Source organism: Aeromonas bivalvium (assembly GCF_000819765.1).
Lineage (GTDB): Bacteria > Pseudomonadota > Gammaproteobacteria > Enterobacterales > Aeromonadaceae > Aeromonas > Aeromonas bivalvium.
On the sequence record NZ_CDBT01000020.1, the window covers coordinates 57,228 to 113,107 of the forward strand.

General features: G+C 63.6%; 55 protein-coding genes and 2 riboswitches (1 of these 57 only partly in view). Of the genes, 42 read left to right on the plus strand and 13 right to left on the minus strand.

The features are described 5' to 3' along the window. Positions 1-35 precede the first annotated feature (35 nt). Positions 36-938 carry a DMT family transporter gene (locus BN1119_RS07815; RefSeq protein WP_041996173.1) on the minus strand — a complete coding sequence of 301 codons (903 nt, stop codon included), beginning with the start codon at positions 936-938 and terminating at the stop codon, positions 36-38. 165 nt (positions 939-1,103) lie between these two features. Between BN1119_RS07815 and BN1119_RS07820 the strand changes: the two genes are divergently transcribed. Together BN1119_RS07820 and yfcE are read left to right on the plus strand one after the other, a co-directional pair. Beyond that, on the plus strand, positions 1,104-2,762 hold the full coding sequence (locus BN1119_RS07820; protein ID WP_041996176.1) for a peptide ABC transporter substrate-binding protein: 1,659 nt from the start codon (positions 1,104-1,106) through the stop codon (positions 2,760-2,762). Beyond that, the gene (gene yfcE / locus BN1119_RS07825; protein WP_041996179.1) at positions 2,759-3,322 is read left to right on the plus strand and encodes a phosphodiesterase; all 564 of its coding nucleotides are present in this window, start codon (positions 2,759-2,761) and stop codon (positions 3,320-3,322) included. Before BN1119_RS07820 ends, yfcE begins: the two co-directional genes overlap by 4 nt. Before the next feature lie 90 nt (positions 3,323-3,412). On the opposite strand, the gene BN1119_RS07830 is transcribed toward yfcE, so the two are convergent. The 3 genes from BN1119_RS07830 to flgA all read right to left on the minus strand — a co-directional run bounded on the left by BN1119_RS07830 (position 3,413) and on the right by flgA (position 4,841). After that, positions 3,413-3,829, minus strand: a complete 417-nt coding sequence (locus BN1119_RS07830) for a flagella synthesis protein FlgN (RefSeq protein ID WP_041996181.1) — start codon at positions 3,827-3,829, stop codon at positions 3,413-3,415. After that, positions 3,826-4,146, minus strand: coding sequence for a flagellar biosynthesis anti-sigma factor FlgM (gene flgM / locus BN1119_RS07835; RefSeq protein WP_041996183.1), 321 nt, complete (start codon positions 4,144-4,146; stop codon positions 3,826-3,828). Before flgM ends, BN1119_RS07830 begins: the two co-directional genes overlap by 4 nt. Before the next feature lie 89 nt (positions 4,147-4,235). Continuing rightward, a complete protein-coding gene (gene flgA, locus BN1119_RS07840) occupies positions 4,236-4,841 on the minus strand; it encodes a flagellar basal body P-ring formation chaperone FlgA (protein ID WP_041996590.1) in 606 nt (201 codons plus the stop codon). 234 nt (positions 4,842-5,075) lie between these two features. Here flgA and BN1119_RS07845 point away from each other — a divergent pair, with 234 nt between their 5' ends. The 14 genes from BN1119_RS07845 to mgtE all read left to right on the plus strand — a co-directional run bounded on the left by BN1119_RS07845 (position 5,076) and on the right by mgtE (position 19,646). Continuing rightward, positions 5,076-5,987 (plus strand): chemotaxis protein CheV, encoded by a 912-nt coding sequence (locus BN1119_RS07845; RefSeq protein WP_041996185.1) that lies wholly within the window; start codon positions 5,076-5,078, stop codon positions 5,985-5,987. Between the two features lie 18 nt (positions 5,988-6,005). After that, positions 6,006-6,830 carry a CheR family methyltransferase gene (locus tag BN1119_RS07850; protein ID WP_041996187.1) on the plus strand — a complete coding sequence of 275 codons (825 nt, stop codon included), beginning with the start codon at positions 6,006-6,008 and terminating at the stop codon, positions 6,828-6,830. 62 nt (positions 6,831-6,892) lie between these two features. Then, on the plus strand, positions 6,893-7,294 hold the full coding sequence (gene flgB / locus BN1119_RS07855) for a flagellar basal body rod protein FlgB (protein ID WP_041996190.1): 402 nt from the start codon (positions 6,893-6,895) through the stop codon (positions 7,292-7,294). A gap of 67 nt (positions 7,295-7,361) precedes the next feature. After that, complete coding sequence (gene flgC, locus BN1119_RS07860; protein WP_041996194.1) at positions 7,362-7,781, plus strand: flagellar basal body rod protein FlgC; 420 nt, start codon at positions 7,362-7,364, stop codon at positions 7,779-7,781. A gap of 17 nt (positions 7,782-7,798) precedes the next feature. Beyond that, complete coding sequence (locus BN1119_RS07865) at positions 7,799-8,542, plus strand: flagellar hook assembly protein FlgD (protein WP_041996197.1); 744 nt, start codon at positions 7,799-7,801, stop codon at positions 8,540-8,542. A gap of 10 nt (positions 8,543-8,552) precedes the next feature. Continuing rightward, positions 8,553-9,893: a flagellar hook protein FlgE gene (flgE, locus tag BN1119_RS07870; protein ID WP_041996199.1), complete on the plus strand. Its 1,341-nt coding sequence runs from the start codon at positions 8,553-8,555 to the stop codon at positions 9,891-9,893. Between the two features lie 136 nt (positions 9,894-10,029). Then, the gene (locus BN1119_RS07875; RefSeq protein WP_041996202.1) at positions 10,030-10,776 is read left to right on the plus strand and encodes a flagellar basal body rod protein FlgF; all 747 of its coding nucleotides are present in this window, start codon (positions 10,030-10,032) and stop codon (positions 10,774-10,776) included. Positions 10,777-10,789: 13 nt separating this feature from the next. Next, positions 10,790-11,578, plus strand: a complete 789-nt coding sequence (gene flgG, locus BN1119_RS07880) for a flagellar basal-body rod protein FlgG (RefSeq protein WP_041996206.1) — start codon at positions 10,790-10,792, stop codon at positions 11,576-11,578. Positions 11,579-11,591: 13 nt separating this feature from the next. After that, positions 11,592-12,263 (plus strand): flagellar basal body L-ring protein FlgH, encoded by a 672-nt coding sequence (flgH, locus tag BN1119_RS07885; RefSeq protein WP_041996208.1) that lies wholly within the window; start codon positions 11,592-11,594, stop codon positions 12,261-12,263. A 14-nt stretch (positions 12,264-12,277) separates the two neighbouring features. After that, the gene (locus BN1119_RS07890; protein WP_041996211.1) at positions 12,278-13,378 is read left to right on the plus strand and encodes a flagellar basal body P-ring protein FlgI; all 1,101 of its coding nucleotides are present in this window, start codon (positions 12,278-12,280) and stop codon (positions 13,376-13,378) included. A gap of 248 nt (positions 13,379-13,626) precedes the next feature. Beyond that, complete coding sequence (flgJ, locus tag BN1119_RS07895) at positions 13,627-14,685, plus strand: flagellar assembly peptidoglycan hydrolase FlgJ (protein WP_041996214.1); 1,059 nt, start codon at positions 13,627-13,629, stop codon at positions 14,683-14,685. Between the two features lie 3 nt (positions 14,686-14,688). Then, a complete protein-coding gene (gene flgK, locus BN1119_RS07900) occupies positions 14,689-16,692 on the plus strand; it encodes a flagellar hook-associated protein FlgK (RefSeq protein ID WP_041996216.1) in 2,004 nt (667 codons plus the stop codon). A gap of 3 nt (positions 16,693-16,695) precedes the next feature. Next, complete coding sequence (gene flgL, locus BN1119_RS07905) at positions 16,696-17,901, plus strand: flagellar hook-associated protein FlgL (protein WP_041996218.1); 1,206 nt, start codon at positions 16,696-16,698, stop codon at positions 17,899-17,901. Positions 17,902-18,020: 119 nt separating this feature from the next. Further along, a riboswitch (M-box (ykoK) riboswitch) is annotated at positions 18,021-18,190 on the plus strand. 115 nt (positions 18,191-18,305) lie between these two features. After that, the gene (gene mgtE, locus BN1119_RS07910) at positions 18,306-19,646 is read left to right on the plus strand and encodes a magnesium transporter (protein ID WP_041996220.1); all 1,341 of its coding nucleotides are present in this window, start codon (positions 18,306-18,308) and stop codon (positions 19,644-19,646) included. A 61-nt stretch (positions 19,647-19,707) separates the two neighbouring features. Here the strand turns inward: mgtE and ppx are convergent, their stop codons facing one another. The 3 genes from ppx to BN1119_RS07925 form a co-directional block, all read right to left on the minus strand. Next, complete coding sequence (gene ppx / locus BN1119_RS07915; protein WP_041996222.1) at positions 19,708-21,198, minus strand: exopolyphosphatase; 1,491 nt, start codon at positions 21,196-21,198, stop codon at positions 19,708-19,710. Beyond that, on the minus strand, positions 21,188-23,260 hold the full coding sequence (gene ppk1, locus BN1119_RS07920; RefSeq protein WP_041996224.1) for a polyphosphate kinase 1: 2,073 nt from the start codon (positions 23,258-23,260) through the stop codon (positions 21,188-21,190). The genes ppx and ppk1 overlap by 11 nt, the downstream gene beginning before the upstream one ends. 80 nt (positions 23,261-23,340) lie before the next feature. Then, positions 23,341-23,853, minus strand: a complete 513-nt coding sequence (locus tag BN1119_RS07925; RefSeq protein WP_041996227.1) for a glycine cleavage system transcriptional repressor — start codon at positions 23,851-23,853, stop codon at positions 23,341-23,343. Between the two features lie 193 nt (positions 23,854-24,046). Between BN1119_RS07925 and BN1119_RS07930 the strand changes: the two genes are divergently transcribed. The 6 genes from BN1119_RS07930 (at position 24,047) to BN1119_RS07955 (ending at position 30,611) form a co-directional block, all read left to right on the plus strand. Then, positions 24,047-24,976, plus strand: coding sequence for a DUF2726 domain-containing protein (locus BN1119_RS07930; RefSeq protein ID WP_052448037.1), 930 nt, complete (start codon positions 24,047-24,049; stop codon positions 24,974-24,976). Between the two features lie 185 nt (positions 24,977-25,161). Continuing rightward, the gene (locus BN1119_RS07935; RefSeq protein ID WP_041996230.1) at positions 25,162-26,583 is read left to right on the plus strand and encodes a sigma-54 dependent transcriptional regulator; all 1,422 of its coding nucleotides are present in this window, start codon (positions 25,162-25,164) and stop codon (positions 26,581-26,583) included. A 107-nt stretch (positions 26,584-26,690) separates the two neighbouring features. Then, entirely contained in the window at positions 26,691-27,725 is a 1,035-nt protein-coding gene (locus BN1119_RS07940; protein ID WP_041996233.1) for a sensor histidine kinase, read from the plus strand. Further along, entirely contained in the window at positions 27,722-29,104 is a 1,383-nt protein-coding gene (locus tag BN1119_RS07945; protein WP_041996236.1) for a sigma-54-dependent transcriptional regulator, read from the plus strand. Before BN1119_RS07940 ends, BN1119_RS07945 begins: the two co-directional genes overlap by 4 nt. A 100-nt stretch (positions 29,105-29,204) precedes the next feature. Beyond that, positions 29,205-29,966 carry a Nif3-like dinuclear metal center hexameric protein gene (locus tag BN1119_RS07950; protein ID WP_041996239.1) on the plus strand — a complete coding sequence of 254 codons (762 nt, stop codon included), beginning with the start codon at positions 29,205-29,207 and terminating at the stop codon, positions 29,964-29,966. A gap of 297 nt (positions 29,967-30,263) precedes the next feature. Continuing rightward, a complete protein-coding gene (locus BN1119_RS07955) occupies positions 30,264-30,611 on the plus strand; it encodes an Hpt domain-containing protein (RefSeq protein ID WP_041996242.1) in 348 nt (115 codons plus the stop codon). Positions 30,612-30,729: 118 nt separating this feature from the next. Here BN1119_RS07955 and BN1119_RS07960 read toward each other — a convergent pair whose 3' ends face one another. After that, positions 30,730-31,638: a gluconeogenesis factor YvcK family protein gene (locus BN1119_RS07960; protein ID WP_041996245.1), complete on the minus strand. Its 909-nt coding sequence runs from the start codon at positions 31,636-31,638 to the stop codon at positions 30,730-30,732. Positions 31,639-31,854: 216 nt separating this feature from the next. Between BN1119_RS07960 and BN1119_RS07965 the strand changes: the two genes are divergently transcribed. Together BN1119_RS07965 and BN1119_RS07970 are read left to right on the plus strand one after the other, a co-directional pair. Next, the gene (locus BN1119_RS07965) at positions 31,855-33,048 is read left to right on the plus strand and encodes an FIST signal transduction protein (protein WP_041996596.1); all 1,194 of its coding nucleotides are present in this window, start codon (positions 31,855-31,857) and stop codon (positions 33,046-33,048) included. After that, positions 33,038-35,125, plus strand: coding sequence for a PAS domain-containing hybrid sensor histidine kinase/response regulator (locus BN1119_RS07970; protein WP_041996248.1), 2,088 nt, complete (start codon positions 33,038-33,040; stop codon positions 35,123-35,125). Before BN1119_RS07965 ends, BN1119_RS07970 begins: the two co-directional genes overlap by 11 nt. A gap of 429 nt (positions 35,126-35,554) precedes the next feature. Here BN1119_RS07970 and BN1119_RS07975 read toward each other — a convergent pair whose 3' ends face one another. From BN1119_RS07975 to narQ, 3 genes are all read right to left on the minus strand, one after another. Beyond that, positions 35,555-36,130 (minus strand): LON peptidase substrate-binding domain-containing protein, encoded by a 576-nt coding sequence (locus tag BN1119_RS07975; protein ID WP_041996251.1) that lies wholly within the window; start codon positions 36,128-36,130, stop codon positions 35,555-35,557. A 104-nt stretch (positions 36,131-36,234) separates the two neighbouring features. Then, positions 36,235-36,873, minus strand: coding sequence for a two-component system response regulator NarL (narL, locus tag BN1119_RS07980; RefSeq protein ID WP_041996255.1), 639 nt, complete (start codon positions 36,871-36,873; stop codon positions 36,235-36,237). Next, the gene (narQ, locus tag BN1119_RS07985) at positions 36,873-38,585 is read right to left on the minus strand and encodes a nitrate/nitrite two-component system sensor histidine kinase NarQ (protein ID WP_041996258.1); all 1,713 of its coding nucleotides are present in this window, start codon (positions 38,583-38,585) and stop codon (positions 36,873-36,875) included. Before narQ ends, narL begins: the two co-directional genes overlap by 1 nt. A gap of 70 nt (positions 38,586-38,655) precedes the next feature. After that, positions 38,656-38,796, plus strand: a riboswitch (molybdenum cofactor riboswitch). Here narQ and moaA point away from each other — a divergent pair. From moaA to BN1119_RS08065, 16 genes are all read left to right on the plus strand, one after another. After that, positions 38,784-39,767: a GTP 3',8-cyclase MoaA gene (moaA, locus tag BN1119_RS07990; protein WP_041996261.1), complete on the plus strand. Its 984-nt coding sequence runs from the start codon at positions 38,784-38,786 to the stop codon at positions 39,765-39,767. Its footprint overlaps the riboswitch before it by 13 nt. A gap of 242 nt (positions 39,768-40,009) precedes the next feature. Further along, positions 40,010-40,519, plus strand: coding sequence for a ferredoxin-type protein NapF (gene napF, locus BN1119_RS07995; protein ID WP_041996264.1), 510 nt, complete (start codon positions 40,010-40,012; stop codon positions 40,517-40,519). Beyond that, on the plus strand, positions 40,516-40,812 hold the full coding sequence (locus BN1119_RS08000; protein WP_041996266.1) for a chaperone NapD: 297 nt from the start codon (positions 40,516-40,518) through the stop codon (positions 40,810-40,812). The genes napF and BN1119_RS08000 overlap by 4 nt, the downstream gene beginning before the upstream one ends. Then, the gene (gene napA, locus BN1119_RS08005; RefSeq protein ID WP_041996268.1) at positions 40,809-43,298 is read left to right on the plus strand and encodes a nitrate reductase catalytic subunit NapA; all 2,490 of its coding nucleotides are present in this window, start codon (positions 40,809-40,811) and stop codon (positions 43,296-43,298) included. The genes BN1119_RS08000 and napA overlap by 4 nt, the downstream gene beginning before the upstream one ends. A gap of 104 nt (positions 43,299-43,402) precedes the next feature. Beyond that, a complete protein-coding gene (locus BN1119_RS08010; protein ID WP_041996271.1) occupies positions 43,403-43,858 on the plus strand; it encodes a nitrate reductase cytochrome c-type subunit in 456 nt (151 codons plus the stop codon). Between the two features lie 94 nt (positions 43,859-43,952). Further along, on the plus strand, positions 43,953-44,543 hold the full coding sequence (locus tag BN1119_RS08015; RefSeq protein WP_041996274.1) for a cytochrome c3 family protein: 591 nt from the start codon (positions 43,953-43,955) through the stop codon (positions 44,541-44,543). A gap of 178 nt (positions 44,544-44,721) precedes the next feature. After that, complete coding sequence (moaB, locus tag BN1119_RS08020; RefSeq protein ID WP_041996276.1) at positions 44,722-45,228, plus strand: molybdenum cofactor biosynthesis protein B; 507 nt, start codon at positions 44,722-44,724, stop codon at positions 45,226-45,228. 22 nt (positions 45,229-45,250) lie between these two features. After that, positions 45,251-45,745: a cyclic pyranopterin monophosphate synthase MoaC gene (moaC, locus tag BN1119_RS08025; protein WP_041996279.1), complete on the plus strand. Its 495-nt coding sequence runs from the start codon at positions 45,251-45,253 to the stop codon at positions 45,743-45,745. Next, entirely contained in the window at positions 45,742-45,987 is a 246-nt protein-coding gene (gene moaD, locus BN1119_RS08030) for a molybdopterin synthase sulfur carrier subunit (RefSeq protein WP_041996282.1), read from the plus strand. The genes moaC and moaD overlap by 4 nt, the downstream gene beginning before the upstream one ends. 2 nt (positions 45,988-45,989) lie before the next feature. Continuing rightward, the gene (moaE, locus tag BN1119_RS08035) at positions 45,990-46,469 is read left to right on the plus strand and encodes a molybdopterin synthase catalytic subunit MoaE (protein ID WP_041996285.1); all 480 of its coding nucleotides are present in this window, start codon (positions 45,990-45,992) and stop codon (positions 46,467-46,469) included. Positions 46,470-46,530: 61 nt separating this feature from the next. Next, positions 46,531-47,244, plus strand: a complete 714-nt coding sequence (gene modA, locus BN1119_RS08040; RefSeq protein ID WP_041996288.1) for a molybdate ABC transporter substrate-binding protein — start codon at positions 46,531-46,533, stop codon at positions 47,242-47,244. A 207-nt stretch (positions 47,245-47,451) separates the two neighbouring features. After that, entirely contained in the window at positions 47,452-48,132 is a 681-nt protein-coding gene (gene modB, locus BN1119_RS08045; protein WP_041996291.1) for a molybdate ABC transporter permease subunit, read from the plus strand. After that, positions 48,129-49,184, plus strand: coding sequence for a molybdenum ABC transporter ATP-binding protein (gene modC / locus BN1119_RS08050; RefSeq protein ID WP_041996294.1), 1,056 nt, complete (start codon positions 48,129-48,131; stop codon positions 49,182-49,184). The genes modB and modC overlap by 4 nt, the downstream gene beginning before the upstream one ends. Before the next feature lie 67 nt (positions 49,185-49,251). Continuing rightward, the gene (locus BN1119_RS08055; RefSeq protein WP_041996297.1) at positions 49,252-50,031 is read left to right on the plus strand and encodes an alpha/beta fold hydrolase; all 780 of its coding nucleotides are present in this window, start codon (positions 49,252-49,254) and stop codon (positions 50,029-50,031) included. Between the two features lie 107 nt (positions 50,032-50,138). Beyond that, the gene (parM, locus tag BN1119_RS08060) at positions 50,139-51,182 is read left to right on the plus strand and encodes a plasmid segregation protein ParM domain-containing protein (RefSeq protein ID WP_111872934.1); all 1,044 of its coding nucleotides are present in this window, start codon (positions 50,139-50,141) and stop codon (positions 51,180-51,182) included. Beyond that, positions 51,175-51,981: a hypothetical protein gene (locus BN1119_RS08065; RefSeq protein ID WP_244463700.1), complete on the plus strand. Its 807-nt coding sequence runs from the start codon at positions 51,175-51,177 to the stop codon at positions 51,979-51,981. The genes parM and BN1119_RS08065 overlap by 8 nt, the downstream gene beginning before the upstream one ends. A 71-nt stretch (positions 51,982-52,052) precedes the next feature. Here BN1119_RS08065 and BN1119_RS08070 read toward each other — a convergent pair whose 3' ends face one another. Continuing rightward, positions 52,053-52,808 (minus strand): molybdopterin-synthase adenylyltransferase MoeB, encoded by a 756-nt coding sequence (locus BN1119_RS08070; protein ID WP_041996303.1) that lies wholly within the window; start codon positions 52,806-52,808, stop codon positions 52,053-52,055. Beyond that, positions 52,805-54,031, minus strand: coding sequence for a molybdopterin molybdotransferase MoeA (gene moeA, locus BN1119_RS08075; protein WP_041996305.1), 1,227 nt, complete (start codon positions 54,029-54,031; stop codon positions 52,805-52,807). The genes BN1119_RS08070 and moeA overlap by 4 nt, the downstream gene beginning before the upstream one ends. Positions 54,032-54,248: 217 nt before the next feature. Here moeA and folE point away from each other — a divergent pair, with 217 nt between their 5' ends. Together folE and BN1119_RS08085 are read left to right on the plus strand one after the other, a co-directional pair. Further along, complete coding sequence (folE, locus tag BN1119_RS08080) at positions 54,249-54,905, plus strand: GTP cyclohydrolase I FolE (RefSeq protein ID WP_041996308.1); 657 nt, start codon at positions 54,249-54,251, stop codon at positions 54,903-54,905. A gap of 404 nt (positions 54,906-55,309) precedes the next feature. Next, a protein-coding gene (locus BN1119_RS08085) for a methyl-accepting chemotaxis protein (protein ID WP_041996311.1) crosses the window boundary here: on the plus strand, positions 55,310-55,880 show its start. The gene runs 1,085 nt beyond the window's last position; 571 of the gene's 1,656 nt are visible here — the first part of the coding sequence; the start codon lies at positions 55,310-55,312; the stop codon falls past the right edge of the window.

The window sequence follows — 55,880 nt, forward strand, 5'->3', positions numbered from 1 at the left end:
CCCCCGCCGTTTTTGCTGGTACTTGGGGCAAAGGCCTAATGGTTACCACTCATGCCCAGCACCAGTATGGTGCCCAGGGTGGCGAGCAGGGCACCGGCCCAGGCGGGCAGGCTGGGGCGTTGGCCCGAATGCCACCACAGCAGTGGCAGCAGAACCACAGGGGTGGTGGAGGAGAGGATGGCCACCATGCCCACATCCCCCTGACGCAGGGCGACCAGGATGAGGGTCATGCCCAGGGCCATGGCCAGGAAACCGTTGACCCCAATCATGGCGAGGATGGGGCGATTGATGGGGTTGAGTGGCATGGCGAGGGGCAGGCGCAGCAGGCGCAGCACGCAGTGGGCCAGCAGGGCGCTGGCCATGCGCACCCCGGAGGCGCTGACGGGATCCACGTCGCCGCCCGTCATCACCGGCTTGGCGATGATGGCTCCCAGGCTCTGGCACAGGGCCGCGGTCAGGCCGAGCCCGATGCCGATGGCGATGGGGCCGCGCACCTGCTCCCAGTCGTGGGACTGGCCGCGGCGGCCAAACAGGATGGCCAGCATGACGCCGCCAAATACCAGCAGGGCGCCGACCAGGCGCCAGCCGGTCAGGGTTTCGTCAAACAACCAGAGTCCGAGCAGGGCGGAAAAAAGCGCATGACAGGAGAAGAGCAGGCCGCTGCGCCTGGGTCCCATCCGGTTCATGCAGGCGAACAGGGCGGTATCGCCGATGAAGATGCCGATGAGGCCCGAGAGGATGAGCAGCGGCACGGCGCCGGCGTCAAGACTCTGCCAGCCGCCGCTCGCCAGGCTGGCCCCTCCCAGCATCAGGCTGACCAGGAACATGCGCCAGCGGCTATAGGCAAAGGCGCCCAGGTGGCGGGCCGGTTTGACCGAAATCAGGGCCGCAATCGCCCACAAACTGGCGGCGGCCAGTGCCAGCCATTCGTAACCCATAAAAACTCCCAAAAAAACAGCCCGCAGGACTCCCTCCGCGGGGCAAGCCCGATACAATACGGGGCGTTTTCGGGGATAACAAGGACGGCATCATGCATTCATCATCAGGCGCGCCGTCGGCCTTCCCCTTCTGTTGGTCGTGCATTGTGAAAAGAGGTCAGTCGTATGTGTCACCCCCTTGCCCGCCCGGCGTCATGGCGCCGGGTTTCCTCCCTGTTGTGCGGCCTGCTGCTGGGCTCCTGCTTCGGTCACGGCGCCCTTGCCGAACCGCTGTCGCCCGGCCAGGCGCCGAGCGAGCCCCAGACTCTCACCAGGGGCAACGGGGCCGAGCCTGAGTCCCTGGATCCGGCCCTGATCCGCAGCGGCTTTCCCGGGGAAGTGATCCTGACCGACCTGTTCGAGGGGCTGGTGAGCGAAGACGGGGAGGGCAAGATAGTGCCCGCCCAGGCGCTGAGGTGGGAGCAGAGCCAGGATGGTCTGGAGTGGCGCTTCTTCCTGCGTCCCGATCTGCGCTGGTCCAACGGGGCGCCCCTCAAGGCCGAGGACTTCGTCTACGCCTGGCGTCGCCTGCTCGATCCCGCCCTGGCGTCCCCCTCGGCGGGCCTGCTGCTGGCCGCCGGGATCAACAACGCCGGCGCCATCTATGCCGGGGCCCTGGAGATGGAAAGCCTGGGGGTGATGGCTGAGGGGGATCAGATCCTCAAGGTGACCCTGGAGCGGCCCGTGCCCTATTTCTTGCGGCTCATCAGCCAGCGCCCCTTCGTGCCCGTGCCGCGGCAAGCGATTGCCGAATATGGCAAGGGCTGGACCCAGCCCGGCCATCTGGTCAGCAACGGCCCCTACCGGCTCGTGGCGTGGCGACCCCAGGAGCGGCTGGAGGTCGAGCGCAATCCCGCCTACTGGAACGACGCCCACAGCCGGATAGACAGGGTCAGCTACCTGCCCCTCGCCTCCCAGCAGGCGGAGCGTCAGCGCTACGAGGCGGGGACGCTCCAGCTCAGCAACCGGGTCTCCCAGGAGTACTATGACAAGGTCAGGATCAGCCATCCCGAACGGCTCTGGGGTCAGCCCTTGCTGGGCACTTACCTCTACAGTTTCAACCTGGGCAAACCCGAGCTGCGGGACGTAAGGGTGCGTCAGGCCCTGAGCCTGGCTGTCGATCGCCAACGGCTGACCGACGCGGTTAGCGGCCAGGGGGAGCGGCCTGCCTGGGGTCTGTTGCCGGACATGCCTGGCTATGTCGCCTTGCCTGATCCACACGCCAGTGCCGCCAGCCGTGCGGCCATGGCGGCCAGCTTGCTCAAGGAGGCGGGCATAGATGCGGCCCATCCCCTGCGCCTGACCCTCACCTATAACGACGCCGAGCACCACAGACGCATGGCGCAGGCGGTGGCCGACATGTGGCGACCCCTGGGGGTCGAGGTGGAGTTGCAACCTCTGGGGTGGGATGCCTATCAGGTGGCCAAGGACAGCGGCGACTTCACGGTGGCGCGCACCTTCCTGTTTGGAGATTATGTGGATCCTTCCGCCATGCTCAATGCCCTGCGCTGCCAGGATCCGCAGAACGAAAGCGGCTACTGCAACCCCCGCTATGATCAGCTGCTGGGGCGGGCTGCCGCCACCCTGGACGAACAGCGCAGAGTCCGGCTCTATCGGCAGGCGGAGGCGCTGCTGGCCCTGGATGTCCCCGTCATCCCCCTCTACCACTACCACCAGACGCGGCTGGTGGATCCCCGGCTGCGGGGTCTGCCCACCGCCAACCTCAAGGGGGCGATCGCCAGCAAGGACCTCTACTTCGCCACCTCCCAGGGAGCCGACCAATGAGACTCGCCATCCTCTCCGATCTCCATGGCAGCCTGACGGCCTTCGACCAGGTCATGGACTGGCTCGCCCCCTGGCAGCCGGACCATCTGCTGTTGCTGGGGGATCTGCTCAACCATGGCCCGCGCAACCCGGTGCCGGAAGGCTATCAGCCGGCGGCCCTGGCCGAGCGCCTCAATGCCATGGCCAGCCGGATCCTGGCGGTGCGGGGCAACTGCGACTCGGAAGTGGATCAGATGCTGCTGGCGTTTCCCATGCTGGCCCCCTACAACCAGCTGCTGGTGGACGGACGGCGCTGGTTCATGAGCCACGGCCATCTCTATCGGCCGGACGAGGTGCCCCTGCCTGGCGGCAGCCTCTATCTGAGCGGCCACACCCATCTGCCCGAGCTGACCCGCACCGGCCTGGGGGAAGCGGTGCGGATCCGGGTCAACCCGGGTTCAATCTGCTTCCCCAGGGGCGATCTGCCCGCCAGCCTGGTCTGTTATGAAGGGGGCGAGCTGAGCCTGCGGGCGGCGCAGGACGGGCGGCTGTTGCAGCGGCTGTCACTGGCCGGGGGCTGACACAGAGAGGGTGTCTGGCAAGAGGGCTTGTCGGCAAACGGTACGAGGAGACGGGGATCGGGGCAGGGGGCTGGCGCGCCGCCCCGGCGATCAGGCCTTGATGGCGGGGGAGCGGGTGCCTGAGCGGGTGTTGCCCTTGGCATCATAGGTGAGAGAGTTGCGATCCCGCAGCTGGCTCAGGAAACCGGCGAGACGGCGATTGGCGACCATGCTTAGCTCCAGCAGGCGGCCATTGATGTCGTTTTGCTGCTGGCAGGCGGCCAGGCTGTCGGTGATCCGGGCCATGAGATCCGGCTGGCTGGCGAGCTGGGCAGGGAGATCCGGCTGCTGGGTAAGAGTGTCATCCAGCGCCTCTATGGCGCCAAGCAGCTGTTGCTTGCGTTGTGCCAGGGGAGGCAGCTCGAGGGCTCGGCGCTGGGTGAGCAGGGCAAACTCTTCGGTCAGCAACGCCTGCATCTGGGCGAGCTGATCATGCTGTCGTTGCAGCAGCTCAGCCAGGTCCATCATCCCAGGGTTTTCTCCAGCTGGGCTTCCAGGCTGAACATCTTCTTGGCAACGGCCTGACTGTTGACCTGGTAGTCACCACTGGCCACGGCCCGCTTCAGGCTCTCCACCCGGCTCTCATTCCCGGTCGATGCCGAGTTGAGGTTTTTCTGTACTTGTTGCAACTGTTGCGCCTCGCTGGTCAGGGAGACTGAATCGACCTTGACCTGGGGGGCGCGGGCGTCTTGTCCGCCGCTGGTCGACTTGGCCACGCTGCTCTGGCTGTTACCGGTATTTTGTACCCGGTTACCCGCCAAGTTGTTGATATTGTTAATAGCCATCTTGGTTACCTTGTTCGCTTTGCTGCCTGCTTATCCCGGTTATCGGTCTAACCTGCCGGAACTTTAGGAAAAATACCCAAAAAAATCCGTCAGAAGGTGACGATGACGGTGTCGACTGAGCTCACCTTGCCCTGAACCGTCTTGCCGGAGCGGGTATTGATGAGCTTGATCATGTCGCCGAAGCTGCCATCTTGCAAGGCGCGGGCCATGGTTTTGATCTGCATGCTACTGTTTTCGGCGATGAGGGTGACCTGGTCTCCCTTGCACACCACGCAGATCTGGTTGAGGCGCACCGGCTGACCCGGCCTCAATTCGCGCTTGCTGCGGGTGCCGACCAGCGCCTCCAGGTCTTGCACATAGTCGCCGCGGATCAGGGTCTGATCCTCATAGGCCTGCACCAGCTGGTTGCGGCCGAGGATGTCTCCCTTGGCGATGGCTTCCACCACTGTGATGTAGGGTTTCTGGATGCTGACCCGTACCGGCAGATAGAGATCCCAGCCCGGTGTCTCGTGGCACTGGAGGTAGAGGGTGGTGTTGCGGCGGATCTCCATTCTGGCGGGCAGGCTGATCTCCAGATCCTGGTCGCAGGCGCTGAGTTGCAGCCGTTCATCTATGCTGGCGGCGCTGATCTGGGCCCTGGCATCGAGGGGGAGAGAGAGCTGATCGCGTACGAACTCTTCCGCCCGGGTTTGCAGCCCGGCATTGACGTCGCTGGCTCGAACAGAGCCGACCCCGCCAAGGAGCAAGGAGATGAGCAAAAGTCTGTTAATCATTTTCGTCCGCTGGTCGATAAGTGAATGACGTATATGACCAATGTTAACTATGCTTGCGCCAGGTCCGACGCCTGGGGTCGGCAATCCTCTGGCGCGAGCCAACATGGCGCATGCATCTCATGCATGATTAATGCCAGACGTTTTTAGGGAGTGTGTATGGCCGGTATTCTGGACTCGGTAAACCAACGGACGCAACTGGTCGGGCAAAATCGCCTGGAGTTGCTGCTGTTTCGGCTCAATGGACGTCAAAGATTTGGCATCAACGTCTTCAAGGTGCGCGAGGTGTTGCAGTGCCCGCCTCTGACCGTCATGCCCAAGCTCAACTCCTGCATTCGTGGTGTGGCGCACATTCGCGGCCAGACCATCTCGGTGATCGACCTCAGCATGGCCATGGGCAAGCGCCCCATCGCCGATCTCTCCAAGTGCTTCATCATCATTTCGGAGTACAACCGCTCCATCCAGGGGTTCCTGGTCCATTCGGTCGAACGGATCATCAACATGAACTGGGAGTCCATCCTGCCGCCTCCCAAGGGGGCGGGGCGCATCAACTACATGACGGCGGTCACCGAGGTGGATGGCGAGCTGGTGGAGATCCTGGATGTGGAACGCATCCTCAACGAGATCTCCCCCGTCTCGACCGAGGTGAGTCAGGATCTGGTGCAGGCGAGCGTGGAGCACAACACCCAGGGTCGCCCCGTGCTGGTGGCCGACGACTCCTCGGTGGCGCGCAAGCAGGTGCAGCGGGCGCTGGATGCCATCGGCGTGCAGTGCGTGCTGGCAAAAGATGGCCGCGAGGCCCTCAACATGTTGCTGGAGATGGCCAAGAATGGCCCCATCAAGGATCAGATTGCCCTGGTCATCTCGGACATAGAGATGCCGGAGATGGATGGCTACACCTTCACCGCCGAGATCCGCAACAATCCCAGCCTGAAGGATTTACATGTTATCCTGCACACCTCTCTCAGTGGTGTGTTCAACCAGGCCATGGTGCAGAAAGTCGGGGCGAACAATTTCATCGCCAAGTTTCAGCCCGATGAGCTGGCCAAGGCCGTTCAGGGCGCACTCTAAAACAAGAAGCGTGGATACATGAAGACACTGTCAGACGACTTATATAAGCAATTCAGCAGCTTTCTGGCGCTGCAGAGCGGAATTGTGCTGGGCGACAACAAGCAGTATCTGGTGAAGAGCCGCCTGTCCCCCTTGATGGCTCAGTTTGGCATCGAGAGTCTGTCTGAACTGGTGACCCGCGCCATGAACGTGCGTGAGCGGGAATTGAAGATGGCGGTGGTCGATGCCATGACCACCAATGAGACCCTCTGGTTTCGGGATGGCTATCCCTTCCAGCTGCTCACCGACAAGCTGTTTCCCGAGCTTGGCAAGAGCGGGCGTCCCATCAAGATCTGGTCGGCGGCCTCCTCCTCCGGCCAGGAGCCCTACTCCATCGCCATGACGGCGCTGGAGCAGCAGATGAAGCGGCCAGGCACCCTGCCTGGGGGCGTGCAGATAGTGGGGACGGATATCTCCACCACCATGCTCAACCAGTGCAAGGAGGGGGTCTACGACAGCCTGGCGCTGGCCCGGGGGCTCTCCCCCGAGCGCAAGAAGCTGTTTTTCGAACCCTGTGGCGACAACCGGATGCGGGTGACTGAGCGTGTCAGAAAATTGACCACGTTTCGCCCCTTGAATCTGCTGGAGAGCTACAGCCTGCTCGGCAAGTTCGACATCATCTTCTGCCGCAACGTGCTCATCTACTTCGCCCCCGAGGTGAAGTCGAAGATCCTCAACCAGTTCGCCGCCAGCCTGAATCCGGGCGGTTACCTGATGCTGGGGGCCTCGGAGTCCCTGGCCGGTCTCACCGACCGGTTCGAGATGATCCGCTGCAACCCGGGCATCGTTTACAAGGTCAAATAACCCTCCTCACTTCCTCCTTTGGCACACCTCTTGCTAAGAATCCAGCAAGCAGGAGGTGTGCTATGGCAATTTCATTCGACAAGGCATTTGGTGTTCATCAATACACGTTGAGCGTGCGCGCCAAGCGTGCGGAAGTGCTGTCCAGCAACATAGCAAACGCGGATACCCCGGGCTTCAAGGCCAGGGACATCAACTTCGCCGATGCCATGGCCCAGGCGCAGCAGCACCAGCAGGGGTTCAGTCTGGCTACCACCAGCGAGCGTCACTTCGCCTTGAACATGGATGCACCGGGCACGACCCAGTACCGCAACCCGCTCCAGCCCGATACCGGCGACGGCAATACCGTCGATCTGCAGCAGGAGCGCAGCGAATTCTTGCGCAACAGCCTCGAATACCAGACTTCGGTCGAATTCATGAACGGCAAGATAAGCGGCCTGCTCAAAGCCCTGAAAGGAGAGCAGTGATGCCGCGCCTCCATCCGTACATGAATCCTAACGCCAGTGGCCTCAAGGCCTTGCAAGGAGCACAGCAATGAGTTTGTTCAAGGTCTTCGACATCGCGGGCTCGGCCATGAGCGCCCAGTCGGTGCGGCTCAATACCGTGGCCAGCAACATGGCCAACGCCGACAGCGTCAGCTCCAGCGTGGAAGGAACTTACCACGCCAGGCGGCCAGTTTTTGCCGCCCAGCTCGATCAGGCCATGAGCGACAGCCAGGGCTCGGTCGGGGTCGAGGTGAAGGGCATCGTCGAGAGCAAGGCGCCGCTGCTCAAGGAGTTCAACCCCAATCACCCCATGGCGGACAAGGATGGCTTCATCTTCAAGCCCAACGTCAACATGGTGGAGGAGATGGCGGACATGATCAGCGCGTCGCGCAGTTACCAAACCAACGTCCAGATTGCCGATTCTGCCAAGCGCATGCTGCAGCAGACCCTCAATCTCGGCAAGTCCTGACAGGGGGCGGCACCTAAATGGCAGATACCTATGACAGCGTGCTTGGCGTCAACCGAACGACCTCGAGCCAGACCGCTTCCACCACCAAGACGACCCAGAAGAAAGAGCTGGATCAGGAGTCGTTTCTCAAGCTGCTCACCATGCAGCTCTCCTACCAGGATCCCTTCAAGCCGGTGGACAACGCCCAGATGTTGTCCCAGATGACCTCCATGTCCACCTCGGAGGGGATCAACAGTCTCTCCTCCCAGATGGAGAGCCTCAACAGCCTGATGACCTCGAGCCAGGCGTTGCAGGCCTCGGCCCTGGTGGGGCAGGAGGTGTTGATCCCGTCCAATACCGGTTATCTGGAGAAGGGGAGCACGGTCAATGGCGTGATCGCCACCGGGGATGGCGGCAGCAACATCAAGGTGACGGTGAAAGACGCGAGCGGCCAGGTGATCAAGGAGTTCGGCATCGAGGGGGCCCATCAGGGCAACGTTGCCTTCAACTGGGATGGCCTGGACAAGGATGGCAACCCGGCCAAGAGCGGCAAATACCAGATTGAGGCCAGCGCCACCGTGGCGGGCAAATCCGAAAGCCTGCCCGTGTTGGCCTACGCCCAGGTCGAGAGCGTCACCCTGGGCTCGGCCAGCTCACCCAGCACCCTCAAGCTCAAGGGACTGGGGGGCATCTATCTGACCGATGTATTGGAAATTGCCGGTGCGGGCAGCAAGTCGACCACAGACTCGACGCCCAAAGCGACCAATAACGCAGTGATCTAAGGAGAAAGACATGTCATTCAACAATGCCCTCAGCGGCGTCAATGCGGCTCAGAAAGACCTGAACGTCACCGCGAACAACATTGCCAACGTCAACACCATCGGCTTCAAGGAGTCCCGCGCCGAGTTTGCCGACATCTATGCCAACTCCATCTTCGTCAACTCCAAGACCCAGGTGGGGAATGGTGTCGCGACCGGGGCCGTGGCGCAGCAGTTCCACCAGGGGGCGCTGCAAATTACCAACAACTCGCTGGATCTCGCCATCCAGGGCAACGGCTTCTTCGTCACCTCGGACGGCGTCAATGCCCTGGATCGCACCTACACCCGGGCCGGTGCCTTCAAGCTCAACGAAAACAGCTACATGGTCAACAATTCCGGCAGCTATCTGCAGGGGTACGAGATCAACGCCGACGGCACGCCCAAGGCGGTGAGCCTCAACGCCACCAAACCCATCCAGATCCCGGATCGGGCCGGCGAGCCCAAGCAGACCACCCTGGTGGAGGCCAGCTTCAACCTGCCCTCCACCGCCACGCCCCAGGTGGTGAACCCGGCTACCTTCAATCCCAAGGACTCGACCACCTACTCCTCCTCCACCTCTGTGGTGGCGTACGACTCCCTGGGCGAGCCTCACACCATCACCCAGTATTTCGTCAAGGATGCCGACCCCCTGGATCCCACCAAGGCTGCCAGCCCCACCTCCTGGCGCATGTACCTGTACGAGGGGGATACTCCCATCGACATCGCCGGTGGCAACCCGACCACCCCGGCGGGGGGCCTGGCCACGCCGCCCCTGAGTGCCAACATCACCTTCAATGCCGATGGCAAGGTCAACACCATCACCCCGGCCACCATCAAGACGGTGGCCCTGGGTACCCCGGGGGCCGGCGTCATCGACAACGGTGCTGATCCGACTCAGGAGATAGAGATCAAGTTCGGTACCGTGACCCAGTACTCGTCGCCGTTTGAAGTCAATAAATTGACCCAGGATGGTTCGACCGTGGGCCGGCTGACCAAGGTGGAGATCACCCCGGACGGCATCGTCTCCGCCACCTACAGCAACGCCACCACCGTCAAGGTGGCCATGGTGGCCATGGCCAAGTTCGCCAACCCCCAGGGGCTGACCCAGATTGGCGATACCTCCTGGCGCGAGTCCCTGCTCTCCGGGGATGGCCTGCCGGGCACCCCGAACTCGGGCACCTTCGGTTCAGTCAAGTCCTCGGCCCTGGAGCAGTCCAACGTGGATTTGACCTCTGAGCTGGTGGATCTCATCACAGCCCAGCGCAACTTCCAGGCGAACTCCCGTTCCCTGGAGATCAACAGCTCGCTGCAGCAGACCATACTGCAGATCCGCTGACGGGCGGCGACACGGGTTCAACAAGGGGCGCTTCGGCGCCCTTTCTTTATATATCAATAGGTTAAAAACATGCTCACGCTGTTGGCACCTTAATTGCTTTCTTCCTGTCAGAGTCATCTGTTTGACGGAGGATCCCATGGATCACCTGCTTTATATCGCCATGTCCGGTGCCAAGGAGAACATGAACAGCCTGGCTGTGCGTGGCAACAACCTGGCCAACGCCAACACCACTGGCTTCAAGTCCGACTTCGAGCAGGCCCGCGCCATGCAGGCGTTCGGCGAAGGGCTGCCGACCCGGGTCTTCGCCATGACGGAGCGCCCCGGCCAGAATCTGCAACACGGCATGCTGACGACCACGGGCCGGGATCTGGACGTGGCGGTAGACGGGCAGGGGTGGATAGCGGTGCAGGACGGCAAGGGGGGCGAGGCCTTCACCCGCATGGGCAACCTGGAGCTGAGCGCCACCGGCAATCTGCAGACCAGTACTGGCCTCAATGTGGTGGACGAGGCCGGCAGGCCCATCGTCTTGCCGCTGCCCCTGGAGAAGCTGGAAATCAACCGGGATGGCACCATCACGGGTCGCCCCGAGGGGGCCGCTCCCAGCCTGCCGGAGGACTTTCAGCGTATCAAGCTGGTGCGTCCGGCCGCCGATGCGGTGGAGAAGGGGCAGGATGGCCTGTTTCGTCGCAAGGATGGTCAGCCGGAACCCGCTTCCGCCGAGGTGGGCCTGATTGCCGGCTCGCTCGAGGGGAGCAACGTCAATGTGGTCGACGAGATGACCAACCTCATTCGCTTGCAGCGTCAGTTCGAAACCCAGGTCAAGATGATGAAGACGGCCCAGGAGAACGACGAAGCGCAAACCCAACTGCTGCGTATCAGCTAATTAGGAGCCAGACATGAATCCTGCACTTTGGATAGGCAAGACGGGGCTGGATGCACAGCAGACCAACATCGCCGTCACCTCGAACAACCTCGCCAACGCCAGCACGGTTGGTTACAAGAAATCCCGCGCCATCTTCGAAGACTTGCTCTATCAGAACATCAACCAGCCGGGGGGGCGCTCCTCGGCGGATACCGAGCTGCCCTCCGGCCTGATGCTGGGGGCGGGGGCCAAGGTGGTCGCCACCCAGAAGAGCTTCAGCCAGGGCAATGTGCAGACCACGGAGAACTCCCTGGACCTGATGATCAGCGGCCGAGGCTTCTTCGAGGTGCAACTGCCGGACGGCAGCAGCGCCTACACCCGCAACGGCCAGTTCACCCTCAATGACGAGGGCACCATCGTCACCCCGGGCAACGGCTACCCGCTGCAACCAGAGATCCAGATCCCCGAAAACGCCCAGAGCGTCACCATAGGGGAGGATGGCCAGGTCTCCATCCAGCTCAAGGGGGATGGTGCCTCCCAGGTGATAGGCCAGATCAACATCAGCGACTTCGTCAACGCCTCCGGCCTGCAACCCATGGGGGAGAACATGTTCCTCGAGACCCAGTCGAGCGGCGCCCCCATCGAAGGGGTGGCCGGGGCGGATGGCCTCGGGGTCATCAAGCAGGGGATGCTGGAGGTCTCCAACGTCAACGTCACCGAAGAGCTGGTCAACCTCATTCAGGCCCAGCGGGTCTACGAGATGAACTCCAAGGTGATCTCGGCGGTGGACTCCATGATGTCCTACCTGACCCAACGGCTGTAACGGGAGCCTCGTGATGAAAACCATCTGGATGCTGAGTCTGCTGGCGCTGGGGGGCTGTACCAGCACCCTCAATACCGCCAAGCCGGACGACCCCGATTTCGCCCCCGTCTATGGCGAGTCCGAGCCGGTCTCGGTGCGACCGACCGGCGCCATTTTTCAGCCCGACCAGGTCAATGGCATCTATTCGGACATCAAGGCCCACAAGGTTGGCGACATCATCACCATAGAGTTGGCGGAATCAACCTCCGCCTCGAAGAAGGCCAACACCCAGACCGGCAAGGACAACAAGTTCAACCTGGATCCGGTGAGCTTGGGGGGCGTGCCCATCACAGCCGGTGCCTACAACATGTCCGCCTCCATCGGCCAGGACAGCGCATTCAAGGGACAGGCCAAGGCGGATCAAAGCAACAGCCTGCAGGGCAGCATCTCGGTCAGCGTGGCCAAGGTGCTCACCAACGGCAACCTGGTGGTGCGCGGCGAGAAGTGGATCATGCTCAACAACGGCAACGAATACATCCGCATCACGGGTCTCATCCGCCCCGAAGATGTCACTTCGGACAACACTGTCTCCTCCCAGAAGGTGGCCAATGCCCGCATCCACTACGGTGGTACCGGGGATCTGGCCAATACCCAGGAGCAGGGCTGGCTGACCAGCTTCTTCAATGGTCCCTGGTGGCCGCTCTAGTGCTAGGACTTCCCATGAAACGACTCAGCGTATTGTGCCTGTGCTGCCTCTTCACCCTGCTGCCCCAGGCGGCCAGCGCCGCCCGCATCAAGGACATCAGCTCGGTGGAGGGGGTGCGCAGCAACCAGCTGCTGGGCTACGGCCTGGTAGTGGGCCTGCCCGGCACCGGCGAGAAGAACAACGCCTTCACCGAGCAGACCTTCCGCACCATGCTCAACAACTTCGGCATCAAGGTGCCGGACAACATCAAGCCCAAGATCAAGGACGTGGCGCCGGTGGCCATTCACGCCGATCTGCCCCCCTTCTCCAAGCCGGGCCAGACCATAGACGTGACGGTATCCGCCATCGGTGAGGCCAAGAGCCTGCGAGGCGGCACCTTGCTGCAGACCTTCCTCAAAGGGCTCGATGGCCGGGTCTATGCGGTGGCTCAGGGCAGCCTGGTGGTCGGCGGCCTGGGGGCCGAGGGGGCGGATGGCTCCAAGGTGGTGATCAACACCCCGACCGTGGGTCGCATCGCCAATGGCGCCACCGTGGAGCGCGAGGTACCCAACTCCTTCAGCCAGGGGGACACCATCACTTTTAACCTCAACCGTTCCGACTTCACCACGGCGCGCCGTTTGGCGGACTCCATCAACAACCTGGTGGGCCCCAACACGGCCCAGGCGCTGGATGCCACCTCGGTCAAGGTGTTCGCCCCGCGGGATCCGGGTCAACGGGTCGCCTATCTCGCCACCATAGAGAACCTGGAGGTGGATCCGGGTGCCGAGGCGGCCAAGATCATCGTCAACTCCCGTACCGGCACCATCGTCATCGGCAGCCAGGTCAGGCTCAAACCCGCGGCCATCAGCCACGGCGGCCTGACGGTGACCATCGCCGAGAACCAGCAGGTCTCGCAGCCCAACCCCCTGGCGGGCGGGGATACCGCGGTCACCAACAACTCCACCATCAATGTGCAGCAGGAAGACGGGCGCATGTTCAAGCTCGACACCGGCGCCACCCTGGACGATCTGGTGCGGGCGGTGAATCAGGTGGGCATAGCCCCGGGGGATCTGATGGCCATCCTCGAGGCCCTGCAGCAGGCAGGAGCCATCGAGGGTCAGCTGGTCATTTTGTAAGTGGCACCGGGTTGAGCCAGGCGATGGCCCTGCTGCGGTATCGGACAGGGGCCATCGAGGGTCAGCTGGTCATTCTGTAAGTGGCACCGGGTTGAGCCAGGCGATGGCCCTGCTGCGGTATCGGACAGGAGCCATCGAGGGTCAGCCGGTCATTCTGTAAAGGGTGGCGGGCAGTCGGTCATGTAGTGGGCAAACAGGCAGGGTCACCCGGCAAGGGGTTGCCACAGGCGGCAAAGAAGGTAGGCAAGATGGCGAATATCGACAATAAAGGCGTGGATCTGGGCATGGTGCAGGATATCCAGAACCTGGACAAGCTGCGCCAGATGAGCATGAGCAAGGAGGGCAAGCAACAGGCGCTCCAGTCGGCGGCCCGCCAGTTCGAGTCCATCTTCAGCCAGATGCTGTTCAAGGGGATGCGCGAGGCGAGCCAGTCCTTGACCGCGGACAACCCCTTCAGCAGCAGCTACACCCAGTTCTACGAGGGCATGCTCGACCAGCAGCGGGTGTCGGATATGTCCGGCAAGGGGGGACTGGGGCTGGCCGACATGGTGGTCAAGCAGTTCTCCCCCGACAGCTTCAAGCACGAGGATGGCCGCGTCCTCAAGCTGCCCCAGCGCACCGAGCGGGTCTACAAGCCCTATGTGGCTCCGGCGTCCGGCGAACATGGCCTGATTGAAGCCTCCAAAGTTGGCAAGGATTTTGCTGAGAAGGAGATGAATGAGACGGCCCTGACCGAGCAGACGGCAGGCAGGCGGGCCCGCAGCGTGCCCCCCATGGGGCCCAAAGCGGAGCAGGGCAGCCAGGCAGGCGGGGCCATCACCGCCTTCGAGTCACCGAGTGACTTCGTCAGCAAGCTGATGCCCCTGGCCAGGAAGGCGGCCGACAAGCTGGGACTGAGCCCGGCGGTGCTGGTGGCCCAGGCGGCTCTGGAGAGCGGCTGGGGCAAGCGGGTCATCAAGGATGGTGACGGCCAGATGAGCCATAACCTGTTTGGCATCAAGGCGGATCCGCGCTGGCAGGGTGACAAGGCCGTGGTCAGCACTCTGGAGTACGAGCAAGGGGTGGCCTCGCGCCAGAAGGCGGCGTTTCGCTCCTATGGATCGTTTGAAGAGAGCTTCAATGACTATGTCGACTTCCTGACGTCAGGGAGCCGTTACAAGGGGGCCCTGGCCAAGGTGGACAGCCCGGATCGTTACTTTGAGGCGCTGCAGCAGGCCGGATACGCCACCGACCCCCAGTACGCCAGTAAATTGAAACAGGTATTGCGCAGTGGGCCCATTGCCCAGTACACAGAGACGGAGCTGTAAAGCATGGCAAGCGATCTGCTTGGGATAGGAACATCTGGGGTGCTGGCGCATCAGAAGCTGCTGCAGACCACCAGCAACAACATCGTCAACGTCAACAGCCAGGGCTATGTGCGTGAACGCACCCTGATCTACACCAATGCCATCAGCTTTGGCACCGGCGAGAGCATGAGCGAGCGGGTGATCAACCAGTATGCCCAGGGCGAACTGCGCCGGGATACCTCCGCCTTCAGCGCCTCCTCCATGCGCTTCGAGCAACTCTCCACCGTGGACAGCCTGCTGGGGGACACCAGCAACAGCGTCGGCACCGCCATTACCGCCTACTTCAAGGGATTCCACACCGCCAACGAATCGCCGGCGGATCTGGGGTCGCGCGCCAGCACCCTCACCGAGCTCACCAGCATGGTGAATCGCTTTCACACCCTCTCGTCCCAGTTCGACAAGCAGAGCGACGTCATCAACGATCGCATCGACGACGAGACCAAGCATGTCAACAGCCTGCTGAACAACATCAACGAGATCAACAAGGCCATAGTGCGTACCCAGGGCACGGCGGAAGAGAACCTGATGCTCTACGATCAGCGCGACGACGCCATCGCCCAGCTCGCCGCCAAGATGGACATCCGCACCGTCACCCAGCCCAACGGCAGCGTCCTGGTCAACATGAGCACGGGTCACTCCCTGGTGCTTGATGGCTCGGTCGCCCAGTTCAGCGTCGTCCCCGGGGATCCCGATTCCAGGGACAAGGAGCTGCAACTCAGCCTGGGCAAGAGTCAGACCAGCATAGACAACAAGACTCTGGGGGGTGGCCTGGGCGGCCTGTTCGCCGCCCGCCGCGATCTGGAGCCCACCAAGCGCGAGCTGGGTCAGCTGGCGGTAGCCCTGGGGGATGCCATGAACCAGCAGAACCGGCTGGGGATGGATCTCGACAACGAACTGGGAGGGGATCTCTTCTCCCTGCCCAGCAGCGAGGGGCTGCCCTATGGCAATAACAGCGGCACGGGGGCGACCACGGTCAACTTCATTCCCGGCAAGGGGAGCGCGGTGACCGCCCTCGATTACGAGGTGAGTTTCAGCAGCGCCACCGACTTTGAAGTGTTTGCCATCGGCGTCGACGGCAAGCGCACCTCGGTAGCCACCGGCAACACTGTGCCCGTCAGCGCCTTCGAGGTACCGGGACACGGCATCTCCTTGGATCTCTCCGGCACTCCGGCGGCGGGGGACAAGATCCTGCTGCAACCGACCAAGCAGGCGGCCGCGGGTCTGGAGAAGCTGATCAACCGCGCCGAGGATCTGGCGCTGGCCTCCCCGCTCAAGGCCGACAAGAGCAGCCAGAACCATGGCTCGGCCACCATCGTCCTCGGCGTCATCGGCAACACGGGGGCGGGCTCGGGCTTTGCCAGCAACAGTCTGGATCCGAATGCACCGCAGGTGGTCAAGATAGACGCCAGCGGCAACTACGAGGTCTATGGCAGCGACGGCACCACCCTGATCGGGGTGGCCCCCGCCAGCAGCAAGGGCCAGAACCTGATGGCCGCCCTCGAAAACCCCCTCGGCGGTCCCAAGGTCTATGGGGATCCCGGCAATGACCCCGGCTACGAATTCAGCATCACGGGCCAGGTTGCCGCCAATGACAGCTTTACCCTGAGCTACAACCAGAACGGTTTCTCCGACAACGCCAACGGCCTGGCCCTGGCCGAGCTGCAGAACAAGGATCTGGTGCGCAAGAGCAGCAGCGCCGCCAGCGGCAACGACAAGATGACCCTCAACGAGGCCTACACAGGGCTGGTGGTCGCTCTGGGCAACAAGACCAGCCAGGCCAATACCGAGATGCTGGCCAACAAGGGCAAGCTGCAACAGAGCAGCGAGATATTCGAGAGTGTCTCCGGGGTCAGCCTGGACGAGGAGGCGGGCAATCTCATTCGCTTCCAGCAGGCCTATGCCGCCTCGGCCCAGGTGGTGACCACCGCCAAAACCATCTTCGACACCCTGTTGTCATCCGTGAGGTAAGCCATGCGTATCACCACCAACATGATGTACAACCGGGGGCTCTCCTCCCTGAGCGCGGCGACGGAGCGGCAAAATACCGCCTACGAGCAGCTCTATTCCGGCAACAAGTTCAAGACCGCGGGCCAGGACCCCTCCGGCATGGGCCAGAAGATGGCGCTGACCAAGGAGATCGACCTGTTCCAGCAGTACAGCGTCAACGGCAGCCTGCTGGAGAACAGCCTGGGACATGAGGAGACCATACTCACCTCCATCAACGAGGCCATGCTCAGCGCCCAGACCCTGATGCAAAAATCCAACGATTCCGCCCTGAGCCAGGCGGATCGGGAGTCGGTGGCCAAGGAGCTGGAAGGGCTGCAGCAGCAGATGTTCGATCTGATGAACAGCCGGAACTCCCAGGGGGAATACATCTTCGGCGGCAACCAGAGCAAGAACCAGCCGTTCGTGAAGGACGTCGACGGCAACTATGCGTTCCAGGGGGACACGGGCCAGCGGGAGATCCAGGTCTCCCCCACGGTGCGCATCCCCGCCAACGACTCGGGTCAGGATCTGTTCGAGACGATACCGACCCGGCGCACCGCCAGCGCCGACACGGCCAACATCCAGGTCAAGGTGAGCGATCAGGGCCAGTTCGACAACTTCTACCGCACCCGCTACGACAGCGCCCTGGCCAGCAACAAGTACACGGTCACCACGGTGGCGGGGACGCCGGACAGCTACCAGATCACGGACCCGGGCGGTACTGTATTGCAAAATGGCGACTATGTGGCGGGGGGAGAGATCAACTTCAACGGCCTCACCCTCAGCCTGGATCAGGCGGCGGGCACGGTGCAGGAGTTCTCCCTCGACAAGCCGAAAAATGACAACATACTCAACGGCATCTCCGACTTCATCAATGCCTTGCGCGACCCCAGCCTCTCCAATGGGGATTTTCAACTGAAGGCGCAAGATGCCCAGATCCACCTCGGCAATGCCCGTCAGCGGGTGGATACCGGGATTGGCAGCCTGGGGGGGCGGATGAACAGCCTGGAGCAGGTGATGAGTTCCAACACCGGGCTCGACACCCTCAACCAGCAGGCCAGGGCCAAGGTTTCGGAGATCGATCTCTATGAGGTGATCTCCGCTCTCTCCAAGGAGAACGCCGCCATGAGCGCCTCCCAACAGGCGTTCAGCAACATCAGCAAGCTGACCCTGTTTGACTACATCCGCTGACCCCCGGCCAAGGCGGAGTTGTAAGGGATTGTTAATAAAGGCTCATATCGTTTGACTCCAGGCCGGCTCTGGCCGACCATTCTCGAGCAGGCCGGTGCATGACACCGGCCTGTCTGTTCGCAGCATCTCGTTAGGCGAGGCTCCTGCATAAACACAGGCCACTGATCTCACGACGTCGAGAGACGCCCAGGATCAGGACAGTTTTCATCGGATTAAGGTGTCAACCCAAGTGGCTTCCGGCATGCCGGATACGTTATGCAGTGCTAAAGCTGGCACGTGGGGATGATGACACGCCGAACGGCGTCATTTCCTGCCGATATCTCGTCCATCAATTGCTGTTTTCTTGTCTGCCCATCCCGCCACGGGATAGCCCGGTGCGCCGGGACCACAGAGGCTCATTCGTGATGAAGAAAACACACCTGTTACTGAACCGCCATCAACTGCTCGACCTGCCGAGCCTGGAAGCCTGGCTCGACAACGAGCTGGCCCCGGATGCGCGGGCCGATCAACTGCTCGCCCTGCGCCAGGAAGAGCTCAACTGCCTGTTCGACACTCTGGGTCCGAGAAGCGCCCGTCTGCTCTCCATGCTCGCCACCCGCTGCGGCGCCCGGCTCCTGCTGCGTCTGCACCCGAGCGTGCTGGCCCTGGCACAGGCCAAGGTGGTACGCCGGGATCTGCTGGCCATGGTGCGCAGCCTCGGCAAGCGGGATCGCGCCACCCTGATGGCGAACCTGCCCCAGGCGGTGGCCACCCAGCTCGAGGGCTTGCTGCGCTGGCCGAGCGAGTCGGTGGGGGCCCATATGCGCCATGACTTCTTCACCCTCAAGGGGGAGGAGTCCATCGCCCGCGCCCGGCAGCGCACCCATGACGCCTGGGACAATGCCGAGGTGTTTCAGGATATCTATGTGATGGACGAGGAGGGGCGGCTGCTGGGCGCCCTCTCCCTCAAGGCGCTGCTGGTGGCCGATCCCGAGCAGAGGGTCGGCGAGCTGATGGAGTCCGATCTCATCCGCCTCGACGCCCGCATGGATCAGGAACTGGCGGCCCGGATTCTGGTGGAGCGAGACCTGCTCTCCCTGCCGGTGGAGTGCGATGGTCGTCTGCTTGGCATCTTCCACCTGGACGATGCCGCCGACATTCTGGAGCTCGAATCCACTGAGGATGCCGAGTTGCAGGGCGGCTCGTCCCCCCTCGATATCCCCTATCTGCACGCCACCCCCTGGCAGCTGTGGCGCAAGCGCATTGCCTGGCTGCTGATCCTGTTCGTGGCCGAGGCCTACACGGGCACTGTGCTGCGGGCATTCGAGGAGCAGCTGGAGGCGGCCATCGCCCTGGCCTTCTTCATTCCGCTCCTGATCGGCACCGGCGGCAACAGTGGCACCCAGATCACCACCACCCTGGTGCGGGCCATGGCGGTGGGGGAGGTCTCCCTGCGCAATCTCGGCACAGTGCTGCGCAAGGAGATCTCCACCGCCATGCTGGTGTCGGCGGCCATCGCCCTGGCGGCCTGGGTACGGGCCTGGAGCCTGGGGGTCGGCATGGAGGTGGGCCTGGTGGTGACCCTCACCATCATCGCCATCGTGCTGTGGAGCGCCATCGTCGCCTCCATCATCCCCTTGCTGCTGCGCCGCCTTCGGATGGATCCGGCGGTGGTGTCGGCCCCCTTCATCTCCACCCTGGTGGATGGCACCGGCCTCATCATCTACTTCGAGATTGCCAAGCTGATCCTGCCCGAACTCAACTGACGGACGGCAAGCAACGACACAAGGCAGCCCAGGGGCTGCCTTGTGTCGTCATGGCGGCACGTCAGGAGAGCTGAAAGTCGAGCCGCCAGCCCTGCTCGGCGCAGTAGGCCTGCTCCTTTTCCAGGTTCTGCATCAGCAGGCGATTCTCCTCGCACCAGGGGGCGGGCAGGGTGAGGGTGAGGCTCTCTCCCCGGGCCTTGGCCTGCCAGGGGGGCAGCAGCCCATCGAGGCGCCTGTGGTTGGCGGCCACCGCCAGGCGCAGGATGCGGATGCAGCGCAGCACCGCCTGCTGGTCGTGGTTGGGCAGGGGGGGCAGATCCCCCAGCTTGAGGGACTTGCGATGGAAGCGGACCAGGGCCGCCAGCAGGCTCTGATCATCCTGGTTGAAGCCGGGCAGATCGGTGTTGGCCAGGATATAGGCCGAGTGGCGATGGATGCCGCCGTAGTTGATGGCCAGGCCTATTTCGTGCAGCTGGGCGGCCCAGCGCAAGATGGCGCGATAGGGATCGGCTTCGAGCTGCCAGTCGGGGGCCAGCAGATCGAACAGGGCGAGGGCGCTGGCCTCGACCCGGGCCGCCTGACTGCCATCGATGCGGTAGTGGCTCGCCAGGGCCAGGGCGGTGCGCTCGCGAATGTCGTGGTGCTGCAGCCGCTCCTCGAACTCGTAGAGCAGCCCCTCGCGCAGGGCGCCATCGGAGTAATCCATTCGCTCGATGGGCAAGGCGTCGAACAGGGCGGTAAGGATGGCGACGGCGGCGACGAACACCTCCTGGCGCTCGCTGGGCAGGCCATCGAACCTGAGGGCGCTCACCTTCTTGTGGCCGAGGATGCGCCCGCTCAGGCGCGCCAGCGCCTCCCGGGTAATGCCCCCCTCGGTCAGTCCCTCCTGCACCAGGACGTCATGAACGGTGCGAATGGAGCCCGAGCTGCCGAGGCAACTCTGCCAGCCCAGAGTGCGGTACTGCTCCCGCACCGGGTCGAGCTGATGGCGGGCCGCCAGCACGGCCGCCTCGAACTGGGATGGCCCCAGCTTGCCGGCGGGGAAGAACTGCTGGGTGAAGCTGACGCAGCCCATCTTGCGGCTGGTGAGGGCCAGGGGGGAGAACCCCTCGCCGATGATGAGCTCGGTGCTGCCGCCGCCTATGTCCACCACCAGCACCCGTCCCTCCAGGTGCTGGGTGTGGGCCACCCCCTGATAGATGAGGCGCGCCTCCTCCTGGCCGCTGATGATCTCGATGGGATGGTTGAGCACCTTGGCCGCCTCGCGCACGAAGTCGCGGGCGTTGCTGGCCCGGCGCAAGGTATAGGTGCCGGCGATGCGGATCTGATCCGGCTTGATGTTGGTGAGGCGCTCGGCGAACAGGGCGAGGCAGTCGAGGCCCCGCGCCATGGCCTGGGGCGACATGTTGCGCCCCTCGTCCATGCCCTCCGCCAGCCTGACCCGCTCCTTGATCCGGTCGATGATCTGCATGCGCCCGTCGGTGAGACGGGCGATCACCATATGAAAGCTGTTGGAGCCGAGATCGACGGCGGCGTAGAGACTAGTGTCCATGGGGGTCTGACTCGATGCGTTTGAGGTAGTCGTAAATCGCGACCTGGGAGCGGATCTTGCGGCGATTGCCCCGCTTCACGTACTCGTTCTGCTGCTCGGCATCGATGACCCGCGCCTTGCAGGTGTCGCTCAGCTGCAGATCGAGGATGTCGAGGATGCGTTGCTTGAGCCGTTCGTCATAGACGGGGGTGGCCACCTCGATGCGGCCGTCGATGTTGCGGCTCATCCAGTCGGCGCTGGAGATGTAGAGCTGCACATTGCCCTTGTTGTGGAACACCATGACCCTGGGGTGCTCGAGGAAGCGGTCTATGATGCTGATGACCCGGATGTTGTCACTGAGGCCCGGCACCCCGGGACGCAGGGCGCACATACCGCGCACTATCATCTGGATGGGCACCCCGGCCTGGCCGGCGGCATAGAGGCGGTTGATGAGGTCTCTGTCCACCAGGTTGTTGATCTTGAGGGTGATGCCGCTGGGCTGGCCCGCCTTGGCGTTGGCCAGCTCGTTGTCAATCAGCCGGTAGAGCTGGCGTCGGCTGTTGATGGGGGAGACCAGCAGATGGTTGAACTTGTAGCGCCGATACGGATATTCGATGTACTCGAACACCCCCTCCACCTCGGCGGTGATGTCCGGGTTGCGGGTCAGCAGGGAGAAGTCGGTGTAGATCTTGGCGGTCTTCTCGTTGAAGTTGCCTGTGCCGATATGGGCGTAGCGCACCGCCTCGCCATTTTCGTGGCGGGTGATGAGGCAGAGCTTGGAGTGGATCTTGAGGCTGGGCACCCCGAACACCACCTTGACCCCGGCATCGGTGAGGATGTTGGCCCAGTCGATGTTGGCCGCCTCGTCGAAGCGGGCCCGCAGCTCCACCACCACGGTCACCTTCTTGCCGTTGTTGGCGGCATCGATGAGGGAGTGGATGATGCGCGACTTCTTGGCGACCCGGTAGATATTGATGCGAATGGCGCTGACCGCAGGGTCGAACGCCGCCTGGCGCACCAGCTCGGTGAAGTGGTGGAACTTGTGATAGGGGTAGTAGAGCAGTATGTCCTGCCTGGCGATGGCATCGAAGGCGTTGACGAAGCCGTCAAAGTCGCGGCATTCCAGGGCCGGCAGCTTGGGGTTTTCCAGATAGTCCCGGCCTACATTGGGGAAGCCGATGAAATCCTTGAAGTTGTGATAGCGCCCGCCGGACATGATGGCGTCGTAGGAGCTGATCTGCAGCTTGAGCTTGAGGAAGCTTATCATGGCGGCAGGCATCTCCCGCTCGTAGACAAAGCGCACCGGCATGGCGGTGAGCCGCTGCTTCAAGCCGTCGCTCATCTTGTCCACCAGGCTGAGGTCGAGCTGATCTGAGAGGTCATACTCGGCATCCCGGGTCAGCTTGACCGCGTAGGCGGCTATCTCGTCGTAGTCGAAAAAACCCTTGAACAGGTCGTCCAGACAGAAGCGGATGATGTTGTCCAGGATGATGATCTGCTTCTTGCGGCGGGTGCCCTCGGCGGGCAGCTGCACGAAGCGGGGCAGATCGTCGGTGGGCACCTCCACCAGGGCGTACTGGATCACCTGGCCCTGCTTCTTCATCTCTACCGCCAGGTAGGTGTATTCGTCCTTGAGAAACTTGACCGGGTTGACCTCCTTGTTGAGGAGGATGGGGATGAGGTGGCGCTGCACCTTCTCCCGGAAGAAGACCCGCAGCCACTGCTGTATCGATTCGGAGAGCTGGCCCTCGTTGACCAGAAAGATGTTGTGGCGGGCCAGGGCGATCAGCAACTCCTTGTAGGTGTTGTCAAACGCCTCGCCGAGCGCCATCACCTTCTGCTGGATGGCCCGCAGCAACACCTTGGCGTCGTCATCGCCGCCGTGCACCTCGTTGATGAGGATGCGGCGCTTCACCTCCGAGACCCGCACCTTGAAAAACTCGTCCTGGTTGGAGGAGAAGATGCCGAGAAAACGGATCCGCTCGATGAGCGGTACCGTCTTGTCCATCGCCTCCTGCAATACCCTCTCGTTGAAAGAGAGCCAACTCAGTTCTTTCTCTTCATACAACTTGTCGGTGCTCATCTATGCCTCTGCTTATCCCATCCCATGGGTGAATGGGCCTCATTAGATGACGTTTTTATGACAATTTAATGACGACCCCATCAATCTTCCGCGTCTTGATCGATGTCGACCACCAGGTCGTCCGAGAGGGACTCCAGGGATTCGATCAGGGTCGAGAGCGCGAGGCCCTGGGGCAGGGAGACCAGGGTATGGGCATAGAAGAGGGGCGCACCCGAGTGGGGGGCGGCCTCGCAGCCCGTGGTCAGATCGATGACGTTGGCCCCGAGCTGGCGCAATATGCTCGCCACCTCGTGCACTATGCCGGGTCTGTCATTGCCGGTGACCGTCAGCATCAGCTGGCGTTCCGGCTCGGCGCCGAGCACCCCTTCGGCGAAGCTCACCTTGAGCCCGTCCAGCAGGGAGAGGGCCTCGCACAGGGGGCGATAGTGACTCTCGTCCACGCCGACCTGGAGGATGCCGGCAAACTGACCGGCCAGCTCGCTCATGGAACTGGCCAGCCAGTTGCCCCCCTGGGCGCTGATGAGGGAGGCCAGCTCTTCCACTATGCCGGGTCTGTCCGTGCCGATGACGGTGACTACCAATTGCTTTTGCATCCTGCTCTCCTTGTGTGTGAGTCCATGTCATTGTGCCTGCCGTTGCAGGCCAGATGAACCCCCTGGCGGGGGCAAAACCGAAATTCTTCTGCCTGCCCCGCGTCCCGGTGGCACTGGCATGAGGGATAGGGGTTGTCGCGTCTGGCTGTGGTAATATTATGCCCCTCTTTATGACTGTCGGATTGTTCCATCCATGAATGCCCTGCTGTTGCCCGGCCTGCTCCTGCTGGCCCTGGTTCTTGTCCTGCTGATCTGGCGTGCCCGCCGTGCCAGGGTCGTCTCCTGCACCCTGCAAGAGACACTCATGTCCCCCGAGCGCCACCGTGAATTCGATGCGTTGCAGACCCTGCTGCAGGGGGAGGTCAGGCTGTTTACCCACGTCCGGCTCAAGGATGTGTTGCAACCTGGCAAGGGGGTCGGCAAGGGCAAGTGGCAAAAGCAGCTGCAGGCCCTGGGGGACAGGCAGTTTGATTATCTGCTCTGTCATCCCGAGGATCTCTCCCTGCTCTGCGCCCTGGAGCGACTGGCGCCGGGGCAGGGCAAGCGTCGGCCGAGCCGGGATCGCTGGTTGATGGCCCTGTGCGAGCGCGCCAGCCTGCCGCTGCTGGTGCTGGAAGGGGGCGAGCAGGGGGATCTGGAGGAGCTCAAGGAGAGGGTGCTGGCCCTGCTGGCCGAGGAGGAGGCGTCCCTGGAGACGCCGCTCTCCCCCGGGGGCGAGCGGCGCGAACCCACCTTCAATCCCGATGCCCTGGCATCGGTCGAGCTGGAGGAGACCCCCAGGGCCGGAGGGCGGGAGGAGCGGCCGTCGCCACGCCCTGCCGTGCGGGTCAGGGGCAAGCGCCACGAGCGGGCGCCGCAGCATGACCCAGCCCTTGGACCGCTCAGTGCCGCGCCGCTCGCCGCGCAAGACGAGGCGCCCCTGGCCACCTTCAGCGCCCTGCCCGGGGAAGAGGAGGCCGATTCCGCCGAACCGGCGGCAGCACCCCATGCTTGTCCCCGCTGCACCGCCCCCTTGCAGGCGCGCGAGGCGCGCAAGGGCCCCTATGCCGGCAAGCAGTTTCTGACCTGCACCCGTTTTCCCGAGTGCCGCTACGCGAGCCTCAAACAGACGCTGGAACCCTGAGGCCGGACCACAGAAAAGGATCTGATTGAATACTCTTGTTGCGACTATGCTTGCCAGGACACACTCTGGCGCGACAGTTTTTGACAAGGCGCCGGAATTTTGGCAGTTTGTGCGCCTTGTGACCATGGCTCCCCTGGCAGGGCATGGACGGGTATAACAAAAACACATGGTCGAGAGGGAAGGTTATGATGGCAATGGGCGTGCTGATAGTGGATTCGGATGTCGCTAGACGCCAGCAGCTGGGCACAGTGCTCTCCTTCATGGGACTGCCCTGGCAGGAGGTGGCTCCCGCGGATCTGGACATGGCCATAGAGGCGTCGAGCCCCCTGCAAGGGGTGCTGATAGGCGAGCTGGCGGATCGTCCCTTGAGCACGCTGCTCGAGCAGTATCCCCGTACCCCCTTCGTCTCCCTGGTCGAAACCGAGCTGCCCAACAGCAACTTCATCGGTGTGGCCGAGGCGCCCTTCTCCTACGAATCCCTGACCCGGCACCTGCACTTCTGTCAGGCGTTCGTCTCCCTGCATCCCAGACAGCAGACCCATGACAAGGGGCAGACCCTGCTGCGCCTGCTGGTGGGCAAGGGCAAGGGGATCCAGGAGGTGCGTCGCCTCATCGGCCAGGTGGCCCAGACGGATGCCAACGTGCTGATCCTCGGCGAGTCCGGCACCGGCAAGGAGGTGGTGGCCCGCGCCATCCATGAACTCTCCGGCCGTGCCGACGGCCCCTTCGTGCCCATCAACTGCGGCGCCATCCCGGCCGAACTGCTGGAAAGCGAGCTGTTTGGCCACGAGAAGGGCGCCTTCACCGGCGCCATCGCGGCGCGGCGCGGCCGCTTCGAGCTGGCTCAGGGGGGCACCCTCTTTCTCGACGAGATAGGGGACATGCCGATGCCGATGCAGGTCAAGCTGCTGCGGGTGCTGCAGGAGCGGCTGTTCGACAGGGTCGGCGGCGGCAAACCCATCCAGGCGGATGTGCGCATCATTGCGGCCACCCACCGGGATCTGGAGGCCATGATCCGCACCCAGGAGTTTCGCGAGGATCTCTATTACCGCCTCAACGTCTTCCCCATAGAGACGCCGCCGCTGCGGGATCGGGCCGATGATATCCCGCTGCTGCTGCAAGAGCTGCTCAATCGCCACTCGGAGCAGCACCAGGGCTTCATTCGTCTGACCCAGCGCGCCATGGAGTCCCTGATGCAGTACCCCTGGCCCGGCAACGTGCGCGAGCTCTCCAACCTGCTCGAGCGCCTGCTGATCCTCTATCCCCAGCAGATAGTGGACGTCGCCGACTTGCCGAGCCGTTACCGCCTGCTGCCCTGTGAGCCGCGAGATGCGCGCCTGACCGAGATGGATGAGCGCGATGCCCTGGCCGCCGTGTTCCAGGATCCCCCCGAGCTGGTGGTCGGTGCGTCGGGCAGCAACCTGATGCAGCTTCCCCAGGAGGGGGTCAATCTCAAGGAGATGCTGGCCGACCTGGAGGTGGAGCTGATCCGCCAGGCCCTGGAGTCCCAGGAGGGGGTGGTGGCCCGGGCCGCCGATCTGCTCGGCATGCGGCGTACCACCCTGGTAGAGAAGATGAAAAAATATGGCATGAGCAAGGAGGCCTAGGGTCAAGCCCTTGACGCCATATTTTTAACTGCATGATTTATATCAAATAAATCACATGGCATAGAATTTGAATAACCTGATCGCATTCTTTGTTTGAGGTCAGGTTTATGACGAGCCAGCAGCAAGACAACCCGGTCCAGTCCCACGAAGTCAGTCAGCTCTATGCCATCTTCACGGCATTGCCGACCGGGGTGCTCCTGCTCGACGGTCAGGGGATCATCACCCGGGCCAATCCCGCCGCCCATGCCCTGCTCGGCGAGCCCCTGGAGGGGATGAGCTGGCGTGCCATCATAGGGCGCTGCTTCGAGCCACGGGACGACGATGGCCACGAGATCTCCCTGCGAGATGGCCGCCGGGTGCAGCTCTCGACCCAGCCGCTGCCGGATCAGCCCGGCCAGCTGGTGTTTCTCACCGACCTCACCGAGACCCGCCGTCTGCAAGACAGGGTCAACCACATGAAACGCCTCTCGGCGTTGGGCAACATGGCGGCCTCCCTGGCCCACCAGATCCGCACCCCCCTGTCGGCGGCCATGCTCTATGGCGCCAACCTGGCCAACCGCACCCTGAAACCCGAGTCCCGCATCCTGTTTCAGCAGAAGCTGATGGCCAGGCTGCAGGATCTGGAGAAGCAGATAGGGGACATCTTGCTGTTTGCCCGCAGTGGCGAGAGCCAGGTGGTGGCCCCCCTCTCGGTCCAGGGGCTGCTGGCCGAGGTGCAGGCCGGCGCCGAGGTCTTCTGTGAACAGCAGGGTTGCCGGTTGCACATGGAGGCGCCCGAGCCGGATCTCTGCCTGCTGGCCAACAGCAGCGCCCTGGCGGGTGCCATCAACAACCTGATCGCCAACGGTGCCCAGGCGGGCGCCGACTCCCTCATGGTCAGCGCGGTGCGCTGCGACAACCGGGTCGAGCTGAGGGTGATAGACAACGGCAAGGGCATGAGCCATCAGCAGCTCGCCCAGATCTTCGAGCCCTTCTTCACCACCCGCAGCCAGGGCACAGGCCTGGGGCTGGCGGTGGTGCAGTCCGTGGTGCGCGCCCATCAGGGGGAGGTCAAGGTCGCCTCCGTCCCCGGTGACGGCAGCTGCTTCACCCTTTCGTTCCCCTTGCATCAACAGCCGCAGCAGCTTGGAGGTGTCGCATGACGCAAGCCCGTATCCTGGTGGTGGAAGACGACTCCGGTCTGCGCGAGGCGCTGATCGATACCCTGATGCTCGGGGGCTACCAGTGCCGCGAGGCCGAGAGCGGCGAGCGGGCCTTGCTGGCCCTGTCGCGTCAGCCCTTCGACATGGTGATCTCCGACATTCAGATGGGGGGCATGGATGGCCTCACCCTGCTGGGCAACATCCGCCAGGCCTACCCCCAGATCCCCGTGCTGCTGATGACGGCCCATGCCAACATAGATGGCGCCGTGCGCGCCATGCGGGAAGGGGCCATCGACTATCTGGCCAAGCCCTTCTCCCCCGAGGTGCTGCTCAATCAGGTGAGTCGCTATGTGCCGGCCCAGCGGGTGGAGAAGCGGGCCGTGGTCTACGGGGATCCCCGCAGCGCCGAACTGTTCCAGCTGGCGACCCGGGTCGCCCGCAGCGAGGCCACCGTGATGGTGACCGGGCCGAGCGGTACCGGCAAGGAGGTGCTGGCCCGCTATATCCATGACAACTCCCCCCGCAGCGAGCAGGCCTTCGTGGCCATCAACTGTGCCGCCATCCCGGAAAACATGCTGGAGGCGACCCTGTTCGGCTACGAGAAGGGGGCCTTTACCGGTGCCGTTCAGGGCTGTCCCGGCAAGTTCGAGCAGGCCCAGGGGGGCACGCTGCTGCTCGATGAGGTCACCGAGATGGATCTCTCCTTGCAGGCCAAGCTGCTGCGGGTGCTGCAGGAGAAAGAGGTGGAGCGACTCGGCAGCCGCAAGATGATCCCCCTGGACGTGCGGGTCATCGCCACCAGCAACCGGGATCTGCACAAGGCGGTGCAGGAGGGGCGCTTGCGCGAGGATCTCTACTACCGACTCAACGTCTTCCCCCTGCGCTGGCGCGCCCTGCGCGAGCGGCCCGGCGACATCCTGCCCCTGGCGGAGCACCTGCTGGCGCTCCATGCCCAGCAGCAGGGCCTGCCGACCCCCAGGCTGGCAGCCCAGGCGGCGGCCCGCTTGTTGGCGCACCCCTGGCCCGGCAACGTGCGCGAACTGGACAACGTGGTGCAACGGGCCCTGATCCTCTCCACCGAGGGCGAGATAGGCGCCTCCCAGCTGATCCTGGAGCCCGGCGCCGAGGAGGCCTTCTCGGCCCTGGCGGGGGAGCCAGGGGAGGGGCCGCAGGGCGTCGCAGCCGAACCCGAGCGTCCCTTGTGCGGCGATCGACTCGGCAGCGAGCTCAAGCAGCAGGAGCACCAGATCATCCTGGACACCCTCCACGACTGCAATGGCAGTCGCAAGGCGGTGGCCGAGCGCCTTGGCATCAGCCCGCGCACCCTGCGTTACAAGCTGGCGCAGATGCGCGAGGCCGGGATCCCGCTGCCCGTCTGAGTCGCTGCCCACCGCCTCGAACCCGCCGCCATGGCCTTGGTCGGCGGGCTCGATTATCATGGCCTTTTGTCATCGCGCCCGTGAGGGCACAGAGGGGCCTATGATCCGCCGCCAAAAACTCACCAATCTGCTCAATACGCTGCTCGAACCCCACGCCATCAAGGACTACTGTCCCAATGGCCTCCAGGTCGAGGGTCGCGACGAGATCCGCAAGATAGTCACAGGGGTCACCGCCAGCCAGGCGCTGATCGACGCCGCCGTGGCCCAGGGGGCCGACGCCATCCTGGTACACCATGGTTACTTCTGGAAGGGGGAGTCCGAGGTGATCACCGGCATGAAGCAGCGCCGCTTGAAGACCTTGCTCAGCCACGACATCAACCTGTTTGCCTATCATCTCCCCCTGGATGTTCACCCTGAACTGGGCAACAACGCCCAGCTCGCCCGCCTGCTGGACATCCAGGTACGCCGCGGCCTGGAGCCCTGGGACAAGAAGAGCGTCGCCATGGTCGGCAAGCTGGCCGAGCCCATGAGCGGAGAGGCCCTGGCGGCCAGGATCGGAGAGCGGCTGGGGCGCACGCCGCTGCACTGCGGCGAGAGCGGCCCCGCCCTCATCGAGACAGTGGCCTGGTGTACCGGGGGCGGCCAGAGTTATATCACCCTGGCTGCCGAACAGGGCATAGATGCCTTCATCTCGGGGGAGGCATCGGAGCAGACCATACACACGGCCCGCGAGATGGGGATGCACTTCTTCGCCGCCGGTCATCATGCGACCGAACGCTACGGGGTCAAGGCGTTGGGGGAGTGGCTGGCCGCCGAGCATGGGCTCGAGGTGATCTTCATAGACATCGACAATCCGGTCTAAAAAAATACCAGGGTAGATATCTACCCTGGTTCTTCGCAGCAGCCATACAGGCAAAAAGGGATGAGGTGTTGTCGAGCCGTGCTCTGTCTCATGGGGTGCATTGTTGCTTGATTGTTAATTTTGTTGCAACCCCTTTGTCGCGGCTCCGACGAGACCCTGGGGCTATATGTGCGCGATTATTGAGCCCGATCACACTTTTGCCATCCTGCGCGCGTCGCTCTCTTGGGGACGATTTGACTCCCTTGTTAGCCGATAGCGTTGTATGTTCTATTTGGGTACCACATTGCAGGAGGCAAGATGACACTGTTGGACGAGGCGGTTCTGGCCCAGTTGGCCGAAGACATTGGCGAAGAGATGATGCCCGTGGTGATCGAGGTATTTATCGAGGAGGTGGGGGAGCAATTGGCCCAGCTGCCACCCCTGTTCGAACAGGCCCAGTGGCACTCCCTGGGGCGACTCGCTCACAGCCTCAAATCCTCCTGCGCCAGCTATGGTGCCCGCCAGAGCCTGCAACAGGTGATCGCCCTGGAGCAGGCCTGCAAGCGCCAGGATAGCGCCGAGAGCGGCCTGCTCATCGGCCAGTTGCAGCAATCCCTGCCCCAGGTCTTCACCCAGTTGCACGACTACTGCCGTCCCCCGGCCTGAGCCGCCTCCCATCCCCTTGCTCAGGTGCGCCCTTGCGTGAGACAGGCGTCGGTGCTGGCTGCGCCAATGCCAGGGGGTCACCTGGTTCTGGGCCGCCAGTAGCGGTGACACGCCGTGATCAGTGATGGCTGCGCCAATGGATGGCCTTGTCCAGAGCCGCCTTCAACCTGGCCCTGTCGTGGCGATGGGGCAGGGCGGTTTCCCCCAGTTCGGCCGTCATCAGCAGGCCATCGAGCGCCGCCGGGTAGTGACCCTGCGGGCCTATGATGGCGTCGATGCGGCCGCTGCCAATCTGCTGCTCCAGCCAGCGCCACTGGGTCATGAGATCCATCTGGCCGGCGGGGCCCGGCTCGGCCACCAGATTGGTGATGAACACCAGTCGGGCCCGGCTCTGGCTGATGGCCTGGGCGATCTCCTCCAGCAGCAGGGGGGGCATGATGGAGGTGAGGAAGCTGCCCGGGCCCAGGATGATCATCTCGGCCTCGGCGATGGCCTGTACCGCCTCCCGGGTCGCGGTGACCCTGGGACTGAGGGAGAGGGAGAGGGGCGGGCTTTCCAGCTGGTCGATGGAGACCTCCCCCAGGATCCGGTTGCCGCAGGCGGTGCGGGCACAGAGGTCGGTGGGAAATTCGGACATGGGAAGCAACTGGGTCTCTATTTTCAGCATGTTGCTGATGAGACGAATGGCGTCGAGGGGACGTACCGACAGGTTGTCCAGCGCCAGCAGGATCAGGTTGCCGAGGTTGTGCCCGGCCAGCTCGCCCCGACCGGCGAAACGGTGTTCGAACAGCATGCTGCCGATGCTGGGTTCGGTCACCAGCTGGTTGAGGCAGTTGCGCATATCCCCCCAGGCGATGCAGGCCTGGCTCTGGCGCAACCGGCCGGTGGAGCCGCCATCGTCCGTGGTGGTCACTATGCCGGTCAGGCGGGCACCCAGGAAGGAGAGGGAGGAGAGCACCCTCCCCAGACCATGGCCACCGCCGATAGCCACCACCCGCTGGAAGTCATTGATATTTTTCTGCCACATAAGTGTCCCCGTGCAGGCTCATGATGGGCCTCATGTTGTTGTGCTCCCCGGCGTCGCCCCTAGAAGGGGGGCGGGATTTTTTTGCAAAGGGTATGACTTTTGCTTGGTTGCTGCACCTGATTTTCTTGCTCATGGCGGGGAAGGCGTGATCCGTCACATTCTGGCGGGCGTGCCGCTGTCTTGACTGCCCCATCGACCAATGAGACCCAACAGGAGATAGCAGTGAACTTTCTGACGGCTCACTCCCTCGCAGCCAGCTCGGCCCTCGCCTGCCGCGAGGTGTGCGATCGCCTCGAGGAACTGGCCCCTGCCGCCGCACCATCCCTGCTGATCGTCTATTTTACCCAGGCCCACGATGCCTGCGTTCTGCGTCAGGCGCTGACCGGGCGCTACCCCCATGTCCGCCTCATAGGTTGCAGCTCCTGCCACGGGGTGCAGACCCAGAGCGGTTATCACAGTGCCCATGGCTGGGGGTTGGCGGTGGCGGCCCTGTTCGATGAGAAGGGGTGCTACGGGGTAGCCGGGGGGCTGGGGGAGGCGGTCGACATGCGTGCCCTGCTGCACGGCGCCATGGCCGAGGCGGGACGCCCCGGCGAGCTGCCGGCCATGGTGCTGCTGCACGCGAGCCCGGGTCGGGAGGAGGAGCTGCTCGCGGCCATCGAGGAGGAGTTCGGGTGCCGGGTGCCCGTGGTGGGGGGCTCGGCCGCAGATGATGCCATCCGCGGCGACTGGCAGCTCTGCTGGCAAGGGGGGGAGGGGCGAGAGGGGGTGGTGCTGGCCCTGCTCTATCCCGACTGCGAGCTGGCGTTTCAGTTCCACTCCGGCTATCTGGTCACCGCCCGGCATGGTCTGGTGACCGCGTGCGACGGGCGCGAGGTGCTGACCATAGATGGGGCGCCGGCTGCCTGGGTCTATGCCAACTGGCGCGGCCTGCCCCCCTTTCCGGTGGGGCCCATCCTGGGCCAGAGCACCCTGGCCCCCCTGGCGCGCCAGCGGGGCACCCTGGATGGGGTGCCTTATTACAAGCTCTCCCACCCCGAGGCCGTCACGGCCCGGGGCGGCCTGCGGCTCTTCACCGCCATCGAGCCGGGGGAGCGGCTGATATTGATGCATGGCAGCGCCGAGGGGTTGCTGGCCCGCAGCCTGGCGGCGCACATAGCACCCGGCTACGGTGGTTGCGACGCCGTGCGTCCCCTGGGGGCCCTGCTCATCTTCTGCGCCGGCTCCCGGCTCGCCCTGGGGGAGCGGATCCAGGGGGTTGGCAGCCTGCTCGAGGCGCAGCTGGGGGCCATCCCCTTCATTACCCCCTTCACCTTTGGCGAGCAGGGACGGCTGCCCCATGGGGAGCTGGCCCATGGCAACCTCATGGTCTCCGCCGTGGTGTTGCTGGGAGGTGCCGATGCATCCTGAGGCGGGCAGTGACAGCAAGGCGCTGGAAGCCCTGAACGACAAGCTGCAAGCAACCCTGGTGGAGTTGGTCCATTGCCGTGCCCGGGAGGCCCAGTACCGTCAGGAGTCCCAGACCCTGCTGGCCGGCCTCGGCGCCCTGGCCGATGCCCGCACCCTGGAGCAGGTGCTGCTGAGCCTGATCCGCAGTCTGCAACCCTTCATCGGCTTCGAGCAGGCGGATGTTCTGAGCTGGGAAGGGGAGGCCGGCGTCACCCATCTGAGCACAGAGCCCGCCGAGTGCGGCCAGGGCTGGCGGCATTCCTCCCTCTTCGCCCGGGCCCTGGAGGGGGAGACCCTGGTCATCTATGACCCGGCCCAGCTGCCCGAATTTGCCGGGCTGGCGGGCAAGCCGGGCTGGGCCAGCCTGATGCTGACCGGCCTGCATGCCCCGGGCTTTACCGGCATACTGCTCTGCCGCCACTCGGTCAGGGGAGGGCTGGATCTGCAGAGCAAGGCGGCGCTGGCCCGCTGCCAGCCCCTCATCTCCCAGGCTCTGGTCAACATCGCCTATCGGGCCCGGCTCCAGCAACAGGTGGCGCTCAAGACCCGGGAGCTGCAGGCGAGCGAGCGCCGGTTTCGCCGCTTCGCCGCCATGGCCTCGGACTGGTTCTGGGAAACCGATGGCGAGCACAGGCTCAGTTATGTCTCTGCCCCCGGCTATGAGGGGGGAGTCATGACCATGGAGACGGGTCGCAGCCTCTACGAGGTGACCCATGAGCGGGAAGGGGAGCCGTGGGAGAAGTACCGCCGCCTGGTGGAGGGGCGCCAAGCCATCCGCGCCGAACGGGTACGCATCAATGCCGGCGGCCTGGTGCGCTGGATGGAGGTGAACGCCGAACCCTTGTTCGACAGGCAGGGCCATTTCTGCGGTTACAGTGGCACGGCGCGCGACATAGGGCGCCAGATAAGGCGAGAGCAGGAGCTGGCTCAGGCGCGGGATCAGGCCGAGGCCGCCAACCGGGCCAAGTCCCAGTTCCTGGCCATGATGACCCACGAGATCCGCTCTCCCATGAACGCCGTGATGGGTATGCTGGATCTGCTGCAGCACGAGGGGATGGCCCCGGCCCAGCAGACCTTGCTGGATCACGCCTCCCACTCGGCCAGGCTGCTGCAGACCATCATAGATGACGTGCTCGACTTCTCGAAGATAGAGGCCCACAGCCTGGCGCTGCACTGCGAGCGATTCACTCCCCGTCCCCTCAGCCAGGCCATCATGGAACCCTGGCAGGCTCAGGCCAGGGAGAAGGGACTCACCCTGACCTGCGAGCTGGATGAGGCCCTGCCCGAGGCTCTGTTTGCCGATCCCGTGCGCCTGTCCCAGATCATCAACAACCTGCTCGGCAATGCCCTCAAGTTCACCGAACAGGGGGGCGTGGTGCTCAAGATCGGCTGGCGGGACGAGTGCCTGCGAGTCGAGGTGCAGGACACGGGGATCGGCATCGCCGAGGCGGATCAGGCCCGCCTGTTTGAGCCCTTCACCCAGGTCGACAGCTCGGCCACTCGCCACCGCGCCGGCACCGGCCTTGGCCTGAGCATCAGCAAGCGGCTGGTCGCCCTGATGGGGGGCGAGCTCTGTCTCACCAGCCGGCTAGGTGTCGGCAGCTGCTTCTGGTTCTCCCTGCCCGGTCTGGGCCTGCCTTGCGAGAGCGAGGTGCGGGCGAGCCCGCCCAGCAACGCATTGCGTCCCCTGGACGTGCTGGTGGTGGAAGACAGCCCCATCAATCAGCTGGTGGTCTCCCTCATGCTGGAAAAGCTGGTGAGCCGGGTGCGGCTTGCCGGCAATGGCCTGGAGGCCCTCGCCCAGGTGGCGGAGCAGGCGCCGGATCTCATCCTGATGGACATGCGGATGCCGCAAATGGATGGACTGGAGGCGACCCGCTTGCTGCGCGAGCTCGGTTACCACATACCCATAGTGGCGCTGACCGCCAATGCCATGGCCGAAGACAGGGCCTGCTGCCTGACCGCAGGCATGACGGACTTCCTGGCCAAACCCATCAGCCTCGCCCGGCTGCGTGACTGCCTGCAACGACACTGCTGAATGTCATGGCGCCGTCATGGTGAGGGGGCAGAGTGGACGGGGAAGAGGGGAATGGCAGGCAAAAAAAATGGTCAACTGGGTAGTTGACCAATTCTTCAGCAAATACTGAAGAGAGCACGGGATAAATCGGGTTGTATAAAGCTATATGAAAAATACGTGCCAACTTTTCCATGTCGAACCATGTGCCGCGATGGCGGGCTGGATCAGGCCTCAGCTGAACATTCACCGCGGGCACCTGCCGGTGTTTGACAGGTGATATTTGCAAATTGCGAATATCTTCTTTTCATTATGAGATTTTTCGCATTATGCAATCGGTCTCGTCGGACCCTTCTCCCGGCGCTTGCTGTCAGTGGCCAACACCCCATCCTTGTCCTGTCAGCACCCCGTCAGCAAGGCATCAAGGATCCGGATGGCCTTGGCCTTATCCCGTCAGCGAGCAATCAAGCGACGAAGGAACTGTCTGGCGGCCTCGCTATTTTGCTTGGCGATCAGCATCTGCTTCTCGTAGATGGGCATGGGCAGTATCTCCAGCCAGCGCTGGCACAGCCAGGTGGCGTCTTCGAACTGCTTGTCCGGGTAGAGCTCATCGAGTTCCGGATATTGCTCGAACACCTCTCGCAGCCGGTCGGCCAGCAGATCGTCGCTGAAGTCGCTGTGGATGCTGGGCCAGTTGGGCAGAGGCTCCACCTCGGCGCGACACAGCCCCAGGGCGTCTGTGGTCATGCTGTGGATGCAGAAGCGATCCAGCCCCAGTACCGTGACCCCCAGCAGACCGTCATTGAGGGTATAGAAGTCGGTCACCTTGACCCGGGTGCCAACGGGGAGTATGCGCCCGGCGGTGCCCGCCGAGGTCGCCTCTTCCATCACTATGCCAAAGCCTCGGTCTTGTTCGAACGACTCCTTGAGCATCTGCAGGTGGCGCGGCTCGAACAATCGCAGTGGCAGCTTGCCGCCCGGCAGTATGTGGGACGGCAAAGGGAACAGTGCAAGTTGGGTATTTTTCATGTTCCGTCCTCCATTGAGTCATTGCTGAATATGACAATGCAGCGACTGTGCCAGAGGATGAAAAAAGCCACCTGGCGGTGGCTTTTTGGGGGGAGAAATGGCCCTTAGTGGCGCTGTTCCAGGTACATGACGGCGGCCTCGACCCGGCTCTGGGCCTCGAGTTTCTTGAGCAGGCTCTTGACGTGTACCTTGACGGTGCCCTCGGAGATATGGAGCACGGAAGCGACCTGCTTGTTGGAGAGGCCCTTTGCAATCTCGCGCAGTATTTGCATTTCGCGACGCGTTAAGCTCTCCAGCTTCTGCTGCAAGTGATCCAGCTCGTAGATGTTCTCCAGGTAGGGACGCAGCGGTTCGCTCAGGATCTGCTGACCTGTCATCACCTCGCCGAGCTGGGCCAGCAGCGCCTCTGGCTCTGTGTCCTTGAGCAGATAGCCATCGGCGCCGGCCTTGAGCAGGGCGACCACATCCTGGCGGGCGTCCGACACGGTCAGGATCACCACCCTGGAGGTGATCTCCTCGGCGCGCAGGGCCTTGAGGGTATCCAGACCGGAGAGGCCCTTCATGTTGAGATCGAGCAGGATCAGGTCCGGTTCGGACGCTTTGGCCATGGCGATGGCATCAGTGCCGTTGGATGCCTCGCCGCATAGCTCCATATTCTCTTCCAGCGCCAGGAGTTGAACTATCCCCTTGCGCATCAGGGGGTGGTCATCGACCACCAGAACCGTGTATTTCATCTCGTCCATCAGGCATCTCTTGTTAGGCTGGTGGGAAAGGTCAGGTGCACCCGGGTGCCCTTGGGGTGACCGTTGCCGATCGTCAGCTCCCCGTGGAGCTTGCTGGCCCGCTCGTTCATGATGCTGAGGCCATAGTGGTTGATGGCCGAGCGGGCGTGGCCGATCCCGACTCCATCATCGGTGATCTGTATCTGGATGTTACCATCGGCGAGGGTCTCACAGCTAACATCAATCAGTTGCGCGTTGGCGTGCTTGATGGCATTGAGCACTGCCTCACGGATCAGTTGCAGAATGTGGATGTGCTGACCCGCCTCCAGGTTGGCGTGGGCCAGACCGTAATGAAGCTTGATCTCGGCCTGGGTCTGGGGTTTGAGCTGGTCGAGCATGACGCCGATCGCCTCGCCGAGATTGACATCGCCGATGCTGAGGCGAAAGGTGCCGAGCAGCTCGCGCAACTGGCGGTAGGCGCTGCCAAGCCCCTCGTCGATCTGCTCCATGGCGGCCTGGGTCTTGTCGTTGTCCCCCTTGGCGAAGGCCCGTTTGAGCAGGGTGGACTGGATCTTGAGGTAGGAGAGGGCCTGGGCCAGGGAGTCGTGCAGCTCGCGGGCGATGACGGCGCGCTCTTCCATCAGCAGCAGTCGCTGCTGCTGCAACAGGGTCTGATCCTTGTGCAGCACCTGGGCCAGCAGCATGGAGAAGTTCTTCATCAGCCGTTCGTCGATGGGGTGGCGACTGATGAGGTCGAGGCGGCCAAACTCCCTGTCCCCCATCTGCAGGTCGAAGTGCTCCATGGCCTCGAGATCCCCGGGCCAGCCGCTGCGCCCGGTCAGGTAGACGGGCATGGCGTCGTGCTCGAAGCGGGTCAGGCGGATGTGGGCTATCTGCTGGTGGGCGGCGGCCCTGTCCAGCAATTTCTGCAGGGTATGGCTGCTCAGGGGGGCGGCGTGCAGCTTCTGGGCCGTGGTGTAGAGGAAGGAGAGGGTGTCGTTGGCCTGCTGCAGCTTGGCGGTCTTCTCCTCCACCTTGCTCTCCAGGTCCCGATAGAGTTTGCCAAGCTCGGTGGCCATGATGGCGAAGGCGCCTGACAGCTCCCCCAGTTCGTTGTCACAGTGGGGGGGCAGGGTGAGATCGAACTCCCGGCGCTGGATCTGGCGGGCGCAATGGACCAGCTGATTGAGGGGCGCTACCACCTGCTGGCGGGTGAAGCGCACCGTGAACCAGGCGATAGTGATGATGGCGATGAGCCCCAATCCCTCGGCCAGGGCCAGCATGCGCACCTTGAACTCCACGTGATACTGCATCTGGTTGACGAAATCATCGATGGCGGCGACGAACTGCTCCGTGTTGTCTATGTAACGCTGGGGTGTGGCCTGCTCTATGTGGCCGCGCATCAGCTGCCACTGGCGCAACACCTCGCCATAGGTCAGACGCAGGGCCGCCGGGGTGATCCAGCGCTGGGTCTCTTGCAGCTCCTCGGCGTTGAGGGTCTGCTCGAACTGCTCCAGGCGCTTGATGGCGGCCTGGCCCTGGCCAATCTCGTAGGCCATGCGGTAGGCCTGCATCCGCAGGGAACCCGACAGGTTGATCGCCTTGGCGTCCGGCACCGAGTAGAAGAGGGTGACCATGGCCACCAGGGCGATCAGGCTCGCCATGAACAGGATCAGCATCATGGAGCGGCCTATGGCGCTGCTGACCGAATGCACTCTGAACCATTGTCCCATGGCGCCGCTACCCCTTCGAAATACCCCATAAGTTGCGTGGGAGTGTACTCGAAGTTGTGCTAGCATCGAAAAACTAGATGAACTCCGAGCATTTTCACCTAAGTCTTCGGATAGGGGGGGAATCGCCGACAGCCGAGGTATCGCGCTGTAAGGGTCAGGAAAGAAATGCCCTGGCCTCCCGTATTTGGAAAGGTGTTTATGTTGCCACTCGAAGATGGTTTTTCCCGTCGCTTTTACTATTTGCGCCTGTCGGTCACCGACGTGTGCAATTTTCGCTGTACCTACTGCCTGCCGGACGGTTACCGCCCTTCGGATGGGCGCAAGTCGTTTCTCTCCCTGGACGAAATCCGCCGCATCGTGTCCGGCTTCGCCGCCATGGGCACCCGCAAGGTGCGCCTGACCGGGGGCGAGCCCTCCCTGCGCCGTGATTTCACCCGCATCATAGAGACGGTGGCCAATACCCCGGGCATCGACAAGGTGGCCATGACCACCAATGGCTATCGCCTGAAAGAGCGGGCGGGCGAATGGCGCGCCGCCGGCCTGACGGCCCTCAATGTCAGCGTCGACAGCCTGGATCCGCGCCAGTTCCACCAGATCACCGGCGAGAACAAGCTGGAGGAGGTGATGGCGGGGATAGAGGCCGCCCTCGAGGCGGGTTTCCCCTCGGTCAAGGTCAATGCCGTCTTGCTCAGGGGGCTCAACGATCATCAACTGGATGCCTTCCTGGCCTGGATCCGCGACAAACCCATCGACCTGCGTTTCATCGAGCTGATGCAGACCGGCGAGATGGACAGCCTGTTTCGCGATCGCCACGTCAGTGGCGAGCAGATCAAGGCGAGACTGCTGGCCCAGGGTTGGCTGACCCAGCTGCGGGGGGTGGACGACGGCCCGGCCCAGGTGTTCCAGCACCCGGCCTCCCGGGGGCGCATCGGCCTCATCATGCCCTACAGCAAGGACTTTTGCGCCGGCTGCAACCGGCTGAGGGTCTCCTCCGTGGGCAAGCTGCACCTGTGCCTGTTTGGCGAGCAGGGGGTGGCGCTGCGGGATCTGCTGGCGGGTGACGAGCAGCAGGATGCGCTGATCGAGCGCATCCGCACCGCTCTGCTCGGCAAGGCGGCCACCCATCACCTGCACGAGGGCAATGCCGGCATGACGCCCCACCTCGCCTCCATCGGCGGTTGAGTCAGCGGCGGCTCAGGTTGCGATCCCATCACCTCATTGGGGGTATCCTGCGGGATATCCCTTTTTGTTATTTGCGCCAAGGGTTTGATCCAGCGCAATAATCCCCCCTGTTTATCCCCCTGGTGGTATATCCCTCCGCTTGTTGAGTCCGCAATATAGGCCCACTATCAGAATAGGTATTCAAGATACCCTTCTTCTTTCGCCTGGCGATGTCGGGCTTTCGGGGCTCACAAGGAGTGGATATGTCCGATGGGGTAAACCTGTCACGCCGACACCTGCTACGCGGCCATCTCAAGGCTGCGGCCCCCGCCGTCCAACTGCCCTGGTCACTGCCCTGGCCCGAATTTGTTGCCGATTGCAGCCGTTGTGGCGACTGCCTGAGTGCCTGCCCGGAGCAGATCATCATCAAGGGCGATGGCGGCTTTCCCGCCCTCGACCTGGGCCTGGGCGAGTGCAGCTTCTGCGGTGACTGTGCCAGCGCCTGCCAGGAGCCCCTGTTTCGCCCGAGGGATCAGCGTCCCTGGGACTATATTGCACAGATAACCGAAGGCTGCCTGGCCAATGGTCAGGTCTATTGTCAGCGTTGCCAGGACAGTTGCGAGGCGAGGGCGATCCGCTTTATCCCCGTCTTGGGGCGTGTCCCCACCCCGAGCGTGGATGCGGCCCTGTGCACCGGATGCGGTGCCTGTGTCGGCGACTGCCCGGTGGGCAGCATCAAGGTGGCCAGCCCGGCCCACAAGGAGCACGAATGAAATCCCATTCCGCCGATGAGCACCCGGAGCAGGAGTATCACGTCTCCAGCCTGGTGGTGCTGACCCAGCCCATGTTGCGCCATCGGCTCGCCGAGCAGATTGGCGCCCTCGACGGGGCCGAAGTGCATGTGATCAGCGAGGAGGGCAAGCTGGTGGTCACCCTGGAAGGACCCAGTCAGCGGCCCATCATGGCGGCCATCGATGCCATCCAGGCCATGCCAGGGGTGCTCTCTGCCGGTCTCATCTACCACCAGTTTGATAACAACGATAAGCAATGTGAGGAAATGTCATGAAGCTGAGTCGACGCGACTTTATGAAGGCCAACGCGGTCGCAGCCGCGGCGGCTGTGGCCGGTGTCAGCGCCCCCACCCTGGCGGCGAACCTGATCACCAGTACCGACAAGACCGCCATCACCTGGGACAAGGCGCCGTGCCGCTTCTGCGGCACCGGCTGTTCCGTGCTGGTGGGCTCCCAGGCTGGCCGCGTGGTGGCGACCCAGGGGGATCCCGATGCCCCGGTCAACCGCGGTCTCAACTGCATCAAGGGCTACTTCCTCTCCAAGATCATGTATGGAGAGGACAGGCTGACCCAGCCCATGCTGCGCATGACCAACGGCAAGTTCGACAAGAATGGCCAGTTCGCCCCCATCAGCTGGGATCAGGCCTTCGACATCATGGCCGAGAAGTTCAAGGCCACCCTCAAGGAGAAGGGCCCGACCGCGGTCGGCATGTTCGGCTCGGGTCAGTGGACCGTATGGGAAGGCTATGCCGCCGCCAAGCTGATGAAGGCGGGTTTTCGCACCAACAACCTGGATCCCAACGCCCGTCACTGCATGGCGTCCGCGGTGGTCGGCTTCATGCGTACCTTCGGCATGGACGAGCCCATGGGCTGCTACGACGACATCGAGCAGGCGGACGCCTTCGTGCTCTGGGGCTCCAACATGGCGGAGATGCACCCCATCCTCTGGTCGCGCATCTCGGATCGCCGCCTCTCCCACCCGGATGTGCAGGTACATGTGCTCTCCACCTTCGAGCACCGCAGCTTCGAGCTCGCGGACAACGGCCTGGTGTTCACGCCCCAGACCGATCTGGCGATCCTCAACTACATCGCCAACTACATCATCCAGAACGACAAGGTGAACTGGGACTTCGTCAACAAGCACACCCAGTTCCGCAAAGGGGTGACCGACATCGGCTACGGCCTGCGTCCGACTCACCCGACCCAGCAGAAAGCCAAGAACCCGGACAGCGGCGACTCGACCCCCATGAGCTTCGACGACTTCGCGAAATTCGTGGCGGATTACGACCTGGAGTCCGTCTCCAAGCTCTCCGGCGTCCCCAAGGACAAGCTGGAGAAGCTGGCCCAGATCTATGCCGATCCGGACAAGAAGGTGGTCTCCTACTGGACCATGGGCTTCAACCAGCACACCCGCGGCGTCTGGGCCAACAACCTCTGCTATAACATCCACCTGCTGACCGGCAAGATCTCCCAGCCGGGCTCGGGTCCCTTCTCCCTGACCGGCCAGCCCTCCGCCTGCGGCACGGCGCGGGAAGTGGGCACCTTCGCCCACCGCCTGCCCGCGGACATGGTGGTCACAGACCCGAAACATCGCGCCATCGCCGAGAAGATCTGGAAACTGCCGGAAGGCACCATTCCCGAGCAGGTGGGCTATCACGCCGTGTTGCAAAACCGCATGCTCAAGGACGGCAAGCTCAACGCCTACTGGGTGATGTGCAACAACAACATGCAGGCCGGCCCCAACATGAACGAGGAGGGGCTGCCCGGTTATCGCAACCCGGCCAACTTCATCGTGGTCTCCGACCCTTATCCGACCGTGACCGCCCAGGCGGCCGACCTCATCCTGCCCACCGCCATGTGGGTGGAGAAAGAGGGGGCCTACGGCAACGCCGAGCGCCGTACCCAGTTCTGGCACCAGCAGGTGAAGGCGCCGCAAGGAGCCAAGTCCGACCTGTGGCAGCTGATGGAGTTCTCCAAGCGCTTCACCGTGGAAGAAGTGTGGCCGGCGGAGCTCATCGCCAAGATGCCGGAAGTGAAGGGCAAGACCCTGTTCGAGGTGCTCTACGCCAACGGCCAGGTGAACCAGTTCCCGAAAGAGCAGAGCAAGGGGGCCCTGAACGACGAGGCCGAGCACTTCGGCTTCTACGTGCAGAAGGGCTTGTTCGAGGAGTATGCCTCCTTCGGTCGCGGTCATGGTCACGATCTCGCGCCCTTCGATCAGTATCACGAGGCGCGCGGCCTGCGCTGGCCCGTGGTGGACGGCAAGGAGACCCTGTGGCGATATCGCGAAGGGTTCGACCCCTATGTGAAAGCGGGCGAGGGGGTGCGCTTCTACGGCAAGCCCGACGGCAAGGCGGTGATCTTCGCGCTGCCCTATGAACCGGCCGCCGAGGCACCGGATAAAGAGTACGACATGTGGCTCTCCACCGGTCGTGTGCTGGAACACTGGCACACCGGCACCATGACCCGCCGGGTACCCGAGCTCTATCGCGCTTTCCCGGATGCGGTGCTGTTCATGCACCCGGAAGATGCCAAGGCTCGCGGCGTGCGCCGTGGCGAAGAGGTGATCGTCTCTTCCCGCCGAGGCGAGGTGAAGACCCGCGTCGAGACCCGCGGCCGCAACCGTCCGCCCAAGGGGCTGGTGTTCATGCCCTTCTTCGATGCCAGCCAGCTGGTCAACAAGCTGACTCTGGATGCCACGGATCCGCTGTCGAAAGAGACGGATTACAAGAAGTGCGCGGTCAAGGTCGTCAAGGCCTGAGGCGACGGGAGATAAGCGCCCCTGCCCCCCGTTTGCGGGGGCACGGGCTCGCTGCCCAGGGGGCCTGATTGGCCCTTTGTGGAAAAATGTTCGGAGAATCAATAATGAAGAAGCTGATTGGAGCAATGCTGGCCTGCCTGATGGCGGGGAGTCTGATGGCCGCCCAGGGGCAGATCACCACGGAGAGCGGCGGCGTCAAGTCACTGCGCAACAGTGCGGATCTGGCGGTGGAGGCCCCGGCTGCCCAGCTGAAGAATTTTCGCAAGGACGGCGACCTCTACGATCGCCAGTACATGCATCAGCCGCCGCTGGTCCCCCATGACATTCGCAACTACGAGATAGACACCAAGGTCAACAAGTGCCTGGCCTGTCACAGCTTCAAGAATGCCAGCGTCATGAAGGCCCCCAAGATAAGCCCCACCCACTTCGAGGCCCGGGACGGCATGACCCTGGGGGAAGTGTCGCCCCGTCGCTACTTCTGTCTGCAGTGCCATGTGCCGCAAGCGGATGCCAAGCCGCTGGTGGGCAACAGCTTCAAGCCGGTCGAAGCCCTGAACTAAGGAGTCCATAGATGAAATTATCCGGCTTTTTACAGTGCCTTCGAGACACCTTCAAGTCCCCCTTGAATGAAGCCCTGAACTGAGGAGTCCACAGATGAAATTACCCGGCTTTTTACAGCGACTCTGGGTCACCTTCAAGTCACCGTCGAAGGCGGCGCTCTGGGTACTGCTGATGATGGGCTTCTTCGGCGGCGTCATCTTCTGGGGCGGCTTCAACACCGCCATGGAGGCCTCCAACACAGAGGCCTTCTGCACCAGCTGCCACGAGATGAAGGACAATGTGTTCGTGGAGTACCGCGATACCATCCACTACGCCAACCGCTCCGGGGTGCGCGCCAGCTGCCCCGATTGCCACGTGCCCCACGAATGGACCTACAAGATCATTCGCAAGGTGCAGGCATCCAAGGAGCTGTGGGGCAAGATGACCGGCAAGGTGGATACCCGCGAGAAGTTCGAATCCCATCGCCGGGAGATGGCGGAGCGGGAGTGGAAGCGGATGAAGGACACGGATTCGCGCGAGTGCCGCAACTGCCACAACTTCGAGTACATGGACTTCTCCCTGCAAGGCAGGCGCGCCGCCCAGATGCACTCCACCAACCTGGCCAGCGGTGAGAACACCTGCATCGACTGCCACAAGGGGATAGCGCACCAGCTGCCCGACATGACAGGGGTCAAGGGATTCTGATCCCGCCCACCCAGAACGAGAGGCCGGGGGATCCCGGCCTCTTTGCGTCGGGGTCTTGCCCCGGGCAGACCGGGCTCCCACCCCGGATGAAACTCCCCCTTTCCCATCAACCTTTGTTAGAATCGGCGACTCGCCCGGCGCAAGCGGGCCGCCTTCTGTGCAGTAACGGAGTCAGACCATGGCACAACAGAACCGGACTTTTCTTCCCCTCAACATTGCCGTTCTGACGGTGTCGGACAGCCGCACCGCCGCCGATGACAGCTCGGGCGACTATCTGGTCGACGCCCTGACCGAGGCCGGCCACCGCCTGGCCGATCGCGCCCTGCTGGCCGACAACCTGTTCCGGATCCGGGCCCAGGTGAGCCAGTGGATCGCCGATGAAGGGGTGCAGGTGGTGCTTGTCAACGGCGGCACCGGCTTCAACGAGCAGAACCGGGTGCCCGAGGCGGTCGGCGTGCTGTTCGAGCGCACTGTGCAGGGCTTTGGCGAGCTGTTCCGCCAGCTCTCCTTTGCCGAGATAAAAGGCTCGGCCATGCAGAGCCGCGCCCTGGCGGGGCTGGCCAACAAGACCCTGATCTGCTGCCTGCCGGGCTCCACCGGCGCCTGCCGACTCGGCTGGGAGCAGCTCATTCGGGATCAGCTCGATGCCCGCACCCAGCCGTGCAACTTTGTCTCCCACCTTTGAACGTCATCCCCGAGGAGAGCAGATGAACCTGACCCATCTCAACCAGAGCGGCGAGGCCCACATGGTGGATGTCACCGACAAGCAGGTCACCCAGCGGGAGGCCCGGGCCGAGGCCTTCGTGACCATGGCCCCCGCCACCCTGGCCCTGATCCTCGGCGGCCAGCACCACAAGGGGGACGTGTTCGCCACCGCCCGCATCGCCGGCATCATGGCGGCCAAGAAGACCGCCGACCTCATTCCCCTGTGCCATCCCCTGGCCCTGACCCGGGTGGAGGTGGAGATTGAGCCCCAGCCCGAGCACGACAGGGTCCATATCCGCACCCTCTGCAAGCTCTCTGGCAAGACAGGGGTGGAGATGGAGGCGCTCACCGCGGCGTCCGTGGCGGCACTGACCATCTACGACATGTGCAAGGCGGTGCAAAAGGACATGGTGATCGAGCACGTCAGGCTGGTGGAGAAGAAGGGCGGCAAGTCCGGCCACTTCCAGCTGGGGTCGGATGCAGGAGAAAAAGCATGATAAAGGTACTGTTTTTTGCGCAAGTAAGGGAGCTGGTGGGCTGCGACGAGCTCAGCCTGCCTTGCGATTACGCCAGTGCCGACGCGCTGCGCGCTGCCTTGTGCGAGCGGGGCGACAAATGGGCCCTGGCACTCGAATCCGGCAAGCTGCTGGTGGCGGTCAATCAGACCCTGGTGCCGCTTGAGACGCCGCTCAAGGATGGCGATGAAGTCGCCTTCTTCCCACCGGTGACGGGAGGCTGAGGATGAGCGAGGCAACCATGACCGATCGCATTCTGGTGCAGCGGGCCGACTTCTCCCTGGGGGAGGAGTATGAGCGCCTCGCCACCCGCCACGACAGCGGTGCCATCGTCACCTTCGTCGGCAAGGTGCGGGACTTCAATCAGGGGGAGCAGGTCTTGGGGCTCTCCCTTGAGCACTACCCCGGCATGACCGAGAAGGCGCTGGCGAACATAGTCGCCGAGGCCCGTGGCCGCTGGCCGCTGCAGGAGTGCACCCTCATTCATCGCATCGGCGATCTGCTGCTTGGGGATCAGATCGTGCTGGTGGCGGTGAGCAGCGCCCACAGGGACGCCGCCTTCGAGGCCTGCCACTTCATCATGGATTTTTTGAAGACCCGGGCACCGTTCTGGAAAAAAGAACTGACCGCAGAGGGGGACCAACGCTGGGTCGAGGCCAAGGATAGCGACAACGACGCCGCTGCCCGCTGGCAACAAGGGGAGTAAATTCGTCAGGATCCCCGTGACAGAGCTGCAAACAGACACAGGTTTAAACAGGAGTAAGGGAATGAAAAAGCTGTTATCCGTGGTGTTGCTGAGTGCTTGCGCCACAGCCGTGCAGGCCGACGAGGTCAAGGTGGCCGTGGCCGCCAACTTCAAGGGCACCATAGAGCGCATCGGCAAGGCGTTCACCGCCAAGACCGGCCACAGCGTCGTCATCAGCTCGGCGGCCACCGGGGTGCTCTACACCCAGATCAGCCACGGTGCCCCCTTCGATCTCTTCCTCTCCGCCGATGTGAAGACCCCGCAAAAGCTGGAGGCAGAGGGCAAGGGAAGCGATCGCTTCACCTACGCCATCGGCAAGCTCGGCCTGTGGCAGAAGGGGGGGCCGGCCCCTGACGAGGCCACCTTGCGCAACTGGCAGGGCAACCTGGCCATCGCCAACCCGAAAACCGCGCCCTATGGCGCCGCCGCCATGGCGACCCTGGCCCACCTCAAGCTCGATCCCAGGCAGTATCGGGTGCTGACCGGCACCAACATCAGCCAGACCTGGCAGTTTGTCGACACCGGCAACGCCGAGCTGGGCTTCGTCGCCTGGGCCAATCTGGTGGAGGCGGGCAAGACCGGCGAGGCCTGGGCCGTGCCGGGGGATTATTACCCCGCCATCGAACAGCAGGCCCTGGTGCTGAAGAAAGGGGCGGCGGTGGAGGCGCTGGTCGCCTGGCTCAAGGGGCCAGGACAGGCGCAGATCGAGGCGGCGGGTTATGCCTTGCCGCAGTGATGGCATGGGCCTGACGCATCACCCCGAGTGGCCGCCCCTGGGGTCGGCCACGGCTTGCAATGAGAGACTCTGCATATGGTTGTCGGCACCTACCCGGGAGGCGGGCGATGAGTGAAGGGGATCTGCTGGCGGTGTTTGACTCGACCCTGAAGCCACGTCCTCGCCCCATGGCTTCGCATTTCTCATTCAAACCCGGGAGGGGCCTCTATGAGTGAAGGGGATCTGCTGGCTGTCTGGCTCACCCTCAAGCTGGCGGCCAGCACCACCGCCATCCTGCTGCTGCTGTCGCCGCCGCTTGCCTGGTGGCTGTCGCGCAGCCAGCACAGGCTGCGGCCGCTGGTGGAGGCCCTGGTGGCCCTGCCCCTGGTGCTGCCGCCGACCGTGCTCGGCTTTTATCTGCTGCTCGCCTTTTCGCCGCAGTACGGCCTCGGCGCCTGGTGGCGGGAGACCTTCGGGACGCCGCTCGCCTTCAGCTTCCTTGGCCTGCTGTTTGCCTCCATCCTCTATTCGCTCCCCTTCGTGGTGCAGCCCCTTACCTCCGCCTTCGTCAACATGGGCAACAAGGAGCTGGAGGCCGCCGCCACCCTGGGGCTGGGGCCCCTTGAGCGCTTCTTTCAGATCATCCTGCCGATGACGCTGCCGAGCTTCGTGATGGCGGCGGCGCTCGGCTTTGCCCACACCCTGGGGGAGTTTGGCGTGGTGCTGATGATAGGGGGCAACATCCCCGGCGAGACGCAAGTGCTCTCCATCGCCCTGTTTGATCACGTGGAGGCCATGGATTACGGCCACGCCCACCTACTGGCCGGCGGCCTGATGGGCTTCTCCCTGGTGATGCTGGTGCTGGTCTATGGCGTCTTGCAGCGCCGGCAGCGGAGGTTGTTCGGATGAGCCTGCACCTCAGGGCCAGCCGTGCGTTCGGCCCCTTCACCCTGGCCTGCGATCTGGCGCTGCCCCTTGGCGGCATTCTCGGCCTGTTTGGCCCCTCGGGTTGCGGCAAGAGCACCCTGCTGCGCATCATCGCCGGGCTGGACCGCGCCCCGCTGGACGTTCTGCGCTGGCAGGGGCGGGATCTGGCGGCCCTGCTGCCCGAAGCGCGCCGCATCGGCCTGGTGTTCCAGGACGCCCGCCTCTTTCCCCATATGACGGTGCTCGGCAACCTGCAACTGGCGGCGGGCAAGGGGCGAGGGCGCTGGCAGCCCGAGGCACTGGCGGAGCGGCTCGGCTTTGCCGATCTGCTGGGGCAGCCCGCCCACGGCCTCTCCGGCGGCCAGCGCCAGCGGGTGGCCCTGGGACGGGCCCTGCTGGCGGAGCCGGATCTGCTGCTGCTCGATGAGCCCTTCTCGGCGCTGGATAGCCGCAGCCGCATCCATCAGGCCCATGTGCTCAAGGGGTTGCAGCGCGAGAGCGGCATCCCCATGATTTTCGTCAGTCACGCCATGGAGGAGGTGAGCCTGCTCTGCGATCAGCTGGTGCTGCTGGCCGATGGCAGGCTGGAGGCCCAGGGCAGGCCGAGCGAGATCTTTGCCCGCACCGATCTGTCGCTCGCCAGCCGCGACGATGTGGGGGTCATGCTCTCGGCGACCCTGGCCCACTACGACGACGCTGAGCAGATGGCGACCCTGCAACTGGGGGATCAGAGCCTGATGGTCACCATGGAGCATGCCCCCGACGAGACAGGGGAGTTGCAGATCAAGGTGGCGGGGCGGGATCTGGTCATCGCCACCGCTCCCATCGCGCACTCCAGCCTCTCCAACTGCCTGGTGACCCGGCTGCTGGAAGTGAGGGAGGTGAGGCCCGGGCAAACCCTGTTGCAGTTGGGGCTGGGGCAGCAGATACTGCTGGCCCGGATCACCAGCCGCTCCGCCAGACGGCTGGTGCTGGCGCCAGGGCAGCAGATATATGCCTATATCAAGGCGGTGAGCCTGGTGGGAGAGGGCTGAGGGGCGTGGCGCCACAGCCCGGGCAACAAGGCCAGAGGCCGCTATCGAGTCGAGAGGGAGAGTGCGGGTGCGTCGCAATCAGGTAATGAAATCCCATGGATTGGCCTTGCGCAGCGCGGGGGAGGGCCCCTTGCTGCTCCTGCTGCACGGCCTTGGCTCCTCCAGTCTCGACTGGCAGGCCCAGATCGAGCACTTCTCCCACGGCTACCGGGTGGTGGCCCTGGATCTGCGCGGCCACGGCCAGAGCAGGCAGGAGGGGCCCTTCGATGTGCCCACCCTGGCGGCGGACGTGGCCCGCTGGCTCGAGGAGCAGCCCGGCCCCGCCTGGGTGGTGGGGTTGTCGCTCGGGGCCATGGTGGCCCTGGAGCTGGCGCTGCAACTGCCGGGCAAGGTGAGCGGCCTGGTGCTGGTCAACGGTTTCAGCGAGTTCTTGCTGGAGACGGCAAAAGAGCAGGAACGCTACGCCATGCGCCTCAAGTGGCTGCGCTGGTTCGGCATGCGGCCGCTGGCCTGGTGGCTGGGGCGCGAGCTCTTTCCCGGCCCCGAGCTCGCCCGGGTGCGTCGCACCTTCCGGCTGCGTTTCGTGCAGAGCAACAGGAAGAAGACCTACAAGGCGCTGCTCGGCGCCCTGCCAGGCTGGTCGGTGCGCGCCCGCCTCGGCGCCATCCGGCAGCCGGTGGCCATCATCTCCACCAGTCACGACTACCTGCCGCTCGCCAAGCGGGTGGAGCAGTTTGCCGCCCTGCCCAACGCCACTGTCCACACCCCCCAGGGCCACCACGCCTGGCCAGCGGAAGATCCTTCGAGGTTTAATGATTTGCTTCAACGGATTTTAGAAAGCCATTAGACTTGTCGCCTTTATAACCCGTGTATGTAGTGGTCCGATCGCCTTGGCCTGGCAGGGTACAAGGCAATCGGACCATGCTGTCTGCCCTACCCATAGGTGTTTCCCATATGTCTGAAGTAATGAAGATGGCCATCGATGATGGCTCGACCAACGTCAAAGTCAGCTGGATCGACAACAAGACGCTCAAGACCATCATCTCCCCCAACTCCTTTCGCAAGGATTGGAAAAGCGCCGCATTGCGCAAAGACAAGAAGATCTACAACTACGAGATAGGCAATACCAAGTACACCTATGACGCCACCTCGGACAAGTCCCTGGCCACCACCCACGTGGAGTACCAGTACGACGATCTGAACCTGCTCTCCGTGCACCATGCCCTGCTGCAGACCGGGGTGGCCCCCTGCGACGTGGCCATCACGGTCACCCTGCCCATCACAGAGTTCTACCACCCGGACGATTGCCAGCGCAACGAAGAGAAGATCGAGAAGAAGCGGCGCAACCTGCTGCGGGCCATCAGCCTCAACAAGGGGGAGCTGTTCAACATCGTCAGCGTCGAGGTGATGCCGGAGAGCCTGCCTGCGGCCCTCTCCCGCCTGATTGGCTCGGGCTGCAACGAGTTCACCAAGACCCTGGTGATCGACTGCGGCGGCACCACCCTGGACATGGGGATCATCGTCGGCGAGTTTGACGATGTCTCCGATGTGTATGGCAACAACGAGATCGGCGTCTCCATGGTGACGGACGCGGTGCGCAAGGCCCTGGCCGCCGCCGACAGCGATTCGAGCTATCTGGTGGCCAACGAGTTCATCAAGCGCCGCCACGACATGGGCTTCGTGCGGGACGTGGTCAACGACGAGAGCCAGATCCCCAAGATCCTCGAGAAGATGCAGAACAAGATCGACGAGCTGGGCAGTCAGGTGGCCCACGAGGCGAAGAAGTTCGCCAAGAACCCGAACCGTGTCTATCTGGTGGGGGGCGGCGCCTCGCTGATCTTTGACGCCATCAAGGCCGCCTATCCCACCCTGGGTGAGCGGGTGGAGCTGCTGGACGATGCCCAGTCCGCCCTGGCCCGGGAGATTTGTCTCTATACCACGGAAGAGGAGGAGGTCTATCGCGAGGCGCCCCAGCTGGCCGAGGTTGCGGATGAGTAGTCAGCTCAAGCGCATGACCTTCTCCATCTACATGGATCCGGGTGCGCTGGAGTCTGATCGCTATGCGGTAGGGGTACTGCAGAACTGGTATCAGCGGGCGCGCAAGATCCAGGATGGCAGCGAGGAGTTCGACTTCTCCAAGAGCCGCTTTCACAAGGACATCTATCTCTCCGGCATGTTCCTGTATGTGCTGGCCCCGAACCTGTGCAAGGCGATAGCCAATGCCCTGGGGCCCGAGCAGGTGAGCCTGACCACGCTGCGTCACGCCTTCGCCAGCTGCGGCTTCCATCTGGGAGAGGGGGCGGGCCCTGGCGCGACCGACACCCTGATCGACGAGATAGTGGCCAGACTGGCCCCCCAGCTTGGCCAGGACAACAGTGACCGCATGGTGGAGGAAATAGTGAAGCGCCTGGGTCAGCCCCAGGCCATGGCGACCCCGGATCAGCTGGTGGAGGAGATAGTGAGCCGCCTCGGCGAGCAGCAGCCCACCGAGCTGTGGGATGAGCTCAGGCAGGGGCTGCCTGCCCCGCTGGATCACGATCTGCTGGCAGAGGCCATCGCGGGCAAGTTGCCGACGGTGGGCGGGGAGGCGGATCTGGCCCCCCTTGCGGGCAGTCTGCAACTGCTCTCCCGCCAGCTGGAGGAGCAATCCCGGCTTATTCGCGAGCAGCACAGGCTGATCCAGCGTCTGGCCAGCGCCCCCCAGGGCATGCCCGGGGAGGCGTCAGAGCCCCTCATCGAGGATCTCTCGAACCAGGTGGCCAACATGAAGAAGGTCAAGGCCAAGGGGATCTTCTAGCGCGTCCCTGCATGGCAAAGACAAAAAGCCGAACCCTGGGGTTCGGCTTTTTCATGGATGGGATGTGCCGCTCAGGGGCGGGAGCAGACCGGGCAGTCCGGGCGCTTGGGGAGTGTCAGCTCGCGAAAGCGGCCACTGAGGCCGTCAATGAGCAGGAGACGCCCTCGATAGCTGGTGCCCATGTCGGCCAGCAGCTTGATGGCCTCCAGGGCCTGCAGGCTGCCCACCAGCCCCACCATGGGGGCCAGGATCCCCGCCTCGACGCAGCTGAGGGCCTGCTCGCCAAACAGCGAGCTCAGGCAGGCGTAGCAGGGCTCGTCCTCCTGCCAGGTGAAGCTGCACAGCTGCCCCTCCAGCCGGATGGCGGCGCCGCAGACCAGGGGCACTCTGTGCTGGCGGGCACGTTGGTTGAGCAGATTGCGGATGGCGACATTGTCGGTACAGTCGAGCACCAGCTGGTGGCGCGGCAGCAGGGCATCGAGCAGCGCCTCGTCGGCGAGGGTGGCGTGGGTCTCCACCTCGAGCCAGGGGTTGAGGGCGCGCAGGGTGGTCGCCGCGGACTCCACCTTGAACTGGCCGACCCGCTCGTCGCTGTGCAGCACCTGGCGCTGCAAATTGGAGAGCTCCACCCGATCGAAATCCACCAGGGTGAGCCGGCCGACCCCGGCCACCGCCAGATACTGGGCGGCGGCGCAGCCCAGGCCCCCGGCGCCGATGACCAGCACGCTGGCCTGCTTGAGCGCCTCCTGCCCCTCGAAGTCGAAGGAGGTGAGCACTATCTGGCGGTTGTAGCGCAGGAGCTCGGCGTCGCTCAGGATCTCGCTCACAGCAGCAGTCCCGAGAAGGGCTCGACGGTGACCGTCTCACCGGCGGCCACCTTGCCGCGCTCCTGCTCGAGGACGATGTAGCAGTTGGCCCGGGACAGGGAGCTGAACACCCCGGAGTCCTGGGAGCCGGTGCTGCGCACCTCGAGGCCATCCGGGCCCGCGCTCAATATGCCGCGCTGGAAGTCCTGGCGCCCCGGGCTCTTCTTGAGGGGCTCTGCCGCCAGGGCCTGGAGGCGGAGCGGACGTGCGAACTGCTGGCCGGCCAGCCTGGCCAGGGCCGGTTGCACCAGCTGATCGAAGGTGACCATGGCGGAGACGGGGTTGCCCGGCAGACCGAAGAACCAGGCGTTTGGCAACCGGCCGAAGGCGAAGGGTTTGCCCGGCTTGATGGCCAGCTTCCAGAAGCCGATCTCGCCGAGTTCTTCGAGCAACTGCTTGGTGAAGTCCGCTTCCCCCACCGAGACGCCGCCGGTGGTGATCAGGGCATCCGCCTCGCGGTCGGCTTGCTGGAAGGCGGCGCTCAGGGCCGCCGGATCGTCCGGGATGATGCCAAGGTCCAGGCACTCTATGCCCATGCGGCTCAGCATGGCCCTGACCCCGTAGCGGTTGGAGTCGTAGATGTCCCCGTGCTGGAGCGGGGTGCCCACCGGCTTGAGCTCGTCCCCCGTGCTGAAGATGGCGACCTTCAAGGGGCGGTGCACCGAGACGCTGGCGATGCCAAGGGATGCCAGCAGCGGCAGCTCGCGGGGGCTCAGGCGCAGGCCGCTCTCGAGCACCCGGGACCCTTGCGCCAGATCCTCGCCACGGCGACGGATGTTCTGGCCGGCTACGGGGTGAGCCAGGAAAGTGATCCCGTTGTCGCCGGCTTGCGTTTCTTCCTGCATCACCACCGCGTCCGTCCCTACGGGCACGGGGGCACCGGTCATGATGCGGATGCAGTGGCCGGCGGGCCAATCCCCGTCATAGGGCTGGCCGGCGAAGGCCTTGCCCGCCACGGGCAGCGGCGCCCCGGCGGCGAGATCGGCAAGGCGCACGGCATAGCCGTCCATGGCGGCGTTGTCGAAGGGGGGCACCGAGAGGGGGGAGAGGATGTCGCTGGCCAGCACCCGGTCAAGGGCCTCGGGCAGGGGCACGGACTCGGCCTCGCAGCGGCAGTCGAGCCGGGCCAGCATGCCTTGCAGTGCATCCTCCAGGGAGCGCAGTGCGCCGTTATCAAATCCCATCGTCATGACCTCTTGGGTAAGGAAAACTGTGGTGTGGGGGGATTATCCCAAAATCCCCCCCGAATGGGCAGGCGATCGGGGCAGTAAAACACCTCGTATTAACATAAAGTCAGGGCATGGGGCGCAGTTGACTTGAAATATGAGGCCAATCGCCGTTTACTATGCCGCCACAAGCCCTGTGGGTCATACCATTCCCTCTGCGTGGGAGAGAGACAAGATGATGAGCTTAAGTCAGGAAGCCTTGCTGGTCAGGGAAGCCCTGGTGGCCGAAGGGCTGGAGACCCCTCTGGTCGCCAATGCGCTGAACAGCCAGCAGAAAAAGGAGAAGATCGAGGGCCACATGAGATCCATCATGGAGACGCTGGGGCTTGATCTTGCCGATGACAGCCTGGCCGAGACGCCGCACCGCATCGCCAAGATGTACGTGAACGAGATCTTCGCCGGCCTCGATTACGCCACCTTCCCCAAGGTGACGGTGATCGAGAACAAGATGAAGGTGGACGAGATGATCATGGTCAAGGATATCAGCCTGACCAGCACCTGCGAGCACCACTTCGTCACCATAGACGGGCTGGCCCACGTGGCCTATATCCCCCGTGGCAAGGTGATTGGCCTGTCGAAGATCAACCGCATCGTCCAGTTCTTCGCCCGCCGTCCCCAGGTGCAGGAGCGGCTGACCCAGCAGATCCTGCTGGCGTTGCAGACCCTGCTCGGCACCAAGGATGTGGCCATCAGCATAGCCGCGACCCACTATTGCGTGAAGGCGCGTGGGGTGATGGACTCCACCTCCTACACCACCACCACCTCCCTGGGTGGGGTGTTCAAGACTCAGCCAGATACTCGCGCCGAGTTCCTGGCCGGCCTGAAACGCTAGGCCACTGACACTAAGAGGAGGGCAATGCCCTCCTCGGTTTTTTCTGCCTCTCCTCCCTTGCTATCTCGCCCTCTTCTCCCGCAATGCTTGCCGCCTGTCCCCATGGGTCACTACCCCTCGGGGAGGGGCTCAAGATTGCCGTTTGAAAAAAGGGTTAAGGGATCCTGCCAGGCGGTCGATATAACAGCCCTGTGCCCGGCTCCCCGAGTCCGGACACAGGTTGAGCGGCAAGATCGAGTCCATGGACCAGGCCTTGCCGCCTGCCGTCATGCTCGCCTCGCTCCCGTGGGATAGGGAGTCAGCAAGGCTGGACGCGCAGCCAGGGATGGGGGTCACCACCACACGAGCCAGGAAGGCACAGACAGGACGAGCGACATCTGTTTCCCCACCTTCCAGGACACACCATGAATACCAGTACCATGACCATTGGCAAGAAGCTCAGCGCCGGCTTTGCCCTGCTCGGCCTGATGATGGCCTTCGTCGGCGGCTTCTCACTGTTTGAATTCAGCAACATGAACCGGGCGGCCATCGGCTTCACCGACAGCATATTGCCCGCGGTCGTTCGCACCAGCGCCATCGGTGAGCGTGTCAATGAGTTGCGCCGCTATGAGCTGAATGTTTTCCTGGTGGCCAACGCCCCTCAGCAGCGGGCCCAGTACATCAGCATGAGGGAGCAGGCCTTCGGGCAGGTTGCCCAGCAACTGGCCCAGCATGACACCACCATCTGGGCGGAGGACGTGGCCGAGCGCCGCACCTTCGACACCGTCAAGGCCGATTGGGCCAGCTATGCGGCCATGTATCAGCGGATCAAGCAGTTGCAAGAGCAAGGTCAGCTGGATCAGGCCCAGCAGCTGGTCATGGGGGAGGGGTTCACCCTCTATAGCCGGCTGAGCAAGTCGGTGGCCGAGCTCATCCAGATCAACCACGGCTATGCCAAGGTATCGCGCAAGGAAGTGGTCGCGGCCTATGATTCCG

Coding starts and splice junctions, on each gene's coding strand:
- BN1119_RS07815 (WP_041996173.1), bottom strand. CDS start 938: ATGGGTTACGAATGGCTGGCACTGGCCGCCGCCAGTTTGTGGGCGATT.
- BN1119_RS07820 (WP_041996176.1), top strand. CDS start 1,104: ATGTGTCACCCCCTTGCCCGCCCGGCGTCATGGCGCCGGGTTTCCTCC.
- yfcE (WP_041996179.1), top strand. CDS start 2,759: ATGAGACTCGCCATCCTCTCCGATCTCCATGGCAGCCTGACGGCCTTC.
- BN1119_RS07830 (WP_041996181.1), bottom strand. CDS start 3,829: ATGATGGACCTGGCTGAGCTGCTGCAACGACAGCATGATCAGCTCGCC.
- flgM (WP_041996183.1), bottom strand. CDS start 4,146: ATGGCTATTAACAATATCAACAACTTGGCGGGTAACCGGGTACAAAAT.
- BN1119_RS07845 (WP_041996185.1), top strand. CDS start 5,076: ATGGCCGGTATTCTGGACTCGGTAAACCAACGGACGCAACTGGTCGGG.
- BN1119_RS07850 (WP_041996187.1), top strand. CDS start 6,006: ATGAAGACACTGTCAGACGACTTATATAAGCAATTCAGCAGCTTTCTG.
- flgB (WP_041996190.1), top strand. CDS start 6,893: ATGGCAATTTCATTCGACAAGGCATTTGGTGTTCATCAATACACGTTG.
- flgC (WP_041996194.1), top strand. CDS start 7,362: ATGAGTTTGTTCAAGGTCTTCGACATCGCGGGCTCGGCCATGAGCGCC.
- BN1119_RS07865 (WP_041996197.1), top strand. CDS start 7,799: ATGGCAGATACCTATGACAGCGTGCTTGGCGTCAACCGAACGACCTCG.
- flgE (WP_041996199.1), top strand. CDS start 8,553: ATGTCATTCAACAATGCCCTCAGCGGCGTCAATGCGGCTCAGAAAGAC.
- BN1119_RS07875 (WP_041996202.1), top strand. CDS start 10,030: ATGGATCACCTGCTTTATATCGCCATGTCCGGTGCCAAGGAGAACATG.
- flgG (WP_041996206.1), top strand. CDS start 10,790: ATGAATCCTGCACTTTGGATAGGCAAGACGGGGCTGGATGCACAGCAG.
- flgH (WP_041996208.1), top strand. CDS start 11,592: ATGAAAACCATCTGGATGCTGAGTCTGCTGGCGCTGGGGGGCTGTACC.
- BN1119_RS07890 (WP_041996211.1), top strand. CDS start 12,278: ATGAAACGACTCAGCGTATTGTGCCTGTGCTGCCTCTTCACCCTGCTG.
- flgJ (WP_041996214.1), top strand. CDS start 13,627: ATGGCGAATATCGACAATAAAGGCGTGGATCTGGGCATGGTGCAGGAT.
- flgK (WP_041996216.1), top strand. CDS start 14,689: ATGGCAAGCGATCTGCTTGGGATAGGAACATCTGGGGTGCTGGCGCAT.
- flgL (WP_041996218.1), top strand. CDS start 16,696: ATGCGTATCACCACCAACATGATGTACAACCGGGGGCTCTCCTCCCTG.
- mgtE (WP_041996220.1), top strand. CDS start 18,306: ATGAAGAAAACACACCTGTTACTGAACCGCCATCAACTGCTCGACCTG.
- ppx (WP_041996222.1), bottom strand. CDS start 21,198: ATGGACACTAGTCTCTACGCCGCCGTCGATCTCGGCTCCAACAGCTTT.
- ppk1 (WP_041996224.1), bottom strand. CDS start 23,260: ATGAGCACCGACAAGTTGTATGAAGAGAAAGAACTGAGTTGGCTCTCT.
- BN1119_RS07925 (WP_041996227.1), bottom strand. CDS start 23,853: ATGCAAAAGCAATTGGTAGTCACCGTCATCGGCACGGACAGACCCGGC.
- BN1119_RS07930 (WP_052448037.1), top strand. CDS start 24,047: ATGAATGCCCTGCTGTTGCCCGGCCTGCTCCTGCTGGCCCTGGTTCTT.
- BN1119_RS07935 (WP_041996230.1), top strand. CDS start 25,162: ATGATGGCAATGGGCGTGCTGATAGTGGATTCGGATGTCGCTAGACGC.
- BN1119_RS07940 (WP_041996233.1), top strand. CDS start 26,691: ATGACGAGCCAGCAGCAAGACAACCCGGTCCAGTCCCACGAAGTCAGT.
- BN1119_RS07945 (WP_041996236.1), top strand. CDS start 27,722: ATGACGCAAGCCCGTATCCTGGTGGTGGAAGACGACTCCGGTCTGCGC.
- BN1119_RS07950 (WP_041996239.1), top strand. CDS start 29,205: ATGATCCGCCGCCAAAAACTCACCAATCTGCTCAATACGCTGCTCGAA.
- BN1119_RS07955 (WP_041996242.1), top strand. CDS start 30,264: ATGACACTGTTGGACGAGGCGGTTCTGGCCCAGTTGGCCGAAGACATT.
- BN1119_RS07960 (WP_041996245.1), bottom strand. CDS start 31,638: ATGTGGCAGAAAAATATCAATGACTTCCAGCGGGTGGTGGCTATCGGC.
- BN1119_RS07970 (WP_041996248.1), top strand. CDS start 33,038: ATGCATCCTGAGGCGGGCAGTGACAGCAAGGCGCTGGAAGCCCTGAAC.
- BN1119_RS07975 (WP_041996251.1), bottom strand. CDS start 36,130: ATGAAAAATACCCAACTTGCACTGTTCCCTTTGCCGTCCCACATACTG.
- narL (WP_041996255.1), bottom strand. CDS start 36,873: ATGGACGAGATGAAATACACGGTTCTGGTGGTCGATGACCACCCCCTG.
- narQ (WP_041996258.1), bottom strand. CDS start 38,585: ATGGGACAATGGTTCAGAGTGCATTCGGTCAGCAGCGCCATAGGCCGC.
- moaA (WP_041996261.1), top strand. CDS start 38,784: ATGTTGCCACTCGAAGATGGTTTTTCCCGTCGCTTTTACTATTTGCGC.
- napF (WP_041996264.1), top strand. CDS start 40,010: ATGTCCGATGGGGTAAACCTGTCACGCCGACACCTGCTACGCGGCCAT.
- BN1119_RS08000 (WP_041996266.1), top strand. CDS start 40,516: ATGAAATCCCATTCCGCCGATGAGCACCCGGAGCAGGAGTATCACGTC.
- napA (WP_041996268.1), top strand. CDS start 40,809: ATGAAGCTGAGTCGACGCGACTTTATGAAGGCCAACGCGGTCGCAGCC.
- BN1119_RS08010 (WP_041996271.1), top strand. CDS start 43,403: ATGAAGAAGCTGATTGGAGCAATGCTGGCCTGCCTGATGGCGGGGAGT.
- BN1119_RS08015 (WP_041996274.1), top strand. CDS start 43,953: ATGAAATTACCCGGCTTTTTACAGCGACTCTGGGTCACCTTCAAGTCA.
- moaB (WP_041996276.1), top strand. CDS start 44,722: ATGGCACAACAGAACCGGACTTTTCTTCCCCTCAACATTGCCGTTCTG.
- moaC (WP_041996279.1), top strand. CDS start 45,251: ATGAACCTGACCCATCTCAACCAGAGCGGCGAGGCCCACATGGTGGAT.
- moaD (WP_041996282.1), top strand. CDS start 45,742: ATGATAAAGGTACTGTTTTTTGCGCAAGTAAGGGAGCTGGTGGGCTGC.
- moaE (WP_041996285.1), top strand. CDS start 45,990: ATGAGCGAGGCAACCATGACCGATCGCATTCTGGTGCAGCGGGCCGAC.
- modA (WP_041996288.1), top strand. CDS start 46,531: ATGAAAAAGCTGTTATCCGTGGTGTTGCTGAGTGCTTGCGCCACAGCC.
- modB (WP_041996291.1), top strand. CDS start 47,452: ATGAGTGAAGGGGATCTGCTGGCTGTCTGGCTCACCCTCAAGCTGGCG.
- modC (WP_041996294.1), top strand. CDS start 48,129: ATGAGCCTGCACCTCAGGGCCAGCCGTGCGTTCGGCCCCTTCACCCTG.
- parM (WP_111872934.1), top strand. CDS start 50,139: ATGTCTGAAGTAATGAAGATGGCCATCGATGATGGCTCGACCAACGTC.
- BN1119_RS08065 (WP_244463700.1), top strand. CDS start 51,175: ATGAGTAGTCAGCTCAAGCGCATGACCTTCTCCATCTACATGGATCCG.
- moeA (WP_041996305.1), bottom strand. CDS start 54,031: ATGGGATTTGATAACGGCGCACTGCGCTCCCTGGAGGATGCACTGCAA.
- folE (WP_041996308.1), top strand. CDS start 54,249: ATGATGAGCTTAAGTCAGGAAGCCTTGCTGGTCAGGGAAGCCCTGGTG.